Below are 57,671 nucleotides of genomic sequence, written 5' to 3'. Positions count from 1 at the left end.
CCCTGCCAAGCGCCGCGCGCGCGGCACGAAAACCCTGCAGCATTTGCTCGGACAGGCTACAGTTAAACAGCTCAGACATGATACCTATTTTATGCTTGACTGCTGAACGCAACAGAAAAACGAGCGCGCCCGGCGAGATCCGGCATAGTTGCGGCGCGCTCGAATCCGCTCTGCCGCAGCAACTCGCAGACCTGCGCACCCTGCTGTTCGGTGTGCTCAATTGCAACAAGCCCTCCCGCGCGCACCAACTGCGCGGCCAGCGGCACAATCACGCGAATTAGATCGAGCCCGTCAGCTCCGGAGTACAGAGCAGCGGGCGGATCGTACTCTGTCACTTCTGGATCTGCCGGAATATCGCGCTGCGGGATATACGGCGGATTGCTCAGCACCGCGTCAAAAGATCCCGGGGCAAACAGCTCGGGGGCGGTTCGCGTAAGCTCTGCAATATCTGCTGTGATCAGCGAAAAATTGGTGCAGCGCAGGCGCTCAGCATTGCGGCGCGCGTATGCGGCAGCGCACGGATCTTGTTCAACCCCGAACACTTTTGCGCCGGCGCGGTTAGCGGCCACGCCTAAGCCTATTGCGCCGCTGCCGGTGCAGAGATCAAGCACTCGTGGCGCGGTGACGTTAGCGAGTGCGTTGAGCGCGCACTCCAGCAACTGTTCGGTTTCTGGGCGCGGCGTGAAAACTCCCTCTCCCACCTCTAGCTCAATGTTATAAAAAGCGGCTCTGCCGAGAATGTGCTGCAGCGGCTCGCGGGCGCATCGGCGCTGTAGCATTGCCCTAAAACTCTGGTGTTGCTCAAGTGTTAGATTGCGCTCGAGCGCAACAGCAACCCGCGCCTGCCCGGGCGAAACCCCGAGCGCCGTCGCAAGCAGTTGCAGCGCGTCTGCTGCGGGGCTTGGCACACCTGCGCGGCGCAGCTCAGACTCAGCCGCGGCGAGTGCTGCGGGAGCGGCAAGCGTGACGGGCTTTGCGAGATTGACGGACACCTCGGGCGCGGCGAGCGGTGCAGGCTCGGCAAGTCTACACGACTCAACAGACCCAGCGGCACGCGCATCGCCTGCGCGGTCAGCAAAAAACTCGGCTACCATACAAGCGATTTTAACGGGTAACCGCGCGCTGTAATAGAATTATTAGAGACCCCCCCCCAATGTTTTTTATTGCCGCCGGATATCCTGATGACAAGGACCAAGAAGATTACTCTCCTGAAATAATAAAAGAAATTTTTAGCGCTAAGAAAAAACCCTCACAATGAAAAAACCATTATCCGCTTTTTATCCGCTGTGGCTTGGAGACTCAATCTCGGATGTTGCAACCGCCGCGTATCTGTTCGTTATTCCCCTTGTCGCAATCAGCACTTATAACGCCGATGACGCGACAGTCGGGGTAATAATGGCAATTCTCAGTGCCGCGCCCGGGCTGCTCTCAGCACTGCTAGGTTCTGTGGCGGATCGAAAAGCCAGCGCAATATCATTGCAACTCACGAACCTAGCCCGCGCGCTACTGCTCTTATTTCTGCTTATTTCACTGTTAAACAACAGCCTGCCACTGCCGCTGTTTATTTTTGTTGCTTTTTGTGTTGAAGCCCTTTCGCTATTTTACAACCTGGTTATTGCCTCCCTTATTCCACGCATAGTTCCCGAAGATTCGCTCACAAAGGCAAACTCGCTCACAGAAACCGCAGAGACGGTGACCGCTTCTGCGGGAGAGCTCATAGGTCCAGTGCTGTTATCCCGCCTCGGATTTGTTGCGGTGGTTTTGCTCAACCTGATAAGTTCGATCTCTAACGCAATCGGTATTCTGGTCATGTCACGCCGTCTAACAAAACAGAAAATCAGCCTAAAAGTTGACGGCGAGCACGCCGATACCGCCGACAGCACCCCGATAAACAAAAACACCCTCGCGGCGGCTATTGAAAACCTTAAGTATGTTCTAAAAGTTAAAACGCTGCGGGTTTTAATTATCAACGCGCTGCTGACGAACATTGCAATCGGTGTTGTAATAACACTGCTGGCTCCTTACGCAACAAAACAGCTTGAAATGCCAATAGCTATTTACGGTCTTACCTCACTGCCTGGAATTCTGCTCAGTTTAACAGCTCCTAAAGCAATACCCTATCTTGAGCGGCATTTTGGCTCGGCAACTATTATTATGGCCGCAAATATCGCATCCGCTGTTGCTGTAGCGATAATCTGGGGCGCGGCTTTTTTCACTCCGGTATTCTCCTTTGCAGTGCTCGCGCTAGGTCTTGGCATCCTTGACTACTCCGTGTTAACCGCCGTAGTTGTTGAGCGCACCATCCGCCAAAAAATTGTTCCCAAAAACAAGCAGGCAGGTGTTTTAGGCATTATTCAGACCATCATTTTGACTGTAATTCCAATATCCGCGCTGGCTGCCGGGGTGTTTTCTGAGTACGGCATTGGAAGGCAAGCGACTGTGGGGGTGGCGATTGTGTTCCCGATTATCGCCTACCTACTGCTGCACAGATTTATACGGGTGAACAACAAAAAAGATTTTTTTCAAACAAATTAAGACGATAAACGCAGGTTACGCTCACAGCGCACACAGGCCGTGCATCCGCGGAATCACGGGGCTGCACAGCCAGTCGTGCACAAATATTAGATCATGCAAGCGTGAACTATAAGCAACACTTATAAGTAATTCTTAATTAATCAATAATCTTTTGCTATGCTTAAACGAGCTGTTAAAACCATCCAACAGCAGAATCGACCAAACACTCGTCTTAAGGGGAAACATGGCACGCGAATACGCCAACATTACAGAAGTTGTGGGCAACACACCGCTCGTTAAACTCAACCGCATAACAGGAGACGCGGGCGCTGAAGTTTACGCAAAACTTGAGTTTTACAACCCGGCCTCAAGCGTTAAAGATCGCATCGGCGTGGCAATTATCGAAGCCGCAGAAAAAGCCGGCGAGCTGAAAGAGGGCGGCACAATCGTTGAGGGCACAAGCGGCAACACCGGCATTGCGCTCGCAATGGCAGGAGCCGCCAAAGGATACCGAGTTGTGCTGGCAATGCCGGAAACTATGAGCATTGAGCGCCGTAAAGTACTGCTCGCATACGGCGCAGAAATTGTGCTCACAGAGGGGTCGCTCGGCATGAAAGGCGCGGTTGCAAAAGCCGAAGAAATCGCCGCAAACACCGCGGGCGCAGTGCTAGCGCGCCAGTTTGCAAACAGCGCTAACCCTGCAATTCACAGGGAAACAACCGGCGTCGAAATCTGGAACGATACCGACGGCACAGTTGATATTTTCATCGCAGGAATTGGCACCGGCGGCACAATCACCGGCGCGGGAGGGCTGCTCAAAGAGAAAAACCCAGCCATTCAGGTTATCGCAGTAGAGCCAAAAGACTCGCCACTGCTCACAGAGGGCAAAGCCGGTCCGCACAAAATACAGGGTCTGGGCGCAAACTTTGTGCCGGAGATTCTTGACCGTGAAATCTATGATGAGGTTATTGACGTAACACTCGAGTCAGCGGTAGAGTACGCGCGTAAACTAGGCACTCAGGAGGGAATCCTCGCCGGTATTTCTGGCGGCGCAGCAGTTGCCGTGGCAACCGAAGTTGCTAAGCGCCCAGAAAATGCGGGCAAAAAAATCGTTGTTGTAGTTCCTGACTCCGGCGAGCGCTACTTCTCAACAGTGCTCTACGAAAACCTCGAAAGCTAGAGAGTATGCTCAAAAATATCCTCGAGGATATTGAAGCCGTCCGTGCGCAAGATGCAGCTGCGCGCGGACGGTTTAGCACCTTTTTAGCGTATTCCGGGCTGCACGCCGTGTGGGCGCACCGCGTATCCCATCGACTCTGGCTGTGTGGCGCAAAAAGCCTCGCCCGCTTAGGCTCGCAACTCGCAAGGTTCGCAACGGGCATTGAAATTCACCCGGGCGCGCAAATTGGCAAGCGCCTGTTCATAGATCACGGCATGGGCGTTGTAATCGGCGAAACCAGTATAATTGGCGACGACGTGGTTATTTTTCACGGTGTCACCCTCGGCGGGCGCGGGCACGAGAAACGAGGACGTAGGCATCCGCGGATCGGCAACCGGGTTATTATCGGCGCGGGCGCAAAAGTGCTGGGCAATATCAGCATCGGCGACGACTGTGCAATAGGCGCGAACGCGGTTGTTGTGCAGAGCGCGCCAGCGCACACGACCCTGGTTGGGATCCCCGCAAAACAGCGGCCGCGCAAAAACGCGCCAAACCAAGAAACCCCCGCAGAGTACGGGTTTTACGAGATCTAAGCGCTAGCTATCGCGCTTGCAGGGTACGCGACTAACAGATTTATCGTTAGCTGTCGCCTCCGCAGAAAGTATATTCCAATTATGCCGCCGTAAGTGCGCAGCTTTACAGCTAATTATCACCCTATACAGGGCACGCTTTCACTGTAAAACTATCGAGAAGCGCAGCTTTGCCGCTAATTATCCCCCTGCAGGGCGCGCATCCGCTTTACAAGCTGCCGCTTTGCTCTAGGGTATTCCCACAAAACCATCACGACGCTAAACAGCAGCACAGCAACATACCAGCTCATCGCAACGTTAAACGCGCCCTGCGTATAGGTATCAGGCGAGCCAGCACCCTGCAAATCAAGCAGCAGCCCGATGCCAAGAATCATTAGCAGCGCGCCAACAAAAGCGCCCGTGTTGGTAAGTCCGGTTGCAATGCCGATCTGCTTCGGGTCGATGTGGGTGCGCGCAATATCGAAGCCGAACATCGCCATCGGCCCACCCCACCCAACAAAGCACGCGAGTATTATCAGCATCCACATCGGAGCCGGACCGCCCTGCCAGAGCAGCACAACCGACCAGACAAAAGCGAACACAATAATATAACCGAGCGCAATAATAATGCGTCTGCGCATAAATCGCACCTGCAAATATCCAACACAGATACCACCGATAACAGAAGAAATGAGAGTTGCGCCCAGCACGAGCGCTGCCTCAGATGCTGTGCGACCCTGTCCGCCCGTCACAAAAGCACTTCCCCACAGCAGCAGAAAACAGTGCATACCAGAGGCTGAGCCAAAGTGAATCCAGAAGCCCAGGCGGATCCCGGGGCGGCTAAGCAAAAATTTAATCGCGCGAAAAACACCCATGCCGTCCGCTCCAAGCACCGGAACCGCCTCCGTGGGAGGGGCAATTTTACCGATCGGCGAATCCCACACCTGGGCGCCCTGCGTGACCGCGGTTACAACCGACATTGGAATAGTGCGTTTCCGGCGAAAAATCTTGCCTGTAATGCTTGTGTGCATAGTAGAATCGCGCAGCCATATTAGACAGAACGCGAGCACCAGCAGGGTCACAACGGCCAGTGCTGTGAAACCCACGCTCCAGCCGTATCCGCTCACAACCGCCGCTAGCGGCACAATAGAGATAAACTGCCCCGATTGCGCCGATAGCGCGCTGATCTGCGAAATAATCGGCACTATTTTAGGCGGGAACCAGTCTGCGACGATCCGCAGCATACTAACAAAAATACTGGCATCGCCAACACCGACTAGCATTCGCGCGGCAAAACCGAGCACAACCGAGTCCGCATGCGCCATTAGCAACTGCCCCATGCTCATTATAAACAGCCCCGAGCAAATCATTTTGGTGGCGCCGTAGCGATCAACCATCACCCCAACAGGAACTTGCATACAGGTGTAAACAGCAATTTGCGCGACCAGGAAGACGGAGAGCAGAGTTGCTTCAACCCCAAAATGGTGCTGCGCGGTGGAGCCTAGAACGGAGAAAGAAGAACGGTTGGCTATTGCGATAATGTAGGCGAGAATTGCCAAAATCCAGATTCCCAGCGCAGCGAAGTTGATTTTTCCCTGCGCAGACCGCTGCTTCACACTTCCTCCTTAGTAAACAAAATCGCCCGCGCGATTTTGACTCCCGCTACTCACTATTCTTCCTGCCCCAACTCTGCCAGCCGAGATTCTTCGTCCGCCTGAATGCAACTGTCAATAACAGCGTCAAGCGCGCCGTTCATAACCTGATCCAAATTATACGCCTTAAAACCGGTGCGGTGATCGGCGATTCTATTTTCTGGGAAATTATACGTGCGAATCCGCTCGGAGCGATCCATTGTGCGGATCTGGCTCTTGCGATGCGCGCTGGCCTCTGCCTCAGCTTCTTCCTGCTGCAAAGCCAACAGCCGCGCCCGCAGCACGCGCATGGCTGCCTCGCGGTTTTGGATCTGGCTTTTCTCGTTCTGCATCGACACCACAATTCCCGTTGGCAGGTGCGTTATGCGCACCGCCGAGTCTGTTGTGTTCACAGACTGCCCGCCGGGACCGCTGGAGCGGAAAACGTCTATTTTAAGATCGTTTTGGTTAATATCGATTTCTTCTGGCTCGTCAACCTCTGGAAACACGAGCACACCTGTTGTTGAGGTATGGATGCGCCCCTGCGATTCTGTCACCGGAACGCGCTGCACACGGTGCACACCGCCCTCGTATTTAAGGTACGCCCAGACTCCCTGCGCGGGGTCAGACGCGTTTGCTTTAACAGCGACCTGCACGTTTTTGTATCCGCCCAGATCACTTTCGTCGCTTTCTAAGAGCTCTGTTTTCCAACCTTTAGACTCGGCGTAGTGCAGGTACATACGCAGCAGATCGGCGGCGAAGAGAGCGCTTTCAGCACCACCTTCGCCTCCTTTAATTTCGATGATAACATCACGCGCGTCGTCAGGATCGCGCGGAATCAAAAGCCTGCGTACCTTTTCAGCAGCTTCTGCCAGCTCGGTTTCAAGCCGCGGCACTTCCGCAGCGAAAGATTCATCTTCTTTAGCAAGTTCAGCGGCGGCAGCAAGATCATCCTGCGTTGCGCGCCAGCTGTCGTATGCTGCTTTGATTTTGCTCAGCTCTGCATACCGGCGATTAACTTTTTTAGCCAGTGCCGCATTGGCGTGCAGCTCGGGATTGGCAAGCTGCTCTTGCAAGTCAGCGTGCTCCTGCAGCAACACCTCTACCTGTGTAAACATTTTATATGCGCGCTTACTTTGTTGCGGCGGTTATGTTTGTGATCGCAGCATCAACAGAGGCGGCGCTATCAAGCGCCGCCGTTATTTGCAGCGCAACCGATTCCACGCCGTTTTGAGCCGCGGCAAATCGCAGTTTTTTAGCGGTCGCACGCGCGGTTGCTGTTTGTAACTGAGCATCGTATTTAACAAAGGTTTGCAGCGCATCAACGGCCGGGTAAATACCGCTCTGCGCGGCAGCAGAGCTAATGCTAAAACGCCAGTTAGCGATTTTGCTCAGCTCGTCGCTGAGTGCGCGGCTGTCTACGTAAACAGCGAGAGATCCGCCGTTTTCAACGTTTTTTGCCTCGGCAAACAGTTTCTGCAGCGCGCGACGCGACTGCAGCTCGCTGTAGCGGTAGTCAACGCCCTTCGGAGCACCCGGGTGCAGATACGGCACCGACTCAATCTCGCTGAAGCCGTCGATCAACATAACCACGTCGTGCCCGTTTTCAACGAGCCGCTTGGCGCGCTCCAGCGCCAGCTCGAGCGCGGTTACACTGTCTTGTAGTTTTTGATCCGCCCGCGCCGCAATCACCTCGCCGTTAACACTGCGCTGGTGCTCTGTGACCTCTTCTGGGCGCGCGTTGAGCATTACAAACATAATGTGCGCGTCGGGGGTCGCTGCGGCGTAGCCTTCGGCGATCGTGTCGAGCACTGTGGTGACTCCGCCGCCTGTGACCAGGTCGCTGGCGACAATTCCGCGCTGCCCAAACGCGAGCGGCACAAAAATATCTATTGCGCGGGCTGTGGCGGTGTTTACCGCGTTGGCAATGCGGATTGGCTCAGCCGGTGGCACCGCAACAAGATCCGCATAATCGGCGCGGGTTGCGGTCAGCTCCGGAGCAACACCGTTAATCGAGTCTATTTTCACAAGCGCATTGCCGCGCTGTCTGCTCGGGTTTTCGCCCTCTTTAGGCTGTTTGATCGCACCCACAATAGCGTCTCCGCTGCGCAAATTGTAGCGTTTAACCTGACTGTGCGCGACGTAAACGTCTGCGTTACCGGCCAAATAACCGCTGGTGCGCACAAAAGAATAATTGTCAAGCAGGTCTAGAATGCCGGCTATTGGTAGTAACACCTCGTCTATGACCAGCTCTTCTGCATCGTCACCGCTGCGGCGTTTGCCGTTGCGCTCGCGCTGGCGGGTGCGGAAAGACGCGCTCTTTTTTGCTGCGCGCTCAATTCGCTCTGCTGTTTTGCTGTCTATTTCTGCCAGTTCTGCTGCGGCAGCTACTGTCGCGGCAACCGCCGCATCCTGCTCTGTTGTCGCCGCTGGTGTCTCGGTCGTAACTGGCAGCGGATTTTTACGCGGCCGACCGCGCCGCCGTGGCGCAAGGGCTGCCTCTCCCGTGCTCGCAACCGCAGTGGTTTGTGAGCTTGCCTGTGTTGCAGGAGCTTTTCCGGCAGCAACCTGGGTTGCGGCAAGAGCCTGCTCAAGATCAGCCTTTATGGCTTCGGCTTTTGCAGCGTCAATTGTTGAAGCGTCACTAGCTGGTGTTTCAGCCGCAGCTGGCGGCGGATTTTTACGCGGCCGACCGCGCCGCCGTGGCGCAGGAGCAGCCTCGCCAGTGCTCGCAGTTGTTGCGGCTGCTGCAGTGACTGTTGCGGCAACGCTGGTTGTTGCTGTTGTGTCGCCTGTTGCGCTGCTTTCCGCGCTGGTGGTCGACTGCGCGGTTTTTACTGCGCTATCGGTTGTTTCGCTGGTTACCGGCAGCGGATTTTTACGCGGTCGCCCACGTCGTCGCGGCGCAGGAGATGTTGCAACCTCGCCCGCTTTGTCTTGACTATTTACGAGCCGCTCTGAAGTCTTTTCTAAACTATCTACCACTGATTATTTCCTTTCTGTGGCGGTGCTGTTGCGCTATATCGCACACCCACTAAACTGCACGAACGTGCCGCACGGGCTTAAGAAAAAACCGCGCGCAAATACATTTAATTAGTGTATCTCTTCTATTCTAGCACCATCGGTATTTACAGTAAGCTCTTTTAATTCCCAGTTAGGCTCTTGCGCACGCACAATCTCACGTAAAGTGGGGGCTGCGGTCGAGACCAGGGTGGCGTCAGATGCACTACTCAGACTAGCGGATGCTCCGCCAGAGGTAGCGGAAACCGCACAAGCTGCGGCCACAGCCGCGTCAGAAGTAATACCAGACGCAACACCCGGTGTCACGGCAGCGATTGCAGCGGTGTTTTGCAGCACGAGAATTGACGGGCCCGCACCGGAAATAACCGCGGCAAAACCTTTTTCACGCAGTTTAAGCATTAAATCGTAACTGCGCTGCATCGCTTTTGCGCGATACGGCTGGTGCAGCTGATCCGCTGTTGCATCGAAAATTAAATCGGGGTCGCGCGTCAGAGAGGCAATCAGCAGAGCCGCGCGCGACAGGTTAAAAACTGCCTCCGCGTACGGCACAGACTCGGGCTGCAGCGCGCGTGCCGCACTTGTTGCAACCTCGTAATCGGGCACAATAAGCGTGGGCGCAAGCTGCTGCAGCACGTCTAAGCGCGCGGTGCGGGCTGCGTGCTGGTGCTGCCAGGAAATAGTTAATCCGCCGTATATTGCGGGAGCGACGTTGTCGGGGTGCCCCTCAATATTGCTTGCCAGCTGGAACAGCTCGTCTTTAGTGAGGGTTATCGAATCGCGCGAGAGTAGCTTTGCCGCGAGCATAACTCCGCCGACGATTGCCGCCGCTGAGGATCCCATGCCGCGCCCGTGCGGAATGTTGTTTTGCGCCTCAATTTCAAGCCCCGGCATTTTTTTACCAACGCTTGCGTAAACGTGCGCAATGGAGCGCGCGATCAGATTGGAACCGTCAGTTGGCAGCGTTGCGGCTCCCTGACCGGTTATTTTCACCCTGATTTCAGCGGACTCAACAACGGTAACCGTGTAGGTGTCGCCGTACTCTAGCGCAAGCCCTAGCGCGTCAAAACCCGGACCGAGGTTGGCGCTCGTCGCGGGAACCCATACTTTAACCTGCGCGGTCACTAGCTCACAACCCTCAGGATACTGAGCTTGCCAGTAACCTGATCTAAACTGACGAGCGCATCCGCCGCCCGTATAAATGTTGCCTCGCTGATTTGCTCGGTCACAAGCACCAGCTCACCCGCTGCACTCTCGCCTAGCGCGCTTGCAGCTGCTGCGCTCGCACCTGCTGCGTTCTCGCCAACCGCGCCCGCACCCGCAATTACCGAACCAGTCGCGCTCTCGCCTGTCAAGCTCCCGCTAACCGCGCCCGCCACGGCGACTGCACTATCACCCGCTGCACTCTCGCGCGCGGCGAGAGCACGCACCGCAACCTCAAAACGCACGAGCACCTCTGTGATTTGCGCACGCGCCTGCGCAACATCTCGCACTGGCAGGCGCACCTGGTAGGCGTTCACCGTATCGGCGATACTCAGCTCGGGCAGCTGCCGGTGAGTCTGCACCGCATATCCTACGCCGCCCGCGCTGCGCTGCCTGGCAACGGTTACAATATCGCCCAGCACCGCAGATGCGGTTTCGATGCCGCCCGCGCCAGCGCCCACAAACACCAACTCGCCTGCGCACTCCGCATCAACATAGACCGCGTTTGTGCCACCACCGATTTTTGCGAGCGGATGATCCGCGCTAAGCAGCGCCGGGTAAACTCTCACGGCAACAGCGGATTCGCCGCCCGCCGTGCTCACCCGCTCTGCGATTGCGAGCAGCTTAATAACCTGCCGGTTTGCTTTTGCCACCGCCACATCCGTCGCCGTGACCGTGGTAATACCCTCGCGGTAGACGGCATCCTCTGAAATTTTCGTGTGGAATGCGAGCCGCGCCAGAATTGCGGCTTTTTGCGCGGCATCGTACCCTTCAACATCGAGCGTCGGGTCGGCTTCTAAATAGCCCAGATCGCTCGCCTCTTGCACAGCTTCTGCCGTGGTTTTATTGGCGATGTGCATTTGGTCGAGAATATAGTTGGTTGAGCCGTTCACAATTCCCATTACGCGCTTGATGTTGTCACCCGCGAGGCTCTGCGAAATTACACGCACAATCGGAATTGCGCCACACACCGCCGCTTCGTAAAACAGCTGCGCGCCGTTGGTTGCGGCGACCTGCTCCAGCTCGTCGCCGTGTTTGGCAAGCAGTGCTTTGTTAGCGGTTACAACGTCTTTGCCCTGCTGCAGGGCGCTTAAAATCAGCCCGCGCGCAGACTCGATACCGCCAATTAGCTCGACGATTAGATCTGCTTTATTAATCAGCACTGTTGCGTCGTCTGTAAAAAGACTTTTGGGCAAGTCTACATCGCGCAACGCATCCGGGTTGCGCACTGCAATTCCGATAAGCTCGAGAGCAACCCCGCTGCGGGCTGCAAACTCGCTCTTTTCAGCTAGCAGACGCGCAGCAAGCTGCGCGCCAACAGAACCAGCACCCAGCAAAGCAACGTTTATTTTTTTAATACTCATATCCCCATTTTCGTTAAAGTGTTGGGGCGCAACGCCCGCAATATATCGACAATTAAACCGTTACAAAAGAAACGCTGGGCGGATGTGCCGGGCTGGCGCGCTGCCCAAGCACGCGATGCGGGCGTCCCCAACGAGCGTCACCCTCGAACGTACGCCGCGAACCTGCCAACCGGGCGCAACACTCAAACTCGCAGCGCGGGCGCAATTTCTGGGCGCGCGCCCTAAAGAACTAGCAACTGCCCGGTTTTTGCAACTCATCACGCATTAAAATTTCAGGATCAACATCAAAAACAGCAGATATTTTACCGCGCTGCGACTGCACGCCCGTCAGCTTCACACCCGCGGGAAGCCTGTCTGCAACGCAGAACTCAACCGGCGAGGTGAGCAGTTTTGCGTATCCACCAACGTATCCGCCAACAACTTCGCCCACGCTCTGCGGGCTCACCGTGATACCCGCAACGCTAACCGTGAGCGGGGTTATCAGCAGCTTACTGTTTTGCGCATCGACTTTAACTGACACTTTGGCCGGCACGCTCTGCCCGAAAGCCTCCAGGTTTTTCTGCAGCACGATCGCGTCGTTGTGCACTTCAGCGCCGTCGATGTACTCCGGAGCCACCGTTTGCAAAACCTTTTGGAACTGCGCGTTAGACATACTCACAACCGCGGTCGCGCCCTCGAGCGGGGCGCTCTGCGGGTTGAGCGCAACCTTGCGCACTTTCACAATCGCCGAGCCGGTAACTCCCGGGGCAGCGTTGTAGTCTTTAAGATCAACCGTGACGTTTTGCAGGTGACCGCTGATTAGCTGCGGCAGCAGCACCCCGCGCGTTTCAACGGTGAGCGGATGATCCGCCGCAAGCCCTAGCTCCCGCCGGAGTGCGCTCTCTGCAATTTTGGGCACGAACGCGCGCGCGAGCATTTCCGCCACAACAACGAGCACCAGCAAGAGCACAACAACCGCGCCGATAATCGCAGATTTTCTGCCCTTGAACAGGGATTTTTTAGGTTTTAACGCGCGCTCGCCAGACTCGGTTGCAGCTGCACCGCCTGCGGCGGTTGCGCCCGCAACGGGCGCAACCGCCGAACTATCGCTGCTGTGCGAGGCTGCGGGCGTTTTTAGCATGTCTGCCATATTACATCCGCTCCGGAGCGCTAACGCCGATTAGATTTAACCCGTTGCGAATCACCTGCGAGGTTGCGTCGTTAAGGCAAAGGCGCGTTGCGTGCAGCGCGCTTGGCGCTTCATCACCCTGCGGCAGCACCCGGCAATTGTCGTACCAGCGATGGTAAGCCGCGGTTAGCTCTTCAAGATAGCGCGCCACTCGGTGCGGCTCGTAAAGCTGCGCAGCGGCAGCAACAACCAGCGGATACTCCTGCAGTTTGCCGAGCAGATTAGACTCGGTTTCGTGGGTTAACAGCTCGGGCGTAAAATCTGCGCGGGTTAACCCGACGGTTGCTGCGTTGCGCGCCACCGACTGCGTGCGCGCGTGCGCGTACTGCACGTAAAAAACGGGGTTGTCGTTGGTGCGACTGCGTAGTTTTTCGCCGTCGAGCGAAAGCGGTGAATCTGCCGGATAACGTGCCAGCCAGTAGCGCAGCGCATCGCACCCCAGCCACTCTAGCAGGTCATTTAGCTCGACAATATTACCGGCGCGCTTTGAGAGCCTGGCCCCGTTAAGATTCACAAGCTGCCCGATGAGCGCAATAATGTTTTTCTCCGGGTCTTCTCCGGCAGCCCCCGAGATCGCTTTTAGCCGCCCCACATAGCCGTGATGGTCAGCTCCCAGCAGATAGATTTTAATGTCACTGCCACGATCTGTTTTGGAGAGGTAGTATGCCGCATCCGCCGCAAAATAGGTGTAAATCCCGTTGCTGCGCTGATAGACGCGGTCTTTATCGTCACCAAAATCGGTTGTGCGCACCCAGACAGCGCCGTCGGCATCGTAGACGTGCCCCTGCTCACGCAGGCGTGACAGCGCCGTGGCGATCGCGTTCGGCTCACCGTTTTCGCTGCTGTGCATGGTGCGCTCAGAAAACCACACGTCAAAGTTGACATTAAAACGTTTTAGTGAGTCTTTGATCTCGCTCAGCTGCTGCTGGTAGGCGATCTCAGTGGCCTGCGCGAGCTGATCCGCTTCTGCGAGCTGCGCAAAATCTAGCACCGCGGTGTTAACCACCGCGCCTAGCTCGCCTATGTACTCGCCGGGGTAGCCGTCTTCAGGTGTCGGCAGCCTGAGCGCCGCCGCGCGCACAGACCTGCCAAACTTCCGCATCTGCTCGCCCGCATCGTTAATGTAGTACTCGCTAACAACCGCTGCCCCGGCGGCTCGCAGAACCCGTGCCAGGGAGTCACCCAGAGCCGCCCAGCGCGTGTGCCCCAGGTGCAAAGGTCCCGTCGGGTTAGCGGATACGAACTCCATGTTAATGCGCCGCCCGGCTAGAATCTCGCTCGTGCCGTAACTGTCGCCAGCTGCAAGCACCGCGCTCACAACCGCGCCCGCTGCGGCCGCGTCAAGTGTTATGTTGATAAACCCGGGACCCGCTATTTCTGCTTTTGCGATACCCTCGTTTTTGACCAGCTCTGCTGTGATTGCGCCGGCCAGCTCGCGCGGATTCGTGCCAAGCTTTTTAGCAAACTGCATCGCAATATTGGATGCCCAGTCGCCGTGTGCCCTGTTTTTAGGGCGCTCGGGGGTGAAATTAGCGTCAGCAAGGTTTAGCTCGCCAGAATCAGGGGTTGAGTCAACGATACTCTGCATTATTTCTTTGAGCAGAGAGGATATTTGTGCCGGGTTCATAATGAATCTATTCTATAGCAAAGCTCATTTGGAGCGGATCGGCGCACAGCGGCTAGAACGTTCGGCACACAATGCGCAGAGGTGCTTTGCCGACAGCGGGCATACCGGTATGCCCGCTGGGATTATCAAGGTGATTTTCGTTTGCATCTTTACTACTTCACTATAGACTAAACCTAATAATATATTTACAGCAGTTAGGACTGAACCAATGTTTACCCGCACTTACTATTCTGAAACAGACAACACTCCTGTTACAGCAACGCTGATAATAAGTGAGCTAGAGCAGGCAGATGACTACACTGAGTGCTCGTGCCGGCTTGTTGTTAAAGGTAAAAATTATCGACTACGACATGACGCTTAGGGGCATCGACGAAATTCAAGCATTTGAGAATGCTTGATGATTTTACACACGCTCGAAGAGACGGAAACTTCGCGCTGCCGGCGGAGTGATGTAATTCGAGAGCTCTCAGCTAGCGTTGTTCTAGTCTGGGTTGCGTTTGCGGTAGACTTTTTACAGCCCTCGCATAAGGTGCTACACGGTGGAATATTTCTTTGATTCTGCCGCGCATGGGCGTTGCGCGTCAAGTTTTTAATGAGCGACACGCATAAGGGTGATACTTGGAGGTTTCAGTATGGCACAGCTGAATTTAAAAGCGGTGGAAGAACGTATAAAACCGCTTAGTGATAAGGATTCCTACGACCGTGAGTTTATTTACGATCTCCTGCTCGCGTATGGTAAACCAAAAAGCAGTGTTACACGCCTACGCTCGGGCGCTATTAATGTTGCTCAGGATCCAGAATGTGAAGTAGCCCAAAAAAACATTGTTTATTTCCGTGAATTACAAAACTCTGCTACCAACACTTTGTTAGAAATGGAGCGGTTGCGCACCGCATCCCACGTAAAACGTTACACTCCGCGTTTTATTATTGTTACTGATTATACGGAGATGCTCGCCTGGGATACTAAAACCGACGAGAACCTAATTATCCCACTGCGAGATATCGCGAAACATTTCACGTTTTTTCTGCCCTGGGCGGGGATGGAAAAAGCACGGTATGTTGCAGAGGCTCACGCTGATATTAAAGCGGCTGAGCAAATGGGTAAACTGTTTGACGAGTTGCTACGCGCAAACCCGGGTATTCTTGATAATCCCGAGGATACTGAGCATCGCCACGGGCTTAATGTTTTTTTCACCCGGTTATTGTTTTGCTATTTTGCCGAGGATACCGGCGTTTTTGAAAACAACCAGTTTACTAACGCGGTGGGTTCACAAACTCTTGCAGACGGCTCTGACACGCAAAAGTTTTTAAGCGACCTGTTTAAGGCTCTGAACACTCAAAACCCCGACCAGAAACCCGCACATTTGCAACGGTTTCCTTACGTTAACGGGCGTTTGTTTGCAACAGATAAGACACTCACCGTTCCGGTTTTCACTGGGCAGGCTCGTAAAATGCTTATTGATCTTGGAAAGTTAATCTGGCAGGAGATTAACCCTGATATTTTCGGTTCAATGTTTCAAACTATCGTTACTCCGGGAAAGCGTTCTGATTTGGGGCAGCACTACACATCGGTTTCTAATATTTTAAAAACTATTGAACCTTTGTTTTTAGACGGGCTGCGCAAAGAGTTCAACGCGAGCTATAACAGCGCTAAAAAACTTGAAAAATTATTGGATCGGATTGCGTTGCTTAAAGTTTTCGATCCCGCTTGCGGATCTGGAAATTTTCTGGTTATTGCTTATAAGGAGTTACGCAAACTCGAGCATTCCATTCTTGAGCGTCTCACGGATTTAAGCCCGGTTTACGCGACCCTGTTTACTGATTCTAGAATTAGTATTGAAAACTTTTTTGGGATTGAGATTGATGATTTCGCTGCTGAAGTGGCGATCTTGTCATTGTGGATTGCTAAGCACCAAATGAATCGAGAGTTTAAAGAGAAATTCGGGGTTTCAATCCCGTTAATCCCTTTAAAAGAAGCCGGACATATTTGCACCGGTAACGCGGCACGAATTAACTGGCACGAGGTCTGCCCTAATAACGGCGTTGATGAAATCTACCTTATCGGTAACCCGCCTTATATTGGAAGCGCAATGCAATCGGCGGCACAAAAAACAGACTTTACCTCCGTTTTTAAAACCCGTCCTTACTCTAAAAAATTGGATTACATTGCCCTGTGGTTTATTAAAGGCGCTGATTATATTCGAGGAACACAGTCTCAACTGGCTTTTGTAAGCACTAATTCGGTAGCCCAGGGTGAGCACGTGGGTCTTATGTTTCCCATGATTTTCGAAATGGGGCTTGAAATCGGTTACGCTTACACCTCTTTTAAGTGGGCGAATAACGCGAAGTATAACGCGGGCGTTGTTGTAGTCGTAATTAGCTTACGCAATAAAGAAAACTCGGTGAAATATCTTTTCGTTGAGGGGGTGCGTCAAGAAGTTTCTAACATTAACCCGTACCTTACCAACGGTAAAAATCTTATTATTTCTTTTAGAAAAAGTCCTTTATCTTCAGAATTACCCACTATGGTAAAAGGCTCTCAACCAACCGATGGCGGTAATCTTTTGCTTAGCGCAAACGAATACCGAAACATTGTAGAGATAGAACCTCAAATTCAGCGTTTTATTAAGCGCATTGTTGGAAGCGAAGAGTTTATCAACGGCAAAGAGCGTTATTGTCTCTGGGTTAAGGACGAAGAAAAGTCTGACGCAGCAACTATTCCAGAATTGGCAGACCGTTTTAAGCGCGTTGCAACTTCACGTCTAAATAGTAAAAAAGCTTCAACTCAAGAACTTGCTGAACTTTCACACAGGTTTGCAGAACCTCGCTACAAGCATTCTAACGCAATTATTGTACCCCGTGTTTCATCGGAACGGCGGGAATATATTCCAATTGGCTTCCTTGGCCCTGATACGGTTATCTCCGACAGCGCTTTTGCGATTTACGATGCGGAGCCGTGGTTGTTTGCCGTGCTAACGTCACGGATGCACATGGCATGGATGGCGCGAACCTGTGGCAGGCTTGGAATCGGCTTTAGATACTCAAACACCATCGTCTACAATAATTTCCCGATTCCCCCTCTCAGCGAGCGTGTTAAACAGGAACTTACAGATTTGGCTTTTCGAGTGTTGGACGTGCGCGAATATCACTGCGAGCGCACACTGGCTGAGCTTTATGATCCCGATAAAATGCCCGTAGATTTAAAAAAGGCTCACACCGCTATTGATGTTGCGGTAGATCAAATTTACAGTCAAAAACCGTTTAAATCAGATGAAAAGCGGCTTAGCCTGTTGTTTAACCTGTATGAACAAACGATTGCGCAAGAACAAGCCCGGTTAAAAGCCGTGAAAACCGTGAAAAACCCCGTTATAGTGAAAAGACACAAACATGAACCCAAAACTTGAAGAGTTTAAGAATATTGTCGATGTGACATACGCTCAAAATGGCACTTCTGTAAACACTGACGCCTTAGGTATGCGTGAGATCCAGCGGCGTGTGTGGGAGCAGCGAAAGCACAAATACCTCCTGGTCAAAGCTCCGCCGGCTTCTGGTAAATCACGTGCCCTAATGTTTATAGGGCTCGACAAGCTCTACAACCAGAATCGTAAAAAAGTTATTGTTACGGTGCCCGAGCGTTCTATCGGCGCCTCCTTCGCGTCCACAAACCTCAAAAAGAGCGGGTTTTTCGCAGATTGGGAAGTACCAGATAAAAACAACCTGTGCACGCCCGGTTCTTCGCAATCCAAAGTTAACGCCTTTGTAAGCTTCCTAAACGGTCGCGATTCTATTTTAATTTGCACACACGCTACTCTGCGTTTTGCGTTCGAAAAATTAGCGCCCGAAGCATTCAACGGCATCGTGCTAGCAATTGATGAATTCCATCACGTTTCTGCTGATCTAGAAGCTAGCCGTTTAGGGGCTTTATTACACAACATTATGGTCGGCTCTGATGCTCACATCGTAGCCATGACCGGCTCGTATTTCAGGGGCGACTCCGTGCCGGTGCTCGCCCCCGCGGACGAAGCCAAATTCACTCCCGTAACCTTTAACTACTACGACCAGCTCAACGGATATCGCTATCTCAAAACGCTAGGCATCGGCCACCACTTCTACCGGGGACGCTACACCGAAGCCATCGGTGAAGTCTTGGACTTGGATAAGAAAACCATTATCCACATTCCCAGTGTGAACTCGGGCGAATCCACAAAAGATAAAATGGAAGAAGTCAATCGCATCCTCGACGTTATCGGCAACGTGGAACGCACCGACCCGGCAACAGGAATTATTGAAGTGCGCCGCCACGATAACGGGCGGATCCTACGGGTTGCTGACCTGGTCGATGATTCTAACCTGACTGCTCGCGCCCGAACACTTAGCTATTTGTCTACCGTTGCAGCAAAAGAACGTGGCGGTATCGACATAATTATTGCCTTGGGCATGGCAAAAGAGGGCTTCGACTGGCCCTATGCTGAACACGCGCTCACCGTAGGATACCGGGCATCCCTAACCGAAATCATCCAAATCATCGGACGGGTCACGCGCGACTGTGAAGATAAACCCCGCGCACAATTCACTAACCTGCTCGCTGAGCCTGACGCATCACAAGCCGAGACGACGGTGACGGTTAACAATATGCTCAAAGCCATCACCGCATCCCTGCTCATGGAACAGGTGCTCGCCCAAAACTTCGAGTTTAAAACCAAACACAACGGCGACGATGAAAACGAGCCCGGTACGCTGCGGATTCGAGGTTTCAAAGAGCCCTCAACCGACCGTGTTCGCCAAATCAAAACCTCTGATCTTAACGAGCTCAAAGCAAACATCCTGCAAGATGACACGTTTATACGCGCCGCTGCTGGTAACCTAGATGCGGAAGCAATCAATAAAATTCTCATCCCTAAAATCATTCGTAACCGCTACCCAGATTTAAGCGAGGCAGAGATTGAAGAAGTCCGTCAACATGTTGTGGTAGACTCGGTAATTAAGAACGGAGAAGTACGTGAAGTTGGCGATAAACGGTTTGTACGCATGGGAGAAAAATTTGTCAATATTGATGATATCCACATCAACCTCATTGACAGTGTAAACCCTTTCCAACGCGCCTTTGAAGTTCTCTCAAAATCAGTAACTCCTAATGTGCTGCGACTGATCGCAGACAGTATCGCCGCCACTCGAATTGAAATAACACCCGATGACGCGCTGGCTTTATACCCCAAAATTAAGCTCTGGGTAAAAACCCACGCTGGTAAACGACCGGATCGCCGTTCAGAAAACCCTACCGAACGACACTACGCAGAAGCGCTGCTCGTGCTGCAAAAGCTAAAGCGAGAGAAAAACCTGCAACAACAAGCTATCTCGAAACAAGAGGATCCTGAGGTTGAGCAATGAACGCAGAAAGCAGCAATAACCTCTACAAAATGCTCGATGAAATCATCGAAGCTGACACTGAAGGGCTACTAGACGAGGAGGAAAAGCCGCAGCCAATTACCGCAACGGCGCGTTTAGAACAAGCCTTTATAGAAATCTGCGAATTTTACCGCGACTATGGCAGAGGTCCAAGCTCTGAAACACGGGATGTGAGAGAACGAAAACTGGGAGCCCGGTTGGATGGATTTCGTTCAGATGATGCCAAAGCCGAAGCGGTGGCACACTTAGACGAATTCGATCTGCTATCCCCGACCGATGCTCCAACTGACATTAACGAAGCGATTGACTCGGACGATCTTGACTTATTAGACAGCGACGACCCAGGCATATTCGATCTTTCTTCCCTGCCAAAAGTTAAACGTAACCCTGACGATGTTGCCGTGCGCATGAAAGCTGAGGATTTTGAAAATTTCGAACACCTCTTCAAAAACAAGCACGCTGAACTAGCTGCCGGTGAGGCCGTCATCGTTCCCTTCAGAGGACTCTCTACCATCAAACCGAGTCGCTTTTTTATTCTCGGTGGAGTTATGCTCTTCGTTGCTGGAATCGGCGATGTTGAGTATAAACACGTAGGGGGTGAAAACCGCCGTAAACAACGTCTACGGGTTATCTTTGAAAACGGCACCGAATCCGACATGTACAAAACATCCCTGGCAATCCGCATGGGAGAAAAAAACGGACGAGCAATCATTCCGGCCAGCCACCTTATAGAAACACCTAAACTCGATGATAATGACGTGGCAACCGGTCACATTTACGTGCTTAAATCACTCAGTAAAGACCCAGAAATCAAAGGATTAAAAAACCTGTACAAAATCGGCTTCTCCGCCGGCACGGTTGCACAGCGTATCGCAAACGCGAAACACGACCCCACCTTTCTAATGGCACCCGTGGAAATTATCGCCGACTACACTGTCTGCAACATTCGCCCCGCAGCCCTCGAACGCCTTATTCACCGCGTATTCGCGGACGCGAGGCTCGACTTAACCCAGACCAATTATGATCGTTCGCAGCACAACCCTTCAGAATGGTTTACCGTGCCCCTGTCTGTTATTGACCAGGCAATCAAGATGATAAACAGCGGTGATATCACAGACTATATTTACGATAAAAACAGCCAGCAACTCATATGGACAGGAAACGAAACTGCCGCCCTCTAGATATGCGCACCGCAAAGAAAACTATTAAACGATTGTTTTGAATGGTGCCCCCGAGAGGAATCGAACCTCCGACCTACGGTACCGGAAACCGTCGCTCTATCCACTGAGCTACGGGGGCAAAGTAACCTCACTATTCTACCCTACCAGGGCGAAGCTTGTGCGAGCCGCGCTCAAGAGCACGCTCAGAATCACGAGCACACCGAGTATCCGCCAAGCGCACGCCAAGCATCCACCCACTAATCCCGCAGGATGTAGCACAGATCATAGATACTGCGCCCTTTTGCGATCCCCTTGCGTTCAAAAGCGGTGAGCGTGCGCCCCTCAAATCTAGACGCCCACTCCCCCTCAAAGTCACGCGCAAACGTATCCGCGCCATCCAGCACCTCGCGCATCTGCTCCGCATACTCCTGCCAGTCAGTCGCAAGCCGCACAACCCCGCCGGGCTTAAGCGCACCCTGCAAAACCGGCACAAACCCCTCATCCACCAGGCGGCGCTTGTTGTGTCGCGCCTTGTGCCACGGATCCGGGAAAAAAATCCACACCTCACTAACAGCGCCCTGTGGCAGCAGGTTAGTTAAAACCTCCGGCGCGTTAGCCTCAACCAGCCGCAGATTATCCACCCTTTGCGCATCCGCCATCAACATAGTGCGCGCAATTCCGGCGGTGTAAACCTCAACCCCGACAAAATCACTGCCCGGGTTGCGCTCTGCCGCATGCACCAGCTGCTGCCCCTGCCCAGACCCGATCTCAACGATCACAGGAGCCACCCGCCCAAACCACTCTGAAGGGGGTGTTTGTAAGCCCGGCGCAACGCTCGTTGCGCCCTCAGCGCGCGGGCAGTCAATCAGGTATTTTGGTGCGAGCTCTGTGAGCGCGCGCTGTTTCGCCTGGCTCATTCTGCCACCGCGACGCACAAAAGACAGCATTCTGTGAGGGGTTAAATCAGCCAAGCGACACCGGTTTTACAATATCCGCGTAAATAAGCAATAAACTCATAGCTCCCATAATTAAAACAACCGCGTAGGTTATCGGCATCCACTTTGCAATATCGACGGGCCCCGGATCCGCTTTGCCTAACATCCTGTAGATACCCCGCTTTGCGCCCTCATAAACCGCACCCGCAACGTGCCCGCCGTCAAGCGGCAGCAAAGGCACCAGGTTAAACACGAAAAGCGCAATATTGATGCTCGCTAACAGCCCCGTCAGAGCCGCCAGCTTATTAAGCACGGGAGTGTTCTCAAGCGCTGCTATTTCACCCGCCAAACGCCCCACTCCCACAACGCTAACGGGTCCGCTAGGGTCGCGCTCTGTCGCTCCAAAAGCCGCCTGCCACACGTCGTACATACGCTGTGGCAGGTTCACAATTGTGCGGGCAACCGCATCCGCCTGTGCAATCACGTGCTGCGGCACGGCACTCAGCGGCTCGCGCACGCGCTGATACGCGCTGCTAAAGCCCGCCACGCCCACCAGCTCGGTTTTATAAGCGCCGTCAGCCTCGCGCACCGGACGCAGGTTGCTGTCGTAAACGGGCCGCTCAGTTAGCGCGGGAGTTAGCCGGGTCTCAACCACTTTCCCCGCTCTGAGCACCTTGAGCGCAATCGCGGTGTCGGGATTTTCGCGGATCTCCCGCTGTATCTGCTGCCACTGCACAACCTCGGTGCCGTTTATTGCGAGCACCCTGTCGCCGGGCAGCACGCCAGCCGCCGCGGCGGGAGCTTGCGGATCACCCGGCGCACATGACGCATCAGCCGCGGTTACGGGCTTCAGGCACTGATACACCTCGCCAACCACCGTGCTCGGCTGCTGCACCCCGATTCCGCTCACCAGGATCGCGAAAAACAGACACCCCAGCATCAAATTAACCAGCGGACCGCCGAGCATAATAATTATTTTTTTGTACACCGGCAGGCTGTAAAAAGTGCGCCCCTTATCGGTCTCTGTTACTGTTTCGGCGCTGGCTTTGCGTGCTTCTTGCGCCAGGGAGTCAAAAAACCCGGTGCTTGACTCGCGCGGATTCGCACCTTTTTTGTGCGGGGGCAGCATCCCGATCATCGCAACATACCCGCCGAGCGGCAGGAGTTTGAAGCCGTACTCGGTTTCGCCGATCCGCTTTGACCAGATTCTGCTGCCAAACCCGATCATAAACTGCGTGACTTTAACCCCGAAGAGTTTAGCCGGCAGCAGGTGCCCAACTTCGTGCAACCCGACGGAGACGATCAGCCCCGCAGCGACCGTCAAAACCCCCAGCAGGTAAAGCAGGGCGTCAGGCATACGCACTCCTTAAAACAGTTGCTAACCCGTGTGGTGCAGCAGGGCGCGCTCTAATCGTTAGCTGTGAAGCACGCCCTGCGCGGTTATTTTTTAGCGGCGCTAACCCCTAGAATATCCACCACGAAAACCATCACGTCATCTTCTTTATGACCCTGTGATGTGAGCCATGCTGAGCCGTAACCCTCGCTCGGCGGAATCAGAGCAACAACGCGCGAACCAACTCTTTGCCCCACAAGAGCTTTAGAGAAACCAGGAATAACCTGGTTTGTTGTGAAGCTTGCGTGCTTGCCACGCTGCCAGCTCGAGTCAAAGACTTTACCGTCGCGCAGAATAACTCCGGTGTAGTGCAGGTAAACAGTGTCACCCTCTTGCACCTCTTGACCTTTGCCCTCAACCATATTGGCAATTTTCAACTCGCTTGGGTTTTCAAGGTTGTCAGGGTTTGAAACGGTTGGCTGGCCGTTTTCTGCAATATCAACTTTAGGGAATCCCTCTGGCAGATCTTTTTTAGCGCCCTCAGCCTGCTTTAACAGATCAGCTTCGCCAAGCTCCTGAGTTGCGCCCTTAGCGTCGGTAATCACAACAATCGGATCTTTTGCCTCGATACCTTCAAGACCAACGCGCTTAGGATCTTCCCAAATCTTCCCAACCGGCATCACAGCAACCGTGCGACCCTTGTCGGTGGCGCAGCCAACATACTGCAGCAACCAGCCGATGCCGATGTTTTCTTTCAACAGTGCCGCGCCTTTAAGCGGCTCTGAAGTAATTTTAGCGCCGGTTTTACCGTTAAAAATGGTTAGCTGCATATCGTATTTCACGTTTTCAGCCGAAACCACAGAACTGCCGTCGCCTTTTTCAACGACTTTAGCTTGAATATCTTGCACCTCGGGCAAATCTTTCACGTTTTCAACGCTCACTTCACCGCCGTGCTCACCGCTAACATTGATGTTTTTAACAACGTCTCCAGGCTTTGCCTCACAGGAAATTTCGTCACCCTTGGGCGCGTCAGCTTTATCGCCCTGCGGTGAACAGCCCGTTAGACCGAGCCCCAAAACAGCAACGGCCGCAGAAATACTGATTATTTTTTTCATAGATTCCTAAAGTTTACAGATACACTAACTCGGTCAATAATATCTAATATAGCTGAGCGTCTAACACTCTGCGTCAAAACGCGCCAGGTTGCGCGAGCGGATCGCACGCGCGGCGCTGGCGGCGCACCGCGACCGGCACGGCGCAGCGCGCGACACAGAACCGGCGCGATGGATGGCAAGCACAGGCAGTACGGCGGGCAGCGCGCACAAAGCCCAAACCCGGCACAACAAAAGCGCGCCGCGCGGCACGCTCACCTTCTCTCGGCTTGCAGCCCCATCTCATACAACTCGCGCGCGGGCACGCCAAACTCTTTAGCCGCCTCGCGCGCAGCGTCTTTCAGCCGCTCACCCGCAGCAACTCGCGCGAGCACCTGCTCGAGCACAGTCTGAGGATCCGCCGCCGCATCCGCTCCCGCAACAACCAGCACCACCTCACCGCGCAGCTCATCGGACAGGTTATCGGCAAGCTCCCGCAACGGGCCGCGCACAACCTGCTCGTGCATTTTGGTCAGCTCGCGGCACACCGCCGCCCGCCTGTCGCCTCCAAAAACCCGCGCAAACTCGGTAATCGTGGCTAGCACTCGCTTGGGCGACTCAAAAAACACGAGGGTGCGCGAGTCGCTCGCCAACTCGGCAAGACGCTTGCGCAGCGCCCCCTGTTTGCGCGGCAGAAACCCCTCAAAAGCAAACCTGTCAGTGGCGATACCAGAAATCGCGAGCGCTGCCAGCGCGGCGCTCGGCCCGGGAATCACGGTCACCGCGACATCATGCGCAACCGCAGCGGCGACAACCCTAAACCCGGGGTCTGCAACCGTAGGCATTCCCGCATCACTGACCAAAACCACCTCAGATTCAAGCGCCAGCGCAGCCAGCTCGGCGGCCTTCCGCTGCTCGTTGTGATCGTGCAACGCAACCAGCCGCGCACCCGTGGTTATTTCTAACAACCGCAGCAGCTGCCGGGTTTTGCGCGTGTCTTCGGCTGCAATAATATCCGCCGCCTGCAACGCCGCGCAGAGCCGCGGCGAGGCGTCCTGTAAATTGCCAATCGGGGTTGCTGCAATTGTAAGCATTCTACAAACGATACAGCGTCAAGGCTCAATCTAGCTTTAAAATAAATTAAATGCAAACGAATAAAGTGTCCCTTAACAGTCTCAGAACGTGCTATCTGCCGCTCACTTTTTTTACGCGCCTGCCGTTTTCGATGCTGATTGTCAGGTCGCTGACCATAGTTGTTACCGCGCGCAGCGATATTGTGCTGTGCGGAGTTATGGCGGGTGCTACCTTACAAAACCTTGACCGATGTCGCGCTCCGGCGGCATACTGCGCCTGCAGCTCACTCACAAGCGCCCGGCGGTTCCCGACGGCACAGCTAAACAAATTTTTGGCGGGCGTGCGGCAGATGCCAGCCGCGCGCGTGCGACAGCAACCGCAGCGTGATCGCAACCGATCCGCCAACAACTGACGAAATCAGAATTGTGCCCGTTAAAATCGCGAGCATCGACGCGGTAAAAGCCCCGCACAGCGCAGACACCGCGTACAGCTCGCGGGTTAGCACCCCGGGAATTATGTTCACCAACACATCGCGCACAACTCCGCCGCCAATCGCGGTAATAGTGCCAACAAAAACCGCCGTGAGCAGCGAATATCCCTGCGTTATCGCCCACGCCGCGGTGTTTGCAGAAAACAGCCCCAGCCCAAAAGCGTCAGCAACAATTTCAAGGTAGCGGCGGCGCGTAATGTGATGGTGGAAGAAAAACACCAGCAGCGCACCCGCCACCGCAACCACCACATTCGGCCAGAACACCAGACTTGTGGGCGGGTTAATCCCCAGCAGCAGGTCTTTCAGAATACCGCCGCCGATTCCCGTTGCCGCTCCAACCACGATAACGCCCAGCATATCAAGGTTATTACGCACCCCCACCAGCGCGCCCGACACGGCAAAAGCCAGAATCCCAAAAAACTGCACTGTGTGATAAACGAGTTCTAAAATCACGTTTTAATAGTATCCGCTTCAATGCGAAAATAAAAAAAACCCGGCAATCTCACCGCATACAGTGAGATAATTAAATGATTATGACGGAGCTTAACACAACCCGCACAAACTCTCAGGGCGCTGTTTTTGAGACCGCAAAAATCGCACGGATACGGGCTGATTTCCCCTATTTCAAGCAGATCGACGAGCTTAAAAGCCGGGGTGAAAAACACAGCTCGTATCTTGACACCGCAGCAACCTCGCAGCGCGTGGCGCGGGCGCTACTGGCGGAGCACGATTTCACGGTTGCGCACACCGCCGCGGTGCATCGGGGCACGAGTTTTGCCACGGGAGAAGCAAGTCTGCGCTACGAGAATGCGCGCGCTCAGATAGCTAAGTTTTTGGGATCTTCCAGCCTTTACACCCTGGTTTTTACCGGGGGCGCAACTGACGCAATAAACACCCTGGCTACCGCGATTAGCGAGGCGAGCCTGGCGGTCAGCCTGCCCGCACCGCAGCTCGCAGTTGCGGGGTCTGATAGGTTTGTGCTTGCGCGCGATGACGAGATTTTGGTGCCGGTTAGCGAACACCATGCCAACCTGATTCCTTGGCAGCGGCTGGCAGCGCGCACCGGAGCTAAGCTGGTAACCCTGCCCGTTGATGAAAACGGGCTGTGGCGTGTTGCAGAGCTACGCGAGCGTCTTAGCGCGCGCACTAAAATAGTGGCTTTTGCGCACGTTTCTAACGTTACCGGGCACACGGTTGAGGTGGCAGATACTGTGCAGGCGGTGAAACACGCTTCGCCCGATGCGATTACGGTGCTCGATGCTTGCCAGAGCGTGCCTCACCTGCCTTTTAACGCCTCCGAGAACGGGGCTGACTTCATTGTTTTTAGCGGACACAAAATGTTTGGCCCAAACGGTGTTGGCGGTTTACTAGGTAAAACAGAACTGCTAGATGCTCTTCCCCCGGCGCGCACGGGCGGCAGCGCAATCACGCTTGTTACCCCTGAAACAACAGAGTTTTTACCACCCCCGTACCGCTTTGAACCGGGCACAGGAGCCGTTTCTCAAGCTATCGCGCTCGCTGCTGCAACCGAATATTTACAAGAGCTGGGGATGCACAACATTGCTAAAACAGAAGAATTTTTAGTGTCCTACCTGCTTGATAAACTTCGTAGCGTGTCAGGGCTTAGAATTATTGGCGAGCAGCACACAAACGCGCGCGCGGCGCTCGTGTCACTTAATCTTGATGGCGTGCATCCGCACGATGTTGGGCAGGTGCTCGACTCGCTCGGGGTTATTGCGCGGGTGGGGCATCACTGCGCACAACCCCTGCACCGGGCACTCGGAATCACCGCGAGCGTAAGGTGCAGTGTTAGCTGCGCCACAACACAGGATGAAATAGACGCTTTTGTAACCGGGCTTAAAGAGGCTCAAAAATACTTTTTGGAGAGGTAATGACGGCAGGATTAGATTCACTCTATCAAGAAATTATTTTAGATCACAGCAAACGCCCGCACGGCAAGAGCGAGCTTAGCTGCGTCACAGATGAGCTTATCACCGCCTCTCACCACGAACTCAACCCGAGCTGCGGTGATGAAATAACACTTGATATTGCCTACGATAAAAAAACCGATCAGATAGTCGAGCTGAAGTGGCGGGGCGCGGGGTGTTCCATCTCGATGGCGGCCGCCTCGGTTTTGGCGCAGCTTATTAACAAGCAAAAACCAACTCCCGCAGCCGCACAAAAGCTGGTGGATGTTTTTCGCGCCATGCTGCAAACCCGCGACGGCAGTGATGTTGATAATGCGGATCTGCTCGAAGACGCAATAGCTTTTTACGGGGTTAGTAAGTTTGTGATGCGCATTAAATGCGCTATGCTCGCCTGGGTGGCGCTCGAAATAGACATTAAAAAGCTGTCTGATCAGTAGCGCGCAATCGCCTGCACGACCCGCTGCTCGGCTTCCTGCTGCCCCGCTGCTCAGCGCCTTACTGCATTACACAAATCCGCTAGACTCTCAAAATTCGCTAGGAGTCCAACAGCGCAACCGCGCGACCACCTCAATGCCATGCCGCCGCAAATTGCTTACTGTTTAGCATTAGGGCAAAATATATTTAGAACTTTTTTAACACGCTGCACACTTCATTAAGGAGCAACTATGCATTTTTCATCAGGCGTTAAAGTTACAGTTGGCGCTCTGCTAACACTCGTTTTTACAACATTTTTCGGTGTTGCAGCATACGCCAGCGACGAGCACGGTAACCATAAAATTGATACGCTTGCCCCGTTTAGCCACGTTGGCGACCCGCACAACTACATCGCGATTGCCACTGTTATGGCTGTGCTCCTGGTTGTTGTGCTCGGCACCGCCACCCTGGCATCTTCACTTTTCAAAAAATAATTAAAAATAAAAAAGGGCATCACCTATTACGATGAGCGCCCCTTGATTTTGTGATCTTATTTTTTAAGCACGCGATACTGGGTTACCAGCGGATCTTTAGCGCCGCGCACGTATCCGACTGGTGAGGCTGCAACCGCGCCCAAAAACTCAACCAGCTGCTCGGTAATAACCTCGCCCGGCACCACATTTGGAATTCCCGGCGGGTATGCCGCGAGCGAGTCAACAGAAACCCGACCGATAGCATCCGCCGCAGAAACCGTTTCAATCTCACCAAAGTAAGCGTCTTTGGGCAGCAGCACCATTTCGCCCGGGCTTGGAAATGCCGGGAATTTCTCAAGCTCCTCATTCTCGCCGCGCAAACCAGCTTTTTGCACCACGCTGTTTAGGGCATCCATGATTCTGTCAAGATCTGGCAGCGAGCCAGCACCGATAACGGCGACAATCACGGTCACAGTAGACATTTCAAAGAAAATCGCATCGTCTGCCTTCATTTTACCCTGTATCCAGTGCCCGGTTTTTGCGAGCTTAGAAACGTCGATCGCAATTCGCAGCGGATCAATCGCAACAATATCGGGGTACTCGCCAAAAGTGTCGCAGAGCAGGCTGAAGTGCTCGCTCTCGCGGATCCGCTCGCGCAGCTCGTTAGCAAGCGCAACAGATTTGCCGATCTGCGCGCGACTTGTTGCCATGGTTTTACGCGCCACATCGAGCGAGCCCTGCAAAATTGCGCTCATCGAGGTGGATGCTGTCATCATAAAAGAGCGCTCAACAAACGGCAGCAGCTTTTCTGTGTACGCGGTGTCGCACAGATGCAGCATCGCGCTCTGCGTGAGCGATCCGGCTAGCTTGTGGGTGCTCGAGATCACCAGGTCTGCGCCCAGTCTGGCGGGTGATTCTGGGAGCTGCTCGTGGAATCCAAAATGTGCGCCCCACGCGCAGTCAACAACCAGCGCCGCACCGTGTTTGTGCGCAACTTCTGCGAGTCTGGCAACATCCGCGGTCGCCCCGAAATAGCTAGGTGACACAACATAAACCGAATCAATTTTCTCAGTTGCCTGCGCAAATGCCGCCTCTAGCGCCTCTGGCGTAAGCCCGTGCGAGACACCGTTGCGCTGGTCAACATTCGGCAACACGAACGAAGGTTTCAGCCCTGCCGCGATAATGCCGTCGGTAAAGCTCGAGTGCGCACTGCGCTGCACCAGCACATTTTGCCCCAGACCGCGGATCGCAATCGCCGCCATCTTGTTAGCCTGCGAAGCTCCGTTGGTGCAGAACCAGGTTTTATAAGCCCCCCACGCTTTTGCGGCAAGCTCGTGTGCCTGCACGATCGGCGCATTAGGACCCAAGTCGATGCCGTCTAGCAGCTGTGGCAGATCAAAAGCGGCAACTTTATCGCCGAACAGGTCGGCAATCTGGGTTGTGCCACGCTTCGGATCGTTGCCGTGCCCGGGCACCATCAGCGAGATTGGAGAGCGCGCAATGTGCGCCTCTACCGCATCAACGTATGGCGTTTGTTGCTGTTCTGTAAGATCGTAGTCTGGCTCTGCCTTAGAATAAAACCCTGTCATATAGACTCCTTATAAACCCGTTTTTATTATATAAAGATTTAACCATTTCAGCCGCTCTGATAAAACCGATTTGATACTATATTTATATATAGCTATAGATACTGTATATAATTTAGGAGCGCCCTTGGAAAACTCGCAACTGCCAGATTTGCGCCAGTTTACCGCCCTTGTTGCGGTGCACAAAACCGGTTCAATCGCAGGGGCCGCTAAAAAACTTCACCTCAGCGTTGCCACGGTCAATTACCACCTTGAAAAGCTTGAGCAGGCGGTGGGTGCGCCGCTTATTTCCCGAGCCAGACACGGCAGCACGCTCACGCGGGCAGCTCTTGCAATGCTGCCAGACATCTCAGCAACCCTGGAAAACGCGGCGCACACCATCAGCAGCGCACAAGAACGCAAAACCGCGAAAAGCGACAACATAATACGCATAGGAGCTTTCCCAACCGCCGCAGCTGTGCTGCTGCCACGCATTGCTCGGCGACTCAAAAGCACCGATATTAAAATGCAGACAACTCTCGCCGAGGTTGGCACGATCTCGCAGATTATGCAGGCGGGGCTGCTCGATATCGCACTCAGCTACACCGCGAAAGCGCGGCCGCACCCCACTAAAACGAAACCACACACAACAGCAGCGCGGCAACACGCAACAGCAAACAGTCTCACAACCGCTTTACTAGCGGATCCGCTGCTGCTCGCTGTGCCGCTCACGCACCGCTTCGCTAAACTCACGCGGCTCAGTAATAAGCAGCTGCTCGAGTGCGCAGATGAGTCATGGATCAGCGGCACAACCCCCGACGACCCCGTCGATGAAAAAATTATGCGATTTTACAGCGATGCCGGAAAACCACAAAATATAAAAGTACAAACCGACGACTACGCGGTTGCGCTGGGGCTGGTGTCTGCCGGGCTTGCAATCGCGATTGTGCCACAGCTCGCTGTTTCCAAACAGAAACCGGCCGGGGTGCGGCTGGTGTCGCTTGAAGATCCGAGCTTCACCCGGCACATAGAGCTGCTAACAAACCCGCGCACGCTGCAAAATGCCCCGCTCAACAAAAACCTGAGCAGCTTCACAACCGCAGTGCTCGCCGCCACAAAAGAACTGCGCTTTTAATTTGTGGCGGCAGTCTCCCGCACCGGAAAAATACCGTTTGAACTGCGCCCGCAGAGCGCCTGCAAAACTCCGCATTTTAGCTTGCCATATCGTTTCTAATCTGCCAAGAACCGCGCTTTTAGCCTGCAACCGCAGCCTCCCGCTTCGGCAGATAAAACCACGCGACAATAACCAGCGTCACAATGCACGCGCCAACGATAAAGGCGGCGGAAGCGCCCGCGGCAACCTGCTCTGGGTTTGTTTGTGCGCTGGCGGATCCGCCAGCCACCGCCGCAAAAATTGCGACCAGCAGAGCGGTTCCCGCCGCTCCTGCAACCTGCTGCATTGTCGAGAGTATCGCGCTGCCGTGCGAGATTAGATACTTTGGCAAAATACCCATCGAGCTGGAGAAAATCGGCGTGAAGGTGAGCGCGAGACCCACACTCAAAACAATATGGCACAGCAGCAAATACCATGCCGGGCTGTTTTGCGTCAACAGCGCAAAACCCCACATCGCCACAGAAGTCATCAGCACACCGGGGAACATCACCAACCGTGCGCCATATTTATCAACAGCCCGCCCAACCGGGTTTGCCACCAGACCCATAATCAGCCCGCCGGGCAGCAACAGCAACCCGATCTCGAGTGTCTGCATTTCTAGCACGTTTTGCGCAAAAATTGGCAGCAGCACAATTATACCGAACATCGCCATCATGCTGATACTGATGATTATCACCGAAACAGAATATGTGCGATACCTAAAAACCCGCAAATCAAGCAGTGCGGAATCCGTTTTTTGCAGGCGCAACTGACGCCAAATAAAAACCGCCAGGGCGGCGAATCCCGTCACCAGCACCACCGCTGGCAGGGCACTAACACCCGCTGTTGCTGCGTGACTTCCGAAAGAATTTAACCCGTAAACCACGCTCCCAAAGCCGATCGCAGAAAACCCCACGGAGATTAAATCAATTTTCACCCGGGTATTTTCACCGACATTGCACAGCATATAAAAAGACACAATAACGGCAACCAGCACAATCGGGAGCATAAACAGGAATAGCCAGCGCCAGGTGAAATACTGCAGAATAAACCCGGATGCTGTCGGGCCGATTGCGGGGGCAACCGAGATTACGATCGAGATCCGCCCCATAATTCTGCCGCGGATCGCCGCCGGCACCACCGAGATTGTTGTTGTTATAAGCAGTGGCATTGTGATTGCTGTGCCGGTCGCCTGCACAATCCGGCCCGCGAGCAGCACTTCAAACACGGGCGCGGCCGCGCACAGAATCGTGCCAAACATGAACGCCGCCATCGCGACGAAGTACAGGAACCTGGTTGCAAATCGCCGTATCAGCGTGCCCGTTATCGGGATTACAACGCTCATTGTGAGCAAAAACGCGGTTGTGAGCCACTGCCCGGTTGAGGCATCAACGTGCATTTCTCGCATGAGCACGGGCAGCGCGACGCTCATAACAGTTTCGTTAAGGATCACAACGAATCCTGATATCAGGAGCATCCAGATTGTTAGGTTGTCTTGACCGCTTAATTTAGTTGTTGTATTTTGTAACACGTTTTCACCCATTAATTGCCCCACTCACCAGCACAAACCAACGCCAAAATAGTAAAAAAATAGCGCAGGTGTTAATTCTCTTCCCAAGAATAATACCACTCGCCCGCGGGTGATGAGCGCGAAGGCTTAGCGGATGCGCTGGCACTCGCATCCGGCAGCAACCGGCGCGCAAAGATGCGCAAATGCACTTAACACAATCGGCGCGCGCAGCAGCACGCCTGCCGCGCACCACGCACACGGGGTAGGGTCAAGCCCGATCCGCTAGAGCACGCGGCTTAAAAACTCGCTGGTTTCAGGGCGCTGCGGACTGTCAAAAACCTGCTGCGGGGTGCCCGACTCGATAATTTTGCCATCTTTAAGGTAAACAACCCTGTCGGCAACCTGTTTCGCAAAACTCATTTCGTGGGTTGCCATCATAATTGTTGTGCCCGTCGCTTTTAGCTCCCGCACAAGATCAAGCACCTCGCCAACAAGCTGCGGATCGAGCGCGCTCGTAATCTCATCAAGCAGCAACAGCTTCGGGTTGGTTGCAATAGCGCGCACAATCGCAACGCGCTGCTGTTGACCACCCGAGAGTTTATCAGGGTAGGCATCGGCTTTCTCAGCCAGCCCAATCCGCTCGAGCAGCTGCAATCCGTGCTGTTTGGCTGCTTCTTTTGACTGCCCAAAAACGTGCCGCGCCGCAAGCGTCACATTGTCAATAACCGTCAGGTGCGGAAACAGGTTGTAGTGCTGAAAAACAACCCCGATTTGCCCGCGCACGCTGTCGCTGTTGACGCGCGGATCGGTAATATCCTGCTCTCCCAGCCAGATTTGCCCGTCATCAACCTGCTCGAGCAGATTAACGGTTTTTAAGAGGGTTGACTTACCAGAGCCGGAAGCTCCGATGAGCACAACCACCTCGTGCTCGCGCACCTCAAGATCGACCCCGGCAAGCACCGTCTGCTCGCCGAAACGTTTATAAACCTGCGCGACTCGTAAAACTGTTTTTTCGGTCATACTATTGCCCCAACCTGCTCACGTTTTTGTGCGCGCTTGTTCAGCCAGTCAGTAAACCGCAAAAACGGATACGAAATCACAATAAACAGAATGCCCGCAACCAGGTAAGGGGTGAAATTGTACACCTGCGCGACCTCTATTTGAGCGGCACGGATCGCATCCACCGCACCCAAAACCGAGATTAAACCAACGTCTTTTTGCATTGACACGAAATCGTTCATCAGCGCGGGCGTGACCTTGCGCACCGCCTGCGGCATCACAACCAGCCTGATTGTTTGGTTGTGGCTTAGCCCGAGTGACCGGGATGCGATGCGCTGTGACGGGTGCACCGCCTCGATACCGGATCGCAAAACCTCTGCGACATACGCGCAGTAGCACATAACAATCGCGATTGTGCCCCAGAACTCCGGGGGCATTCGCCCGAACAGCTGCAGCGCGGGGATGCCGTAACCGACAAGGTAGAGCACCAGCAGCACCGGCACACCACGGATTAAATCAACATAGGCTGTTGCCAGCAGGCGTAGGGGCGTGAAAACCGGGGCGCGCAGCGTGCTGATAATAGCGAGCAGCGAGCCGAGAATCGCAACGCCAATAACCGCCGCTATTAAAACCCTGATGTTGAGCCACAGACCCTTAACGACTGCCGGCAACGTGTCTTGAAAAGTTTGTGCGTGAAAAAACGCTTCGCGCACTTTCTCCCAGCCTGGGCTGGAGAGCAGCACGATCGCGATAACCACAATAAAAACAACTGTGCTAGCAACGCTTATAAGATTGGCTCTAAGGCGTTTTTGCCTGCGAAAAGCCGCGCGTTCCTGCTCAACCCTGCTGGGCTGCAGCTGTTTGTTTGTGTTCACCGCGATCGCACCGTTTCTGTCTCAAATACAGCCTATTTTAGCACTGGCGCGCCGTGCTCGGCGAACCACTTTTTAGCTAGCATATCGAGCGTGCCATCCGCCGCAAGCGCCTCCAGAGCGGTGTTAACCTTTGCCGTTAACGCAGAGTCTTTTGGCAGCACAAAGGCAAGCTCGTCACCCTTCGCATCCGCCGTATCAATCTGACCGATAATCACACCGTCGCCCTCAAGCTGCGCGTCACGCACGTAAAATGCACCCGGCAGATCCGTTACAACCGCGTCAATATTGCCAGCCTGCAGCGCAGCAACAGCGTCTTCAAGAGTGTTAAAAACCTGAGCCTCTTTTAGCGGCGCGATGTTCTTGGTAACAACCTCTTTTGAGGTTGTGCCAACTGCCACACCGATCGTTGCGCCCTTCAGCTCGGCAAGGCTCTTAGCGCTAGCAAAGGAGCTGCTGTTAGCCGCAACAACAGCTTGGGTTGTTGTGTAGTAAGGCTTTGACAGATCAACAGCTTTTTTGCGTTCTTCGGTGATTGAGAACTGCTGAATGTTCAGATCCCAGTTTTTCTCGCCCGGAGCAATAGAACCCTCAAAAGTCTCGCGCACCCACTTCACATCTTCTTTTTTATAGCCCAGCTTTTCTGCAACCGCGTAGGCAACAGCGGCTTCAAAACCCTCGCCGCTCTCTGGCTTGTTATCGACAACCCACGGTTCGTATGCTGGCTCGCCGGTGGCAATTGTGAGCTTACCCTCAGTGACAGTGCCGCCCGTAGCATCACTGTTCGCACAGCCCACAAGCGCCAGAGCTGACGCCGCGAGCAGGGCGGTAATTTTTGCAATTCTTGACATTTTGTTCCTTAGACAAAGATAAACACAGTTTGTGCCTGCAAATATCGCATTCACAAGCACGAATTATATTTTACGCCCATCGCGCAGCTTCTTACGAACCCGGTCTGTAACAGTTTGTAACACAGGCGGCTAAAACTAGACTGCGGCATCTGCGCGGGATACTTCGCGCCCCGCAATAATGGTGTGCGAGCATTTGCCAGCTCCCGCCTCAACAAGCTCCGCAACCGCCTCGCGCAGCTCACGCTGCGCAATGTCAAACACCGCAAAATCCGCGGTTGCGCCTACCGCGAGCTGCCCGATCCGCTCGTTCCCAACCTGCTGCCCCAGCGCAATAGCACCGCCCAGCGTGACCGCGTGCAGCAGGCGATCGTGCAGATCCGCTTCGTGATAACCCTGCTCGCGCGCGATATCGTAGAGCAGCGCAACATCGGCGAGCGGATCGAGCGACGGCGATGACGCAAGCGAATCTGTTCCCACCGCAATCTGGTTGCCCTCGCGCAGGTACGCCGCAATCGGCGGCATATCAAGGCCGATAACCGTGTTTGAGCGCGGACACAGCGCCACGCTCGTGCCACGCGCGCGCAACAGCGCCCTGTCTGCCGCGTCGACGTAGACTCCGTGCGCAACATGACAGTCCGGTCCGAGCACGCCCAGGCGATCAACAAACATGGTTGATGAAACCCCTATGCCCTGCGAGCGCATCTGCCTGAAATTGTCTATTGCGAGCTGCTCGAGCGTTGCGTTATTGGTGCGCATAGTGCGCTCCATGTGCGCCTCTGCCAGGTGAATGTGCAGCCGCAAGCCCTGCTCGCGTGCAATATCTGGCAACTCTAGCAGCGGACGCACCGCGAGCGAGTAGGGCGCGTGCGGCGACAATCCAGCGAGCGGCGGGGTTGGAATCTGCGCCAACTGCCTGCTCACGGTCTCGCGCTGGGTGACGCCCCAGTCGTCATTGCCGTGCCCGTAAACCTCCCAGTAGGTGATGCCGTGCATTCCCGCGTCGTGCAGTGCGCTCAGCGCGGCAGCGTCGGTTACAACATCCGCCACCGCTGTTACCCCGGCGGCAAGGCTTTGCCGCGCACCGCTGGCCGCCGCCGCAGCCCAGTTGTGCGGGCGACTGTTGTAAACAGCGTCAAAAGCCGCGCTCCAGTCGTCAAAACCGCTGTAGTGGCGGCTTGCGACCTCTGCCATACAGGTGTACTGCAGGTGCGTGTGCGCGTTAATCAACCCGGGCATTAAAACTCCCTGATAACGCTGCTCCTCGTGGGCGAGCGAGCGTTCTGCGAGCTGCTCTAAAACCCATTTGCGATCGCCCACGTGTAGAATCTTGCCGTTTTTAACCGCAACCGCACCGCCTTTGATGTGCTGCCCCACAATCGGCAGCACAAAATCAGCAGTGTACAGTGTTATTTTTGAATTTGCGTTAGCCACAGATTTATTTTAGTTTAACAGATTTATTTTAGTTTATTTGTAGCGATGGATCTGCCAGGGCTGCGCCGCGCCGCCGATCCGCTGCTGTCGCTCCGGTGTCACACCAAAACCGCGCGCTTTCAGAGCTGCTTGTGCAACGGCAGATTCGGCCACAGTTGAAATTTCTAACACCCCGACCGGCGCGGATGGGTTTTGTAGCAGCTGCGCGAGAGCTGCCAGCTGGGTTGCAAAGGAGAGATCCATAACCTCAATAGGATTGCCCTCCGCTGCCGTGTAGTTTACCCCCGCACCGCCGGCAATAACCCCGCCGCGATACATTTTGCCGGCGGGGTCTATGAACCGCCGCGTGCCTTGCGAGCTGATTGGCACATGCCCAGTGTTAGTAATTACTCTCTTTGAACGCCTTATGTTACGGGCTTCAGCACATTCCATACAATAAATTTCACAGCTTAGACTCCAGCCCCGCTCAAATAGCTCATCGAGTGCGAGTTCATCATCAATACCGCCTGCCACAGCAAAAACAGCACGGTCGGCGCACGTGGCGAGCACATCCGCCCCGATAGTGTGCCACACACCCGTGGCGCTCACCCCGATAAACTTCCCCTCCGGCAAGCTCTGCTCTGTTATTACCTCGTAACCATCTGTGACCGCCGCCAGGGCGCGCACCGCATCGGTTTCAATAATCTGCACGCTGTTACCCAGCGCCCGCGCCGCGCGAGCAACGCCCTCGCCAACGGGTCCGTAACCCCACACAACCCAGTTTTTGCCGTATAAAGACCTGGGCAGCTCTGCCAAAATCGCAAAAACGCAGCTTTCACCGGTTCCCACGCGATTGTCAAACAGGGTTTTAGTGCGCGCGTTATTAACCGCAACAACGGGGATTTTAAGCTCACCTGCGGTCGCCATTTCAACGAGCGGACGCACCCCACTGGTGGTTTCTTCTGCCGCGCCAATAAGCTTGTTAAGCGCGGCAGGGAAGCTTGTGTGCGCGAGTCTAATAAGGTGCGAGCCGTCATCGATTAGCAGCGTTGAACCCCAGGCAAGAGCCGCCGCCGCGTGCTCTCTGTCAAGCTCTGCGGCGGATCCGCTATGCGCCACGGTGGGGGCAAAAACTTGTATTCCCTCATCCGCTAGGGTCTTAGCGACTGTAACATCGGTTTCTGAGACAGCGGCAAACACCCCAACACTAGCCCCGGTGTTTTTAAGGTGCATCGCAAGCGCTGCCGTTTTCGGCTCCAACAGCAGGCTCACGAGGATTTTCTGCCCCGTTAAATCGCCCAGCTGCATAGCCATTTCAGCAGTTACCGGCATTGCGCGCGCCGCCCATTTCAGACGCTGTGCAGCAGCGCTAGCAGCGAGCGGATCAGAGCTATCAACCAGCACGCTAACTCGCATGCCAGCCTCGTTTGCGTACTCAACAATTCCCGCACGCTGTTTTGGCACAGCGCTAAAACCCGCCTTTTCTAGGGCTGAACACAGCCTAGCAGGAGGCTCTTCTAGCGCCACATACAGCGTGGGAAGAGCGATTGCAGATCTCGTAAAAAGTATGCCCGTAACGTCTTTTGCAGCGGTGTAAAAAACAAAATCAACACGCTTCTCATCGCCGTTAAAATATTGAGAGTTTTCCACCTCAGTAACCCTGCCGCCAAGAGCTTTCAGCGCGTTCGCAAGCGCGCGCACGGTTTTATTTTCACGCTTGGGCGCGCACACAACTATTGCAGCTCCTGCAATCATGCGATTACCCGCTTTTGCCGCCGCTATAATAAAATCCCTGGCTGCGCTTTCGTTCTCTCCACAATTCATTTAATCCCCTACTCCTGCGCCCGGCACTGCTCCATAAACCGTTGCAGTGCTCGCTTAAACCACGATCTAGGCTGCTGGGTAGCAGCTGCGGGAGCTTCCTGCTGGACAGTTTCCGGCTTGCCATGCACCAGCTCGTGCAGATCTTTGCTGATTAGGTCGTTGATCCGCTGCTGCCGTACCCGCTTGTACTCGCTGCTTTTACCGCCGCCGTAATAGGGATGGCTGGCCTTTTCTTTGAGCGAGTCGCCGATTTCTTGCCAGGCAAGCTGCGTTGCCAGGGTCGCCACGCGCGCAACATACTGCGAATCCTGCGCTCGCTGCGCAAGTTCCTCAGCAACCCCCTCGTGCGCTTCTTCTCGATAGCGCAGTGCTTTGCGATCGAGCGCCCCAAACTCCGCCTCGCCCAGCGCCGCATAACCAGACATCTGGATATCGTCGCGCATCCGCCCAACCGTTGCCGCGTCAGACTCTCGCTCAAGCTTCAACTCCTGAATCGCTCGCCGCACAAGCGCCTGCGCCTGCTCTTCGCTGTAGGTGCGCTTGTGTTTGAGAACGTTGATAATAATATCGTTTTTAACCGTCATTTTAATTGCAACATCGGCAACGAGCAGACCCTGCTCGATAATCTCTGCGACGGGAGCCAGCTCCTGCGGTTGGATTTTTTTGGGCGCGCACTTTGCAGGTCGCTTCACAAATAAACTTTTTAGATTATTTAGCAAGCCCACAGACAACCCCCTATTTTTCTTTAAAGCCTATATTAGCGGTAAATGCTTACATAATTATTTATATATAAAATTGTGAGCAAAGCACAATGTTTCACGTGCCAAAAGCGCGCCATGCTCATCGCGCAGGACGCTCCGGGAGTACCCCACAGAGCACACCGGAACGCACGCCCCGAGCGGCGCGACTAAAAGCGCGCCGGGTTTCACCCACTGAGCGCGCCGAGCGCTCGCCTAAAATCCGCCGGAGCCGCACCGCACAGAACACGCCCAACTTCACAACTCAAAGCGCGCCTGCCAAGACGCTAAAATCTCCTGCTCCCTAATACTGGGCGGCGCGTCTAAAAACTCCGCAAGCTGCGCAGCGCTCGCATCCGCGATTGAACCGGGCACAAAATAGGGCTTATTGTCCTTATCAACAAGCCGTGCGCGCACCCCCTCAACGAAATTGCGGTGCAGCACAAAACGCCTAAAAACGAGCAGGTCAGAGCGCAGTATTTCAAGAGTGCTGCGCGCTTTTTCACGCAGGCGATAGATCCGCTCCAGCGCTACAGCCGCCGCTATCACACTCACGCTCGCAAAGGAGTCAAGCACCGTTTTCTTATCAGCATCATGCAGCAGCTCGCCAAACTCGCGCAGTCTTGTGAGCGGATCCGCCGCCGCAAGTGCCTGAAAATCGCGGTCGATGCTCGCGGCAAACTCAAACACGGGCGCTGCCGGCGCGGGCTCGCTGAGGCTCTCGCACACGCGCTGCGGATTTTCGCCCGCAAACAGTCGCCGCCGCAGCTCGGCGTGCAGCTTACTCGGAATATAGTAGTCGGCAAGCTGCGCCGCGAGCGCGTCGCCCGCCCTGAAATTCAAGCTGCATACCGCCACGAGTTCGCCAAAACAGTTGCCAGTGCGCGCCAAAAACTCGTTCATGCCGGCGTCTGGCACGCCGCCAATTCGCGTTTCGGGCATCGCCAAAAGGCTCGTTTCATCAACCACCCGATACCGCGCGTGTGCCCCGATGCCGAGCCCGCCACCCATTGTGACTCCGCCCATCAGCGCAACCACCGGCACGGGGCTTTTGGCGACCCAGTAGTCTTTTTCGTACTCGTCCATTAAAAACGCAGTCGCCGCAGCATCGTTGCCCGCAATAACCTTCACATCGCCGCCACCGCAAAACCCTTTCGGGCTGCTGCTGTCAAACAAAATCAGCTCGTGCGAATCTGCGCAACCTTTGATAGCGGATGTGATTGTGCTGCACATTTGCGCTGTTAGCGCGTTTAACTGCGCGGGTCGATTTAGCGTGATTTTAAGCACGCTATCACGCTCACTAACCTGCACCTGCGAAGCAATATCAGTGGTATTCATCACTATCCAGAATACTGCCGCTTAACTGATTAACCGCACAAAAGATATTTACAAAACTCGTTATTTTGTCAGGCGTATAACCGGTTTTCGCTCTCAAGTGGAGTATAATGCTTGATAATTTGTTTTTACCCAAAACAATGCCCAACCGCTACATAAGGATGCCTTAAAATGAGTCAGTCACAAAACAATGATAACGCGCTATCTGAAAAATACCAAAAACGCACGCAAACTAAGCAGACAAAACCGCTCTTAATTGCGCTCGCCGCAATTGCCACGCTCACGCTAATTCTGGTTGCGGCTTTTGCGCTCAACAGCGACAGGGCGAAACCGCAAAACATCACGGTCGGGCTAGTGCTGGAGCCAACCAACCTTAATATTCGCGAAACCGCCGGGGTTGCGCTCGACCAGATCCTGCTCGACAATGTTTATCAGGGGCTAATTGCGCTGAAACCGGGCACCGTTAACGAGTATGTGCCCAAGCTCGCGGCGAGCCTGCCAGAGGTGAGCGCGGATGGTAAAAGCTACAGTTTTAAACTGCGCAGCGGTGTTAAGTTCCACGACGGCAGTGAGTTTGACAGCGAAGATGTTGTGCACTCACTAACTCGCGGGCTAAACAAAGAAAAACTTAAGCTCGGCGGAGTTGAGGTGAAAGCAACCGGTAAATACGCTGTGACTGTAAACCTGAACGAACCCAACGCCATGCTCAACTGGCTGCTGGCGGGGCGCAACGGTATTATTTTCAGTTCAACCGAAAACAACGACCTTAACAATACCGCAATCGGCACAGGTTCTTTCACGCTGGCACAGTGGCAACAGGGCGACAGAATAACCCTGGCTAAAAATGAAAACTACTGGTCAGAGGCCGCTAAACTCGCGAACGTTACTTTCCGCTTTATTCCAGACGGTCGCGCCGCTGTGAACGCACTTAAAGACGGCACGCTCGACGTGCATACCGCGCTGGGGTCAAACCTGCGTGACGAGTTTGCAAACAACACAGAATACAAGCTCGTACGCGCTTCTAGCACTGACGTTTTCACTCTCGCCTACAACTCAAATCGCGCGCCGTTCAACAACCCTGACATTCGCAGGGCTGTGAGCATGGCGATAGACACCGACGCGATTATCCAGTCACAAAACGGCGGCGGACTCCCCCTGGGTTCTCCAATCACCGAGCTTGAGACGGGGTACAAAGACCTCACCGCGATTAATGCCTACGATCCGCAAAAAGCTCGCGAGGTGCTCACAGCAAACGGGCTGAGCGGATCCGCTATCACAATTACCGCGCCCAACTTCTACGATCAGGCTCCTCTCGACATTATCATTGAGCAGCTGCGCGCGGTTGGTTTTGACGCTAAACTGGAGCTGGTCGAGTTTAGCACCTGGCTGAAAAAAGTGTACAGCGACAAAGACTACGACATCAGCTATGTTGATCACGCCGAGGCAAACGATTTTGCGAACTACACAAACCCCGCCTACTATTTCGGTTTCAACAGCCCAGAAGTTGCAAAGTTGTACAAAAAGTCGCTGCTCGCCTTGGATACCAAAACCCAGGAGAAACTGCTGACCGAGGCAGCAACCCTGGTTGCCGAGCAGGCGCCCGCAAAATGGCTTTATAATTACACTCCAACGCTTGTGATTCGTAACGGTGTTACCGGGTTTCCAACGGCCAACACCAACTCGCGCCTCAACATGGAAGACGTGACCGCGAAAAAATAGTTTTGCGGTTTTAAGATGAGCGTGCTTCGCCAGATCCTGAAACAGTTTGTGCTTTTTATTTTTGGGTGGCTACTGGCGAGCATTCTCATTTTCGGCACGATCTGGCTGCTGCCCGGAGATGTTGCCCAGATAATCGGCGGCACCACCGCAACCCCTGCAGAAATCGCGGAAATTCGCACCCGGCTCGGGCTCGATCAGCCCCTGCACGTGCAGTATTTCAAATGGATTTTCGATTTTCTGCAGGGCAATCTGGGCACCTCGCTAATTTCGGGGCTTTCAATAGCGGATCAGCTAGCCTGGCGCGCCACAATCTCCCTGCCGCTTGTTGCGATGGCGTTTTTGATCACGCTTTTAATTGCCGTGCCGCTCGGATTCTGGGGCGGCTATCGCGCAGGTCACACGGGAGCGGATGTTGCCACAGCAAGCGGGTTTACTATTGCCGCCGCACCTCTTGTGTTGATCGCACTCATTATTATCTCCGTTTTCAGCCTGCGCCTTGGGGTTTTTCCAGCGCAGGGATTTAACCCCACCGGCTGGCAGGATCCGCTATCCGCGCTCCGCTCACTATTTTTACCCGCGCTCACAATCGGCATTATTGAGGCCGCAATAGTGTTTCGTTTTGTGCGCAGCTCTGTGCTCGACGCGGTGCGCTCAGCGCCGGTGCTAACGGGTATGAGTTTCGGGCTCACCAGAATGCAGGCGGTTTTGCGGTTTGGGATGCCGCAGGCGGGGCTTAACCTGCTGGGTGTTTTTGGGGTGCAGCTGGCAACTATGATTGTTTCCAGCGTTGTTATTGAGCGCCTCTACGCGCTCCCGGGAATTGGCAGTATGCTTGTTGCCGATATTGGCGGGCGCGATCTGCCCAAAGTCGCCAGCGTGCTGCTGCTAATAACCAGTTTCATTCTGGTGCTGGGCTTTATTATTGATCTGGCGCAAAAACTTATTGACCCGAGGCTTCGCACAGAGGTTAGAAAATGATCTCAAAACACTATTCAAAGCGGCTGCTGCTGGCGATTAAAAAAAACCGTTTCGCCGTGTTCGCGCTCACCGTGATCACGCTCACCTGCGCGGCAGCCCTTGCGTCTTACTTTTTTACCCCCTATGACCCCGCCGCTACACTAACTGGCAAACTGTGGCAGCCCTCATCAGCTGAGCACCTCTTAGGCACCGACGGCAGCGGGCGCGATACTCTCTCGCGACTGCTTGCGGGAAGCCGCATAACCATTGCGGTGGCGCTTTCGTGCGGGGTTTGCGCCGCGCTGTTGAGCATTCTATTGGCGGCGCTCACAGTACGCGGTCCCCGCATTTTGCAGGGCATCTCAAGCGTTGTGATCGACGTTCTAATCGCTTTTCCAACGTTGCTGGTGGCGATTATGCTGGTGGCGGCAATTGGCAACGGTTTCTGGACGGTGCTTATCAGCCTGTCGCTGGGCGGCGGGGTTGCGCTCAGCCGCAATTTGCGCGCGCAGCTCGCGCAGGTGCTGAAACTCGACTATGTTATGACCGCGACGGTGAGCGGCATTAACCAGCACACCGTGTTCTGGCGGCACGCGGTTAGGAGCGTGCTCCCTACCGTGTACACACAGGGCGCGCTCGTCGCTGGAAGCGCAGTGTTGGCAGAGTCGAGCCTGTCATACCTCGGGTTTGGACTCGCCCACGACACTGTCTCGTGGGGAAAAATGCTGGCACAGTCGCAGCAGGCTATCAATCTGTATCCGCTGGCAACTTTCGTGCCGGGCATTGCGCTCACCCTGTTCGCACTGTCCTGCTTCATTCTGGGTGATATTCTGCGGTATACGGCGGATCCGCGAGCCACCGCCGCAAGCCCGCTCGACACCCCAAAGGTCACGGGTATTCGGAATACGGGCGTAACTCAGGTTGCTGGTGCGGATCCGGTTGCGAGCGCGAGTCCAGTTACGGGTGCAGACCTAGTTGCTGCCAGAACTCCGGCAGCTCAGACCGCCCAGGCAGCCGACGCAACAGTCGCGGCGAATCAGTCGGTCAGCGCGTATCTTGAACTGCGCAAGCTCAGCATCGCCAACGAACAGGGGCAAAAAATCGTAGGTCCTCTGCATCTTAGCGTTAAAAAAGGCTCGCGTACCGCGCTAATTGGTGCGTCCGGCAGCGGCAAAACCATCACCGCGCTGGCAATTGCGCAGCTGCTGCCGCAGCACCTGCAAACTCGAGGAAGTATATTTTTTGAAGCGCGCGACACAACCCAGCTCACCGACGACGAGTGCGCCAAGCTGCGCGGCGCAGAAATCGCCTACGTTTTTCAAGAACCAAAAACGGCGCTTAACCCGGTTATGAAAATCGGCTCGCAGATAACAACCGCGCTACGACACCACTACCGGCTAAGTCCGCCAGAAACAGCAGCCGAGCTACAAAAACTCGCGCAACAGGTGGGGCTCGCACCGCACCTGCTTAAAAAGTATCCGCACGAGCTTTCAGGCGGACAGCGCCAGCGCGCCGCTATTGCTGCGGCGCTGAGCGCTGATCCGCAACTGCTAATTGCCGATGAAATTACCAGCTCGCTCGATGCCACAGTGCGCGTGCAGATTCTCGAGCTGCTCAAGAATTTGACCAGCTCGGGTTCACGCACCCTGCTTTTTATAACTCACGATATGGCGCAGGTGCGGCAGCTCGCCGATCACGTTGTGGTTATGGATCAGGGCGCAATAGTTGAGGCGAACACCGCCGCCGAGTTTTTCGCGCGCCCACAGCACCGGGTGAGCAAGCAGCTGCTCGCGGCGAGCCTTATTAAAACGACCGTGCGAGGCACCCCCGTATCAGGCACATCCGCTGCGGAAACCCCCGCATCCAATAAAACCACTCCCAATACCGCCGCGCGCAACACCACCGCACCAGAAGCATCCGCACCAGGCACAACCGTGCCGAACACAGAGGTATCCTAACATGACAGCTCCCGCGGTTTTTGAGTTGCGCAACGCCAGCAAACAGTACGACGCACACACAACAGCGCTGCAAAACGTTTCGCTCACAGTTGCAACAGGCGCGCGCCTGGCAATAGTTGGCGGATCAGGCAGCGGCAAAACAACCCTGCTCAACACACTGCTCGGAATTGTCACACTGAGCAGCGGCGAGTGCCTATTCAGAGGCGCTGCAATAAATCCTGCGCGAGCGCACACACTAAAGCGGTTGCGGGCTGAAACCGGGGTTATTTTTCAAGATCCCGGAAGCGGTTTTAACCCCTTTTTACCGCTCCGTAAAAGCCTGCTAGAGCCCGCAAAAAACCAGCGCAACCGGGATCAGAAACTCGCCCAGCTGCTCGCGCAAATGCACCTGCCAGCAGACGCACCCGAGCGTTTTCCGCACGAGTTTAGCGGCGGCCAGCGCCAACGCCTGGCCGCTGTGCGCGCGCTCATAACAGATCCCGCAATTGTTATCGCCGACGAGCCGGTGAGCGCACTAGATGTGCTCGCGCGGCAGCAGTTTATTTCCGCGATCAGCAGCGCGGTCAGCTCACGCAAAATCACGTTTATCACGGTAACTCACGATCTGGCAATTGTGCCGCTGCTGGCCGACACTATGGCGGTGCTAAAAGACGGTGAAATTGTTGAGCAGGGGGAAGTTGAGCGCGTTTTGCGCGATCCGCAACACCCTTATACAACCGCGCTAACTCGCGCCGCTGGAGGAATCCTAGGATAGCGGGTAGGCTAAAATTATGTTTATAGCTAATAAATTGCGGAGCATTGAAACAGCGGCCGCCGCTCCCGGCGGCGTGTGGCTCGCGCTGCAGCCAACAGCGCGGCTGCGCGGCACGGTTACGCTGCCCGGCTCAAAATCGCTCACCAACAGGGAACTGATTCTGGCAGCTCTCGCCGACGGTCCCAGCACTCTGAGCGGGGTTTTAAGGTCGCGCGACACGGATTTGATGATCGCCGCGCTCGAGGCGCTGGGCGTAAAAATTAGCAAACTCACAACAAAAGACACGCTCAATTACAAGCTCGCAATCACCCCTCCCGCAGAGCTTACGGGCCCCGCCACGATTGACTGCGGGCTGGCGGGCACTGTAATGCGGTTTATGCCTGCTGTGGCGACCCTTGCCACCGGCCCTGTCGCCTTTGATGGCGACCATTACGCGCGCAAACGCCCAATGCGCCCGGTGCTCGCGGCTCTTGTCGACCTCGGGGCGGATATCGCCTCTGACGGCAGGCACGCGCTCCCCTTCACCGTGCACGGCAGGGGCGCGCTTGAGGGCGGCCGGGTACGCCTTAACGCATCACAGTCAAGCCAGTTTGTTTCGGGGCTGCTACTGGCGGCGGCGCGATTTAAGCAGGGCATGCACATCATGCATACTGGCGATAAGCTCCCCAGCCTGCCGCATATTGAAATGACCCTGGCTGCCCTTACAGCCCGGGGCGTTACAACCGCAGCCGAGCACCCCGGCGAATGGCGCGTGCAACCGGGCACAATAGCAGCTCGCGATCTAACAATCGAGCCTGACCTATCAAACGCGGCACCGTTTTTAGCCGCCGCGCTGGTTACCGGCGGCACAGTGCGCATCCACAACTGGCCAGCTACAACAACCCAGATTGGTGACCGCCTGCGCGAACTGCTGCCGCTGTTTGGCGCGGCAGTTAAGCTCTCACAGGGCACGCTCACAGTCAGTGGCACGGGCAAAATTAAAGGCGTGAAACTGCACCTGCCAGATGCCGGGGAGCTTGCACCAAACCTCATCGGGCTTGCCGCGCTTGCCGATGAGCCGAGCGAAATCACTGGTATCGGGCACATCCGCCACCACGAAACCGACCGCATCAGCGCGCTCGTTGCCGAAATTAACGCCCTCGACGGCAAGGCACAGGAGCTTAGCGACGGCATTAAAATCACACCGGCGCGCCTCAACCCGGGTGTGTGGCGCAGCTACGCGGATCACCGCATGGCGACAACCGGCGCGCTAATCGGGCTTGCCGTGCCGGGAGTTGAGATTGACGACATCGGGTGCGTTTCTAAAACAATGCCCGATTTTGTGCGGATGTGGGGGCAGCTGTTGCGCGGCGAGCAGCTCGCATCCGCCGCAACTGCTGTAACCTCCGCCGCAACCCTGCTGCTTCCCGAAAACGCGCTCACGAGCATTCCAATGCCTGACACCGATTGTGACCGCTAGCGTGCCAGCCTGGTTAGACGACTCAGCCGACCGCTACGAGCACTACAGCGAGCGGGTGCGGATTCGCCCCAATCCGAAAGCCAACCGCCCCCGCACCAAAACTCGCCCCGCCCATAAAAACGCCGTAACCGGTATGGTTACCGGGGTTGATCGGGGGCGCTACACCGTGATTTTGGAGGCGGATACGCCCGCCTCCCGCACTGTTGTTTGTGCGCGAGCGCGTGAGCTGGCAAAAACGGCGATTGTTATTGGTGACAGCGTGCAGGTTGTTGGCGAGCTTTCTGGCGCGACAGGCTCGCTCGGCAGAATTGTGCGGGTTAATCCGCGGCGTACCCTGCTGCGACGCAGCGCCGACGACAGCGACCGCGTAGAGCGGGTTATGGTAGCCAACGCAACACAGCTGCTGGTTTTAACCGCGGCCGCCAACCCGGCACCGCGCGTGGGGCTTGTGGATCGCTCGCTCGTGGCCGCTTACGACGCGGGAATAATCCCGATGCTGTGCGTTACTAAAACCGATTTGGCAGATCCGAAAGGGTTTTTGCGCCACTTCGAGGGGCTTGATCTTGAGATTTTCACAACCACCAAAACCGACTGGCAGTTGGATCGGTTGCGCGCTAAGCTGGCTAGCAACACAACAGTTTTTATAGGGCATTCAGGCGTTGGCAAATCAACTCTGATTAACGAGCTTGTGCCGGAGGCGAGCCGTGCCACGGGTCGAGTTAACACTGTCACCGGGCGCGGCAGGCATACTTCTTCATCGTCTGTGGCGTTTCAGTGCGATTTTGGGGCGGATACCGGCTGGGTTATTGACACCCCGGGCGTGCGTTCTTTTGGGCTTGGTCACGTGAGCGAATCCGCTATTATCAACAGTTTTGACGGGCTTAGCGAAATTACAGCGGATTGCCCCAAGGGGTGCTCGCACAGCGCCGTGACTAACGGCTGTGAGCTTAACAGCCCGGAGACGCTGGCGGTGTTAAGCTCGGCACAGCTACAACGGCTGAAGTCACTGCGGAATTTGCTCAGCTCAAGCTCTGCTGTCATCTAGTTTTGCTATTATTTAGCCATGATTAACTCACTCAAAAAAGGTGACACGGCCCCGGGCTTCACACTCTTAGACCAGCACGGTAAAGAGCGGCAGGCGGCAGAGTTTAAGGGCAAGAAAACGATTATTTTCTTTTATCCGGCGGCAATGACTCCGGGGTGCACAAAAGAAGCCTGCGATTTTAGAGAGAGCGAATCGGCGTTGCTCGCCGCAGGGTATCAGCTTATCGGTATTTCCAAAGACCTACCACAGAAGCTCGCGAAGTTTAGCGAACGTGACAGTCTCGAGTATCCCCTGCTGAGCGATCCTGAGCTGATTGTGCACAGCGAATTTAACGCATACGGCGAAAAGAAACTGTACGGCAAAATTGTGCAGGGAGTTATTAGGTCGACTTTTATTCTCGACGAGAACTGGGTTGTTGTTGAGGCGCTGCACAATGTTAAAGCGACCGGTCACGTTGCGCGGATTCGCAAACTAGTGGGGCTAGATTAGCCATTAAGTTTTTAGTTTTTGCACGAACTAAAAATAAATGCTTGAAATTGTAAATTATTTGTGCGAATATGTTATTTCAGAATAGTTTTAGAGTTGCGCTGAGCAAAACTCTAAAATGTTTCGTGTTTAACTTTTACACAAGAGGGAGCAATTATGAACTGGCGCGAAAAAGCCGCTTGTTTGACGGTGGATCCTGAGCTGTTCTTCCCCGCGGGCACCACTGGCAACTCCCTGGATCAGATTGAAGCCGCTAAGGCCGTGTGTGCCCGCTGTGTTGTAACGGATATGTGCCTGCGGTACGCGCTTGATTCTAATCAAGATTTTGGAGTCTGGGGTGGGCTTAGTGAGGAAGAGCGGCGCACTCTGAAACGTCGTGCGGCTCGCGCGCGGCGAGTGATATAACGTTCACGCATCAGGTTAATAACAAGATGGCAACGTTTAACGAAATCCTCATTTTTCGTTCACTTTTTCTTATACTATTGTAATATACATTACTTTTATTGAAAGGTTTGTAATCATGGGCTTTATTCCGTTTATTATTCTGGGTCTAATCGCTGGTGCTATCGCTAAGCTAATTTTGCCGGGACGTCAGGGTGGCGGCTGGTTCGCAACTATGATTCTCGGCGTTGTTGGAGCACTCGTTGGCGGCTGGCTCGGCGGTCTCTTGTTCAACCTGAACCTGGAAAACTTCTGGTCTTTCCAGTCATGGGCGCTTGCCATCCTTGGTTCGCTGCTCGTGCTTTTTGTGTGGGGTCTTATCACTCGCAAAAAGAAATAATCGCGTAAGAAAATAAAAATGGAGGGGGCTTACCCCCTCCATTTTAGCCTCGTTTTGCAGCGAAGTTTGCAGCGGTTTGAGCAATGCCCGCGTGTGTTTGGGCAGTGCTCGCATTGGTTTTAGCAATGCCCGTGTGTGCCCGCCTTGGTTTAAGCCAAGCTCGCGGCAATTTGAATGGCGTCTGCGGTGGCTGAGTTGCTGCAGTTTGCGGCAGCCAGGAAAGCCTCCAGCTGCGACAACACACCCAAAACTGCGACGACCCGGCTAGACCCGGCTAAAACCGCGAAAGTTTAGCCGTTGAAATCGTACGGGTTCGATCCGCTCGCCGCAACAATTTCCAGTGCGTCAAGCTCGAGCATCTGTTCACTAGTCAGCTCAAAATCTAGCGCCTTGGCGTTTTCTGCGAGCCGCGCAACCCGGCTCGTCTTAGGAAACACAATCAGCCCGTGCTGCAAATGCCACCGCAAAACAACCTGCGCCGCGGTGACATTGTGCGCCTGCGCGGCCTTAACAACCGCACGCTCCTGCATCAGCTCAGCTCTGCCCCGGGCGAGCGGACTCCAACTCTCCACGGCGATCTCGTGCGCGGCACAAAAATCGCGCAGCTTGCGGCGCTGATGGTGCGGGTGCACTTCAATCTGATTAACCGCGGGAACAACCCCGGTCTCTGCCATGATCCGCTCCAAATGCGGGATCTCAAAATTAGAAACGCCGATGCTTTTCACAAGCCCGCGCTGCTGCGCCTCAATAATGTCTTGCCATGCACGCCACGCCGTGCCGAGCTTGGGAACTGGCCAGTGGATCAGAAATAGATCTACGCTCTCCAGCTGCAACCGCTCAAGACTGCGTTGCAGCGCGCCTATTGCGTCGTCGTGCTCGTCGTGCCAGAGTTTAGTTGTAACCCAAACATCATCGCGCGCAACCGAACTGGTCGCAAGCGCCTGCCCCACTTCGACCTCGTTACGGTATATTTTTGCGGTATCGATGTGCCGATACCCAAGCTCAAGGGCCGCGCCCACTATTTCTAAGGTGTTAGCAGGCTCAAGTTTGTAAGTACCCACCCCCAACTGCTGTATTTTGCGACCGTCACGCAATTTTACTTCTGGAATTTGCAACATCGTTTATCTCCCGCCAAAACACTAAACATTAACACGTGCAACTTTAGCCCTTAAACTTGAACATCTAATGCCCCATCATAAATCCGCTCCCGAGAACACCACCGCAGCAGCAACGCCCGCAACCGCGCAGGAAGCAACAATCGCATCCGCGCCCGAAACCGCTCCCGAGAACACCGCCGCAGCGCACACAGCAGAATTAAACCCGCAGCTGCCCGTGAGTCAGCAGCTGGCATACACCTCCCCTCCTTGAGATTCTAGCGCTCGAAATTAGACGCGCCGCAGGCGCTCCTGTAACCGCCGCAGATTTTGAGCCGGAGCGCCTGCCAGCCCACCTACTGCCAAACTACAGGCTTGTAACGGCGCAGGACAAAACGCTCACAATCGACAAGGATCCCGCACAGCTACAGAGCAAATATGCGCAGACCGCCGCAAAACACTGCACAAGACCGATTTAGAACAGCGCGAGCTGCGCCCACCTGGGCGGTGTTTAAGAGGCTTACTAGCAACGATATTCTTCGCTCTGTAGCGGCGAAAATAAGCCACGGTGCGAGCAAATATCAGCGCAGCAGGATTTTAAGCTCGCGTGCGAGACGTACGCAAAGCGCGTGCTCAACGAAAGCTACGAACCGGTGACGCTGGTAGCGAATATTCTGCAGCTCTTGTGCGATGCCCACCGCGCCATTGACACGGCAAAATCACTAAACACGCTCCCCCAGGCGACAAACGCCAAAGCGCAACTGAACTCACTGATTTTTACAAGCGGATCGGGTAGCGGTTTTGTATCTCCCGGCTACAACACCAATCACAAGTACGCCTGCTCCTGTTAGATATAGCCAGTCGGTTGCGATTCCGCCGGTGAGTGGTAGTGGTGGTGCTACGGCCATGAATTTGCGTTGTAAACGAACTGTGTGTTGAACTGTGGCGTCCATCATAACCTGTTGCAGTTGATACACCGACGGGGTTTGGCTGGTGAACTCCCAACCATCAGGGGCTGTCATGTTGAGTACTGTTACTGTGCAGTTGCTACCAGCCCATACCTTATTATCCACAACCTGGGAAGCCCCTGCGCCGTTAGTAAGTTGGGCGTAGTTGAGCCTGTACGTGAAAGTATTGTTATGTTGAAACGGGGTAACACAGTCGATACTACCCGACACTGTCACAACACCCGTGGTGGGGCGTTCTCCTTCGGGTCTGACAACAAGTGAGACTGTGACCCTTTTGTTTGTGACATTAAAGCTTGCTTGTGAACGGTTATTGTTTTGGTTAGCGTCTGTAAACGTCGTGCTAGTGGTTGCAGTGAAACTACGGCTGTTAGCATCGAAGAACCCTGCTTTGCCTGTAACGGTTACTTTAATGCTACCTCCGGCTGGAATCCGCGGTATGGTTGCTGTTACCGTGTGACCGTTTGCGTTGTACACCCACTGGCCGGGGCATGTGGCACGCCCAGTGGTAGTGCATACCGAGTTTACTGTGGCGGCAGTGTTTACAAACCCGTCCCGGGGTAGTTGGATTGTAACGGGGATGTTAGTAGCTTGGTTACCGGTAGCTGTGATTGTTGATATTACCCGTACCGGCTGGCCTGCGGCTACTGTTGGTGTGGGGGTGGTTGTTTCGGTGGATACTTCGATTGGTATTTTTTCAACCTCCAACCGTATTGTGGCGGTGCGTGAGCTGGTGATGTTTGATTCTGTTTGGGTGATACGGTCGGGTGTTTTCCATCTCCAGCCTGCTGGAACAGCACCCTTAACAATGGTTATCACACAGGTGCTACCTGCATCAACCATGTTGTTTAATTCTCTGTTCCATTTGCCGCCTGCTAGTTCGTTGTGTTTTAGAGTAAACCTAAGATTAGTACGCCTGTCTGATTGGCCTTGGGGGTTAATGCATAAAACCTCGCCTGTTACAACAACCTGTCCTTCGGTGAGCCCTACAGGCTGAAACGAAGCCTTCAACACCGTTTTACGGGGTACAATCCGAAACACCGCTTGAGAGGGAGTGGCGGTGAAAGGTTCTTGCACATCATTAACACGAGAATTGGTTTTGTCGATGTAGGTAAAATCTAAAAGCCCGTTAGCGGTAGTCCTAACTGTGTGGGATGTGTTGGGTGTGCCTGTTACTGTTCCTGTTATGTTAAGTTCCTCAAAAAGCTGGTACTCACCGCCGTACTTATAGTGGGGGGTGGGTGTGGGGAAACTACCGGTGAGCGTACGTGACTGTGTGTTGTAGTTCCATTGGAAACCATCTTGTGTGCATTGCGACCGGTTTGTGCAGTCTCTTGTGAAGGGGCCTCTGTTGAGTGTTTCATTTGAGATTGTAAACCCGGTGGGTAGTTGAACACTGAAGTTGATTTTAACAGTATACGAATCCTGATTGGATTGAATATCCTGCACCTCCTGGTACGCCGTATTGTTATACCTGAATGATACTTGGATGCTGGCTTTTTCACCGGGATAGTATTGTTGTTTGCTGGTTGTTGTTGTGCTTGTGACTAGATCTGCGATGATGGTGGTGCGGTTTATTCCGGCTGGTAGTTGTGTAGTGTGTGGGGGGTTTGTTGCTGGTTTGGTTTTGCTTGTGTTGTTTGCACCAGTGTTGTTTGGTTGTAGGCTTGCAGTAGTTGTGGTGGGTTTAACAGGTTTATCACCTGCTACTGGCAGCATGGTGTTTTGCCCGGCTGCAACACCCACCCCAGCAACGGTTTGCCCTGTTTGGTGCACCACCCGGACCACCACCCTGTCCTGGGTCTGGGGTTTGCTGTGTAGTGCCACCTCCATCAGAAGTTTCGATCTTCACCTTAGCGGTGTTTACAATCTTCCCGGAGCCATTAACTTTGGTTGTGATTTTGAATGTAACAGTCTGACCTCCTGTGAGATTTTCTGGGTTATCTAAGTGACCTGCTAGGTTTCGGCCTCCGTCACCTGTGGATGTAATGGTTACATCAACCTCCGTGCCGTCTACCTGCGCGGTAGTGGGTGCAACGTATTCTAGGCCTTCCTGTAGCTGGTCTGTGAAGCTTACCTCTGTGAATGTTTCACCTGGTTGGAGTTCTGGTAGTACTTGTGTGATAGTCCAGGTGACACTGTCACCGATTTTTGTGGCGTTTGTAGCGTCTAGGGTTTTAGATGGTTTAGCGCTGACAGTGTTTTTTGGGTAGACGTGTACGTTATAGTTCCACGCGTTGTTGCCGTTTGGGTGGGGGACGGTAACAATAAAAGGCGCAGCCTTTTTAACCACATTATCGGGAGCATTGGTTTCTGTAACCAGATAAGCACCAACAGCAAGATCACTGAATGTGGCTTCCCCGTTGTCGTTTGTTGTTTTAATAGTTTCAGACCCCATAACTACCCTGTTTTTAGCATCGTCCGGGGTTAGGGTTTTAAGCGTTTCCCAGTCGGTGTTTTTTGTGAGATTAAGATTGAGTTTTTGAATCTTAAACTCTACCCCAGCAATCGCATCCCCTCGAGGGGGTGGGTTTTCAGGTTGTCCTGTGCCGGGGTTGCCTTGAGGGCCTTGTTGTTTGTGTTTGTGCACAATAATCGAACCCTGCTGGTTTGCGTCAATATCACCGGGCGCAGTCACACCCATTCCGGGTGGTGGCCCGGGTGGTTTACCAATCAGGGCAAACCGTTGGGGTGGGTGTTGCAACAGGGCAAAACACGCTGCTGCAAGTAGCAGGTGGTGAACCTGTTAAACCCACCACAACTACCACCAGCCTACTACCAGGCAACACTGGTGCAAACAACACAAGCAAAACCAAACCAGCAACAAACCCCCCGCACACTACACAACTACCGGCCGGAATAAACCGCACCACCATCGCGGATCTAGTCACAAGCACAACAACAACCGACAAAACAGAATACTATCCCGGTGAAGCAGCTAGCATCGAAGTAAGATTCAGCTACAACGATGCGGCGTACCAGCAGGTGCAGGATATTCAACCCGACGTGTTTAATTATACTGGTGACGTTAATTTCAGTGTTCAACTACCCGCCGGGTTTGCAATCTCACAAGAAACACTCAACAAAGGCCCCTTCTTGGTAAAGGATTGCACAAACCAAAGGCAATGCACACAAGATGGTTTCCAATGGAGCTACAACACACAGTCGCGCACGCTCACCGGTAGTTTCCCCACACCCACCCCCCACTATAAGGACGGCGGTGAGTACCAGCTTTTTGAGGAACTTAACATAACAGGAACAGTCACAGGCACACCCAACACATCCCACACAGTTACCACTACCGCTGATGGGGTTTTAGATTTTATTTACATCGACTTTAAAACCAATTCTCGTGTTAATGATGTGCAAGAATATTTCACCGCTATTCCTTCTGACGCTACGTTTCGTGTTGTTCCCCGTAAAACCACGCTAACAGCCTCGTTCACACCTGTGGGACTCACCGAAGGACAGATTGTTGTAACAGGCCAGGTTTTATGCATTAACCCCCAACGCCAATCAGACAGGCGTAACATCATGTTTACTCTAAAACACAACCAGCTAACAGGCGGCAAATGGAACAGAGAATTAAACAACATGGTTGATGCAGGTAGCACCTGTGTGATAACCATTAACAAGGGTGATGTTCCAGCAGGCTGGAGATGGAAAACACCCGACCGGATCACCCAAACAGAATCAAACATCACCACACCACGCACCACCACAATACGGCTGGAGGTTGAAAAAATACCAATCGAAGTATCCACCGAAACAACTATTGTGCACAAACACAAACAGCAAGGCCCTCAAGGCAACCCAGGCACAGGACAACCTGAAAACCCACCCCCTGCGGGGGATGCGATTGCTGGGGTAGAGTTTAAGATTCAAAAACTCGATCTTGATCTCACACAAAACACCGACTGGATGACGCTTAAAAATTTAACCGTTGATCAAGCTAAAAACAGGGTAGTAGCGGGGTCTGAAACTACCCAAACAACAAACGATAACGGGGAAGCCACATTCAGTGATCTTGATATTGGTGCTTATCTGGTTACAGAAACCCAGGCTCCCGATAATGTGGTTAAAAAGGCTGCGCCTTTTATTGTTACCGTACCCCACCCAAACGGCAACAACACGTGGAACTATAACGTACACGTCTACCCAAAAAACACTGTTAGCGCTAAACCAACTAAAACCCTAGACGATACAAACGCCATAAAACTCGGTGACAGTGTCACCTGGACTATCACACAAGTACTACCAGAACTCCCACAAGGTGAAACATTCACAGAGGTAAGCTTCACAGACCAGCTACAGGAAGACCTAGAATACGTTGAAACTACCGCGCAGGTTGACGGCATGGAGGTTGGTGTAACCGTTACCGCCACAGGTGACGGGGGTCGAAACCTAGAAGGTCACTTAGATGACACAACAACCCTTAGGGGAGGTGAGACTGTTACATTCACAATCACAACCAAAGTTAATAAACCCGGGAAGATTGTAAACACCGCTAAGGTGAAGATCGAAACTTCTGATGGAGGTGGCACTACACAGCAAACCCCTACAGACCCGGGTGGTGGTCCGGGTGGTGCACCAACCCTCATCTACGGGTACTTTGATATACAAAAATATGTTAAAGACACCATGATCGCAATATCAGGCGCAACCTTCGAACTCTACACCGGTAACACCTGCACAACTAAAGTAGACCTACAAGAAACCCTTATAACACGCGATACGGGTAAACTAGTTTCACCCATCCCGGTTAAAGCCGGCACATACAGCATAAAAGAAATTAAAGCCCCAAAAGATGTTCAAGTAGTATGCTGCACAGTTTAATCATTTCTTGAAAACTAAATTTTTAATAGTGAAGTCAAAAAGCTGCGCTCTACTATTTCTTTGGCTACCTTCGTAATCACTCAATCTTAAAACTCATTCAGCGCATCATATAACGCTTGATACTTAAATTTTCATGGCGATAACCATGCTGTAATTTTTTGTGGCGTAACTTTCACCCCCGCGTATATAAAACAATTAACGTCCGCTGGTCAAGATTTAAGGCACAAGGTTAGATTAGTTGATTTCTAGACTACACAAGAAAAAGGGGAGGTGGTAGGCCGTTCCAATCCGCACCCTTGTTAGTTGCGTATAGGGGATGGTCTTGTTTTAGTGGGTTTATAGCGCGTACAGACAGTGTGTGGTGGCTGTATCTAACCAGCGCTGGTGTGCTTGTAAAGGGTGTTATAGCCTGTTTGCGGCACGCAGACGGTCACGGGTAGGGTGAACGGCGTGGTTGAGTTAGTCAGCCCCTGACTGGGTGTTAAGAGCACAAGGTTAAGCCAATTTCTAGGTCAAGAGGGGGTGCGGGCTGTTCCAGCCCGCACCCCCTCTTTTTAGGTGTAATCAAAGTTTTGAGGTTATACTGGTTTGACTTTTAGCGGTGCGGAAGGTAGTTTAATAGTGGATTTGTTTTGTTAAAGCTAAAGCTTGGAGCTTTCACAGGTTTCAGGTGTTTATTTGGAGGTTGTTTTGACTGGTGTGGTTTCTTTGCTGTTGCAGGCACGGGGTGTTGTTTCAAACATTCTCACACTAGCGCTGGTGTTCAGCACACTAGTTAGTGCGCAAACAGGGCAAACCGTTGCT

At 54.0% G+C, this 57,671-nt stretch carries 50 protein-coding genes and 1 tRNA gene (1 of these 51 running past the window's edge); 22 read left to right on the top strand and 29 right to left on the bottom strand.

Annotated features, from left to right (window positions below; translation table 11 throughout):
- A protein-coding gene (locus KJY78_RS00255) for an L-threonylcarbamoyladenylate synthase (RefSeq protein WP_214336300.1) crosses the window boundary here: on the bottom strand, positions 1-79 show its start. Its footprint begins 611 nt before the window's first position; 79 of the gene's 690 nt are visible here — the first part of the coding sequence; its start codon is at positions 77-79; its stop codon lies beyond the left edge, outside the window.
- Positions 80-89: 10 nt separating this feature from the next.
- Positions 90-1,094, bottom strand: a complete 1,005-nt coding sequence (gene prmC, locus KJY78_RS00250) for a peptide chain release factor N(5)-glutamine methyltransferase (RefSeq protein ID WP_214336297.1) — start codon at positions 1,092-1,094, stop codon at positions 90-92.
- A gap of 160 nt (positions 1,095-1,254) precedes the next feature.
- Between prmC and KJY78_RS00245 the strand changes: the two genes are divergently transcribed.
- The 3 genes from KJY78_RS00245 (at position 1,255) to epsC (ending at position 4,266) form a co-directional block, all read left to right on the top strand.
- Positions 1,255-2,535 (top strand): MFS transporter, encoded by a 1,281-nt coding sequence (locus tag KJY78_RS00245; RefSeq protein ID WP_214336295.1) that lies wholly within the window; start codon positions 1,255-1,257, stop codon positions 2,533-2,535.
- A gap of 223 nt (positions 2,536-2,758) precedes the next feature.
- Complete coding sequence (cysK, locus tag KJY78_RS00240; protein ID WP_214336292.1) at positions 2,759-3,694, top strand: cysteine synthase A; 936 nt, start codon at positions 2,759-2,761, stop codon at positions 3,692-3,694.
- A 5-nt stretch (positions 3,695-3,699) separates the two neighbouring features.
- The gene (gene epsC, locus KJY78_RS00235) at positions 3,700-4,266 is read left to right on the top strand and encodes a serine O-acetyltransferase EpsC (RefSeq protein WP_214336289.1); all 567 of its coding nucleotides are present in this window, start codon (positions 3,700-3,702) and stop codon (positions 4,264-4,266) included.
- Between the two features lie 173 nt (positions 4,267-4,439).
- On the opposite strand, the gene KJY78_RS00230 is transcribed toward epsC, so the two are convergent.
- From KJY78_RS00230 to argS, 7 genes are all read right to left on the bottom strand, one after another.
- Positions 4,440-5,858: an MFS transporter gene (locus tag KJY78_RS00230; protein ID WP_214336287.1), complete on the bottom strand. Its 1,419-nt coding sequence runs from the start codon at positions 5,856-5,858 to the stop codon at positions 4,440-4,442.
- 53 nt (positions 5,859-5,911) lie between these two features.
- On the bottom strand, positions 5,912-6,991 hold the full coding sequence (gene prfA, locus KJY78_RS00225) for a peptide chain release factor 1 (RefSeq protein WP_214336285.1): 1,080 nt from the start codon (positions 6,989-6,991) through the stop codon (positions 5,912-5,914).
- A gap of 13 nt (positions 6,992-7,004) precedes the next feature.
- Positions 7,005-8,858, bottom strand: coding sequence for a hypothetical protein (locus KJY78_RS06755; RefSeq protein WP_214336283.1), 1,854 nt, complete (start codon positions 8,856-8,858; stop codon positions 7,005-7,007).
- Positions 8,859-8,966: 108 nt separating this feature from the next.
- Positions 8,967-10,016, bottom strand: a complete 1,050-nt coding sequence (thrB, locus tag KJY78_RS00215; protein ID WP_214336282.1) for a homoserine kinase — start codon at positions 10,014-10,016, stop codon at positions 8,967-8,969.
- Positions 10,016-11,458, bottom strand: a complete 1,443-nt coding sequence (locus tag KJY78_RS00210; protein ID WP_214336281.1) for a homoserine dehydrogenase — start codon at positions 11,456-11,458, stop codon at positions 10,016-10,018. Before KJY78_RS00210 ends, thrB begins: the two co-directional genes overlap by 1 nt.
- Before the next feature lie 229 nt (positions 11,459-11,687).
- On the bottom strand, positions 11,688-12,587 hold the full coding sequence (locus tag KJY78_RS00205) for an LmeA family phospholipid-binding protein (RefSeq protein WP_214336279.1): 900 nt from the start codon (positions 12,585-12,587) through the stop codon (positions 11,688-11,690).
- 1 nt (position 12,588) lies between these two features.
- A complete protein-coding gene (argS, locus tag KJY78_RS00200) occupies positions 12,589-14,253 on the bottom strand; it encodes an arginine--tRNA ligase (protein ID WP_214336277.1) in 1,665 nt (554 codons plus the stop codon).
- Between the two features lie 632 nt (positions 14,254-14,885).
- Here argS and KJY78_RS00195 point away from each other — a divergent pair.
- From KJY78_RS00195 to KJY78_RS00185, 3 genes are read left to right on the top strand one after another with little or no spacing between them, the layout of a single operon-like run.
- Positions 14,886-17,657 carry a DNA methyltransferase gene (locus KJY78_RS00195; protein WP_214336274.1) on the top strand — a complete coding sequence of 924 codons (2,772 nt, stop codon included), beginning with the start codon at positions 14,886-14,888 and terminating at the stop codon, positions 17,655-17,657.
- A complete protein-coding gene (locus KJY78_RS00190) occupies positions 17,641-19,641 on the top strand; it encodes a DEAD/DEAH box helicase (RefSeq protein WP_214336271.1) in 2,001 nt (666 codons plus the stop codon). The genes KJY78_RS00195 and KJY78_RS00190 overlap by 17 nt, the downstream gene beginning before the upstream one ends.
- On the top strand, positions 19,638-20,840 hold the full coding sequence (locus KJY78_RS00185; protein WP_214336268.1) for a GIY-YIG nuclease family protein: 1,203 nt from the start codon (positions 19,638-19,640) through the stop codon (positions 20,838-20,840). The genes KJY78_RS00190 and KJY78_RS00185 overlap by 4 nt, the downstream gene beginning before the upstream one ends.
- Positions 20,841-20,882: 42 nt before the next feature.
- On the opposite strand, the gene KJY78_RS00180 is transcribed toward KJY78_RS00185, so the two are convergent.
- The 8 genes from KJY78_RS00180 to KJY78_RS06750 form a co-directional block, all read right to left on the bottom strand.
- Positions 20,883-20,958, bottom strand: a tRNA-Arg gene (locus KJY78_RS00180).
- A gap of 118 nt (positions 20,959-21,076) precedes the next feature.
- Positions 21,077-21,790, bottom strand: a complete 714-nt coding sequence (gene trmB, locus KJY78_RS00175; protein ID WP_431732311.1) for a tRNA (guanosine(46)-N7)-methyltransferase TrmB — start codon at positions 21,788-21,790, stop codon at positions 21,077-21,079.
- Complete coding sequence (locus KJY78_RS00170) at positions 21,783-23,111, bottom strand: M50 family metallopeptidase (RefSeq protein ID WP_214336265.1); 1,329 nt, start codon at positions 23,109-23,111, stop codon at positions 21,783-21,785. Before KJY78_RS00170 ends, trmB begins: the two co-directional genes overlap by 8 nt.
- A gap of 83 nt (positions 23,112-23,194) precedes the next feature.
- On the bottom strand, positions 23,195-24,202 hold the full coding sequence (locus KJY78_RS00165; protein ID WP_214336263.1) for an FKBP-type peptidyl-prolyl cis-trans isomerase: 1,008 nt from the start codon (positions 24,200-24,202) through the stop codon (positions 23,195-23,197).
- 60 nt (positions 24,203-24,262) lie between these two features.
- Entirely contained in the window at positions 24,263-24,457 is a 195-nt protein-coding gene (locus KJY78_RS00160) for a hypothetical protein (RefSeq protein ID WP_214336260.1), read from the bottom strand.
- On the bottom strand, positions 24,454-25,272 hold the full coding sequence (gene rsmI / locus KJY78_RS00155; RefSeq protein WP_214336258.1) for a 16S rRNA (cytidine(1402)-2'-O)-methyltransferase: 819 nt from the start codon (positions 25,270-25,272) through the stop codon (positions 24,454-24,456). The genes KJY78_RS00160 and rsmI overlap by 4 nt, the downstream gene beginning before the upstream one ends.
- Before the next feature lie 91 nt (positions 25,273-25,363).
- The gene (locus KJY78_RS00150) at positions 25,364-25,543 is read right to left on the bottom strand and encodes a hypothetical protein (protein WP_214336255.1); all 180 of its coding nucleotides are present in this window, start codon (positions 25,541-25,543) and stop codon (positions 25,364-25,366) included.
- 28 nt (positions 25,544-25,571) lie between these two features.
- Positions 25,572-26,195, bottom strand: coding sequence for a trimeric intracellular cation channel family protein (locus KJY78_RS06750; protein ID WP_214336253.1), 624 nt, complete (start codon positions 26,193-26,195; stop codon positions 25,572-25,574).
- A gap of 80 nt (positions 26,196-26,275) precedes the next feature.
- Between KJY78_RS06750 and KJY78_RS00140 the strand changes: the two genes are divergently transcribed.
- The 3 genes from KJY78_RS00140 to KJY78_RS00130 all read left to right on the top strand — a co-directional run bounded on the left by KJY78_RS00140 (position 26,276) and on the right by KJY78_RS00130 (position 28,578).
- Complete coding sequence (locus KJY78_RS00140; RefSeq protein WP_214336251.1) at positions 26,276-27,634, top strand: aminotransferase class V-fold PLP-dependent enzyme; 1,359 nt, start codon at positions 26,276-26,278, stop codon at positions 27,632-27,634.
- Positions 27,634-28,107: a Fe-S cluster assembly sulfur transfer protein SufU gene (sufU, locus tag KJY78_RS00135; RefSeq protein ID WP_214336250.1), complete on the top strand. Its 474-nt coding sequence runs from the start codon at positions 27,634-27,636 to the stop codon at positions 28,105-28,107. Before KJY78_RS00140 ends, sufU begins: the two co-directional genes overlap by 1 nt.
- Before the next feature lie 228 nt (positions 28,108-28,335).
- The gene (locus KJY78_RS00130) at positions 28,336-28,578 is read left to right on the top strand and encodes a hypothetical protein (protein WP_214336247.1); all 243 of its coding nucleotides are present in this window, start codon (positions 28,336-28,338) and stop codon (positions 28,576-28,578) included.
- 56 nt (positions 28,579-28,634) lie between these two features.
- On the opposite strand, the gene KJY78_RS00125 is transcribed toward KJY78_RS00130, so the two are convergent.
- Positions 28,635-30,146, bottom strand: a complete 1,512-nt coding sequence (locus tag KJY78_RS00125; RefSeq protein ID WP_214336245.1) for an aminotransferase class I/II-fold pyridoxal phosphate-dependent enzyme — start codon at positions 30,144-30,146, stop codon at positions 28,635-28,637.
- A 124-nt stretch (positions 30,147-30,270) separates the two neighbouring features.
- On the opposite strand from KJY78_RS00125, the gene KJY78_RS00120 reads away from it, so the two are divergent.
- Positions 30,271-31,257, top strand: a complete 987-nt coding sequence (locus KJY78_RS00120) for a LysR family transcriptional regulator (RefSeq protein ID WP_214336243.1) — start codon at positions 30,271-30,273, stop codon at positions 31,255-31,257.
- Positions 31,258-31,375: 118 nt separating this feature from the next.
- On the opposite strand, the gene KJY78_RS00115 is transcribed toward KJY78_RS00120, so the two are convergent.
- The 8 genes from KJY78_RS00115 to KJY78_RS00080 form a co-directional block, all read right to left on the bottom strand.
- Positions 31,376-32,752, bottom strand: a complete 1,377-nt coding sequence (locus tag KJY78_RS00115; protein ID WP_284675963.1) for a DHA2 family efflux MFS transporter permease subunit — start codon at positions 32,750-32,752, stop codon at positions 31,376-31,378.
- Positions 32,753-33,067: 315 nt separating this feature from the next.
- Complete coding sequence (locus tag KJY78_RS00110) at positions 33,068-33,805, bottom strand: amino acid ABC transporter ATP-binding protein (RefSeq protein WP_214336239.1); 738 nt, start codon at positions 33,803-33,805, stop codon at positions 33,068-33,070.
- Complete coding sequence (locus KJY78_RS00105; protein ID WP_348771143.1) at positions 33,802-34,659, bottom strand: amino acid ABC transporter permease; 858 nt, start codon at positions 34,657-34,659, stop codon at positions 33,802-33,804. Before KJY78_RS00105 ends, KJY78_RS00110 begins: the two co-directional genes overlap by 4 nt.
- A gap of 32 nt (positions 34,660-34,691) precedes the next feature.
- On the bottom strand, positions 34,692-35,507 hold the full coding sequence (locus KJY78_RS00100; RefSeq protein ID WP_214336236.1) for an ABC transporter substrate-binding protein: 816 nt from the start codon (positions 35,505-35,507) through the stop codon (positions 34,692-34,694).
- A gap of 135 nt (positions 35,508-35,642) precedes the next feature.
- Positions 35,643-36,938: an amidohydrolase family protein gene (locus KJY78_RS00095; RefSeq protein WP_214336233.1), complete on the bottom strand. Its 1,296-nt coding sequence runs from the start codon at positions 36,936-36,938 to the stop codon at positions 35,643-35,645.
- Positions 36,939-36,971: 33 nt separating this feature from the next.
- The gene (locus KJY78_RS00090; RefSeq protein WP_214336230.1) at positions 36,972-38,741 is read right to left on the bottom strand and encodes an adenosylhomocysteinase; all 1,770 of its coding nucleotides are present in this window, start codon (positions 38,739-38,741) and stop codon (positions 36,972-36,974) included.
- Between the two features lie 8 nt (positions 38,742-38,749).
- Complete coding sequence (locus KJY78_RS00085) at positions 38,750-39,433, bottom strand: asparagine synthase (protein WP_214336228.1); 684 nt, start codon at positions 39,431-39,433, stop codon at positions 38,750-38,752.
- Positions 39,434-39,736: 303 nt separating this feature from the next.
- The gene (locus KJY78_RS00080) at positions 39,737-40,816 is read right to left on the bottom strand and encodes an enoyl-CoA hydratase/isomerase family protein (RefSeq protein WP_214336225.1); all 1,080 of its coding nucleotides are present in this window, start codon (positions 40,814-40,816) and stop codon (positions 39,737-39,739) included.
- Between the two features lie 168 nt (positions 40,817-40,984).
- On the opposite strand from KJY78_RS00080, the gene KJY78_RS00075 reads away from it, so the two are divergent.
- The 9 genes from KJY78_RS00075 (at position 40,985) to KJY78_RS00035 (ending at position 49,972) form a co-directional block, all read left to right on the top strand.
- Positions 40,985-42,532 carry an ABC transporter substrate-binding protein gene (locus KJY78_RS00075; RefSeq protein ID WP_214336223.1) on the top strand — a complete coding sequence of 516 codons (1,548 nt, stop codon included), beginning with the start codon at positions 40,985-40,987 and terminating at the stop codon, positions 42,530-42,532.
- 15 nt (positions 42,533-42,547) lie between these two features.
- On the top strand, positions 42,548-43,510 hold the full coding sequence (locus KJY78_RS00070) for an ABC transporter permease (RefSeq protein WP_214336220.1): 963 nt from the start codon (positions 42,548-42,550) through the stop codon (positions 43,508-43,510).
- Positions 43,507-45,447 (top strand): dipeptide/oligopeptide/nickel ABC transporter permease/ATP-binding protein, encoded by a 1,941-nt coding sequence (locus KJY78_RS00065; protein ID WP_214336218.1) that lies wholly within the window; start codon positions 43,507-43,509, stop codon positions 45,445-45,447. Before KJY78_RS00070 ends, KJY78_RS00065 begins: the two co-directional genes overlap by 4 nt.
- A gap of 1 nt (position 45,448) precedes the next feature.
- A complete protein-coding gene (locus KJY78_RS00060) occupies positions 45,449-46,201 on the top strand; it encodes an ATP-binding cassette domain-containing protein (protein ID WP_214336215.1) in 753 nt (250 codons plus the stop codon).
- Positions 46,202-46,217: 16 nt separating this feature from the next.
- Positions 46,218-47,660, top strand: a complete 1,443-nt coding sequence (aroA, locus tag KJY78_RS00055) for a 3-phosphoshikimate 1-carboxyvinyltransferase (RefSeq protein WP_214336212.1) — start codon at positions 46,218-46,220, stop codon at positions 47,658-47,660.
- Position 47,661: 1 nt separating this feature from the next.
- A complete protein-coding gene (gene rsgA, locus KJY78_RS00050) occupies positions 47,662-48,705 on the top strand; it encodes a ribosome small subunit-dependent GTPase A (RefSeq protein WP_348771142.1) in 1,044 nt (347 codons plus the stop codon).
- An 18-nt stretch (positions 48,706-48,723) separates the two neighbouring features.
- Positions 48,724-49,194: a thioredoxin-dependent thiol peroxidase gene (gene bcp / locus KJY78_RS00045; protein WP_214336209.1), complete on the top strand. Its 471-nt coding sequence runs from the start codon at positions 48,724-48,726 to the stop codon at positions 49,192-49,194.
- Positions 49,195-49,347: 153 nt separating this feature from the next.
- Complete coding sequence (locus tag KJY78_RS00040) at positions 49,348-49,596, top strand: WhiB family transcriptional regulator (protein WP_214336206.1); 249 nt, start codon at positions 49,348-49,350, stop codon at positions 49,594-49,596.
- 115 nt (positions 49,597-49,711) lie between these two features.
- Positions 49,712-49,972, top strand: a complete 261-nt coding sequence (locus tag KJY78_RS00035) for a GlsB/YeaQ/YmgE family stress response membrane protein (protein WP_214336187.1) — start codon at positions 49,712-49,714, stop codon at positions 49,970-49,972.
- A 290-nt stretch (positions 49,973-50,262) separates the two neighbouring features.
- On the opposite strand, the gene KJY78_RS00030 is transcribed toward KJY78_RS00035, so the two are convergent.
- Positions 50,263-51,090 carry an aldo/keto reductase gene (locus tag KJY78_RS00030; protein ID WP_214336184.1) on the bottom strand — a complete coding sequence of 276 codons (828 nt, stop codon included), beginning with the start codon at positions 51,088-51,090 and terminating at the stop codon, positions 50,263-50,265.
- 67 nt (positions 51,091-51,157) lie between these two features.
- Between KJY78_RS00030 and KJY78_RS00025 the strand changes: the two genes are divergently transcribed.
- On the top strand, positions 51,158-51,340 hold the full coding sequence (locus KJY78_RS00025) for a hypothetical protein (RefSeq protein WP_214336182.1): 183 nt from the start codon (positions 51,158-51,160) through the stop codon (positions 51,338-51,340).
- A 1-nt stretch (position 51,341) separates the two neighbouring features.
- A complete protein-coding gene (locus tag KJY78_RS06840) occupies positions 51,342-51,545 on the top strand; it encodes a DUF3418 domain-containing protein (protein ID WP_214336883.1) in 204 nt (67 codons plus the stop codon).
- A gap of 288 nt (positions 51,546-51,833) precedes the next feature.
- Here KJY78_RS06840 and KJY78_RS00015 read toward each other — a convergent pair whose 3' ends face one another.
- Positions 51,834-53,810 (bottom strand): hypothetical protein, encoded by a 1,977-nt coding sequence (locus KJY78_RS00015; protein WP_214336179.1) that lies wholly within the window; start codon positions 53,808-53,810, stop codon positions 51,834-51,836.
- Positions 53,731-54,669: a SpaH/EbpB family LPXTG-anchored major pilin gene (locus tag KJY78_RS00010; RefSeq protein WP_214336177.1), complete on the bottom strand. Its 939-nt coding sequence runs from the start codon at positions 54,667-54,669 to the stop codon at positions 53,731-53,733. Before KJY78_RS00010 ends, KJY78_RS00015 begins: the two co-directional genes overlap by 80 nt.
- Positions 54,670-54,692: 23 nt before the next feature.
- On the opposite strand from KJY78_RS00010, the gene KJY78_RS06745 reads away from it, so the two are divergent.
- The gene (locus KJY78_RS06745; RefSeq protein WP_214336175.1) at positions 54,693-56,867 is read left to right on the top strand and encodes a SpaH/EbpB family LPXTG-anchored major pilin; all 2,175 of its coding nucleotides are present in this window, start codon (positions 54,693-54,695) and stop codon (positions 56,865-56,867) included.
- Positions 56,868-57,671: the final 804 nt, after the last annotated feature.

The organism is Canibacter zhuwentaonis (genome assembly GCF_018531145.1).
In the GTDB taxonomy this organism is placed as follows: Bacteria; Actinomycetota; Actinomycetes; order Actinomycetales; family Microbacteriaceae; genus Canibacter; species Canibacter zhuwentaonis.
This window is presented reverse-complemented; position numbering and strand designations above follow the sequence as displayed.

Bases quoted from the DNA above. Each gene is read 5' to 3' on its own strand.
- prmC (WP_214336297.1), bottom strand. From the start codon at position 1,094: ATGGTAGCCGAGTTTTTTGCTGACCGCGCAGGCGATGCGCGTGCCGCT.
- KJY78_RS00245 (WP_214336295.1), top strand. From the start codon at position 1,255: ATGAAAAAACCATTATCCGCTTTTTATCCGCTGTGGCTTGGAGACTCA.
- cysK (WP_214336292.1), top strand. From the start codon at position 2,759: ATGGCACGCGAATACGCCAACATTACAGAAGTTGTGGGCAACACACCG.
- epsC (WP_214336289.1), top strand. From the start codon at position 3,700: ATGCTCAAAAATATCCTCGAGGATATTGAAGCCGTCCGTGCGCAAGAT.
- prfA (WP_214336285.1), bottom strand. From the start codon at position 6,991: ATGTTTACACAGGTAGAGGTGTTGCTGCAGGAGCACGCTGACTTGCAA.
- KJY78_RS00210 (WP_214336281.1), bottom strand. From the start codon at position 11,458: ATGAGTATTAAAAAAATAAACGTTGCTTTGCTGGGTGCTGGTTCTGTT.
- KJY78_RS00205 (WP_214336279.1), bottom strand. From the start codon at position 12,587: ATGGCAGACATGCTAAAAACGCCCGCAGCCTCGCACAGCAGCGATAGT.
- argS (WP_214336277.1), bottom strand. From the start codon at position 14,253: ATGAACCCGGCACAAATATCCTCTCTGCTCAAAGAAATAATGCAGAGT.
- KJY78_RS00195 (WP_214336274.1), top strand. From the start codon at position 14,886: ATGGCACAGCTGAATTTAAAAGCGGTGGAAGAACGTATAAAACCGCTT.
- KJY78_RS00190 (WP_214336271.1), top strand. From the start codon at position 17,641: ATGAACCCAAAACTTGAAGAGTTTAAGAATATTGTCGATGTGACATAC.
- KJY78_RS00185 (WP_214336268.1), top strand. From the start codon at position 19,638: ATGAACGCAGAAAGCAGCAATAACCTCTACAAAATGCTCGATGAAATC.
- KJY78_RS00170 (WP_214336265.1), bottom strand. From the start codon at position 23,111: ATGCCTGACGCCCTGCTTTACCTGCTGGGGGTTTTGACGGTCGCTGCG.
- KJY78_RS00165 (WP_214336263.1), bottom strand. From the start codon at position 24,202: ATGAAAAAAATAATCAGTATTTCTGCGGCCGTTGCTGTTTTGGGGCTC.
- rsmI (WP_214336258.1), bottom strand. From the start codon at position 25,272: ATGCTTACAATTGCAGCAACCCCGATTGGCAATTTACAGGACGCCTCG.
- KJY78_RS00140 (WP_214336251.1), top strand. From the start codon at position 26,276: ATGACGGAGCTTAACACAACCCGCACAAACTCTCAGGGCGCTGTTTTT.
- sufU (WP_214336250.1), top strand. From the start codon at position 27,634: ATGACGGCAGGATTAGATTCACTCTATCAAGAAATTATTTTAGATCAC.
- KJY78_RS00130 (WP_214336247.1), top strand. From the start codon at position 28,336: ATGCATTTTTCATCAGGCGTTAAAGTTACAGTTGGCGCTCTGCTAACA.
- KJY78_RS00125 (WP_214336245.1), bottom strand. From the start codon at position 30,146: ATGACAGGGTTTTATTCTAAGGCAGAGCCAGACTACGATCTTACAGAA.
- KJY78_RS00115 (WP_284675963.1), bottom strand. From the start codon at position 32,752: ATGCTCCTGATATCAGGATTCGTTGTGATCCTTAACGAAACTGTTATG.
- KJY78_RS00110 (WP_214336239.1), bottom strand. From the start codon at position 33,805: ATGACCGAAAAAACAGTTTTACGAGTCGCGCAGGTTTATAAACGTTTC.
- KJY78_RS00100 (WP_214336236.1), bottom strand. From the start codon at position 35,507: ATGTCAAGAATTGCAAAAATTACCGCCCTGCTCGCGGCGTCAGCTCTG.
- KJY78_RS00090 (WP_214336230.1), bottom strand. From the start codon at position 38,741: ATGAATTGTGGAGAGAACGAAAGCGCAGCCAGGGATTTTATTATAGCG.
- KJY78_RS00080 (WP_214336225.1), bottom strand. From the start codon at position 40,816: ATGAATACCACTGATATTGCTTCGCAGGTGCAGGTTAGTGAGCGTGAT.
- KJY78_RS00075 (WP_214336223.1), top strand. From the start codon at position 40,985: ATGAGTCAGTCACAAAACAATGATAACGCGCTATCTGAAAAATACCAA.
- KJY78_RS00070 (WP_214336220.1), top strand. From the start codon at position 42,548: ATGAGCGTGCTTCGCCAGATCCTGAAACAGTTTGTGCTTTTTATTTTT.
- KJY78_RS00065 (WP_214336218.1), top strand. From the start codon at position 43,507: ATGATCTCAAAACACTATTCAAAGCGGCTGCTGCTGGCGATTAAAAAA.
- KJY78_RS00060 (WP_214336215.1), top strand. From the start codon at position 45,449: ATGACAGCTCCCGCGGTTTTTGAGTTGCGCAACGCCAGCAAACAGTAC.
- aroA (WP_214336212.1), top strand. From the start codon at position 46,218: ATGTTTATAGCTAATAAATTGCGGAGCATTGAAACAGCGGCCGCCGCT.
- bcp (WP_214336209.1), top strand. From the start codon at position 48,724: ATGATTAACTCACTCAAAAAAGGTGACACGGCCCCGGGCTTCACACTC.
- KJY78_RS00040 (WP_214336206.1), top strand. From the start codon at position 49,348: ATGAACTGGCGCGAAAAAGCCGCTTGTTTGACGGTGGATCCTGAGCTG.
- KJY78_RS00035 (WP_214336187.1), top strand. From the start codon at position 49,712: ATGGGCTTTATTCCGTTTATTATTCTGGGTCTAATCGCTGGTGCTATC.
- KJY78_RS00030 (WP_214336184.1), bottom strand. From the start codon at position 51,090: ATGTTGCAAATTCCAGAAGTAAAATTGCGTGACGGTCGCAAAATACAG.
- KJY78_RS00025 (WP_214336182.1), top strand. From the start codon at position 51,158: ATGCCCCATCATAAATCCGCTCCCGAGAACACCACCGCAGCAGCAACG.